We start from the raw sequence: 43,521 nt of genomic DNA, 5'->3' as shown, positions 1-43,521 counted from the left end.
TTACCTTTTTTAGGCACACCTGATAGCCGTGGTCGTTATCGTTTAGTTTTTTAGTTGGCTAATCACCCTACATACGCTTTAACAAAGAACATTGTTAGACGAAGGTGACCGACATCACCGTAGGGACGAATTTATTCGCCTAATAAGAACAGGCGACTGAAGTCGCCCCTACATACGCCTTAACAAAGAACATTATTAGGCGAAGGTGCTCGACATCACCGTAGAGGCGAATTTATTCGCCTTAATAAAAAGAACAGGCGACTGAAGTCGCCCCTATATTCACCCTACATACGCCCTAACAAAAAACATTGTTAGGCGAAGGTGATCGACATCACCGTAGGGGCGAATTTATTCGCCTAATAAGAACAGGCGACATTCGTCGTCATTCCTTACCTTTTTAGGTACGCCTGATAGCCGTGGTCGCTACCGTTTAGTTTTTTAGTTTGATTAGTGGCTCACTTTATAATTAAGTGAGCCACTATCTTTTATTACTGTAGATCAAATGCTTACTCGCATTCTCTTCTGGATTGGCACTCAATTAATATTGATTAACTTGTTTTCTGCTTTCCCAAAATTATTTTGTTCAAATAAAACTGATAAATACGCATGTGTATTTATCAAGCCTGTTCATTAAAGTAAATGATCAGGTTTTAAACTGATTCATTCTCCTATCACGTTAATTATATTGATAATTTTAAGTCCATATTCTAAGAATATGATCCTAAGGTTCTTAGTAACCTCTTGCGTTTATTAGTTGGCTGTATATAATGACAGTTGTGAATAAATACAGGTCTTTACCTAGAAAGGAAAAGCTAATGCTAGCAACAAATGAATTAAAGCCGTTAACTAATCGTCAACAACAAATATTTGACTTGATTAAAGATAAAATTCAAGAAACAGGAATGCCACCTACTAGAGCCGAAATAGCGAGTTTTTTTGGTTTTAAATCTGCCAATGCAGCAGAAGAACATTTAAAAGCATTAGCAAAAAAAGGTTATATTGAAATGTTGCCAGGAACATCTCGTGGCATACGGTTATCTGAGCAGTTTATTGAAGAAGAAGGTCTTCCTCTTATTGGTAGAGTAGCTGCTGGTGAGCCAATTTTAGCCGAAGAGCATGTTGAAGAGCATTATCAAATGAGTGGTAGTTTATTCCACCCCGTGGCTAATTACTTGTTACGAGTAAATGGTGAAAGCATGAAAAATATTGGTATTTTAGATGGTGATCTATTAGCAGTACATCAAACAACTGACGTGCAAAATGGTCAAGTGATTGTTGCTAGAGTAGAAAATGAAGTGACAGTAAAACGCTTCAAACGTGATGGTAATATCGTCTATTTACAAGCTGAAAATGAAGATTTTGAACCTATCAAGGTAGATCTTAGTTCTCAAGATTTCTACATTGAAGGGCTTGCTGTTGGTATTATTCGTAACGGCAATTGGATGTAAGTTTTCTTTTTTATATTTTTTAATTGTTGCTATACCTTAGTGACAATTTTTATTAGTTATATTCACTAGCTTTATTTTATTAAATAAAAACCTCTCAAATTTGGTTGTTAAATAATCAATTAATAATTATTGATTATATCAATAGCCAAAATTCCCCTAGACTATACCAGTCATGCTATAGAGACAGCTTAGAGTAGTTACTCTATTGATTATATTAGCTTTTATCTAAATTATAATTTGACCTAGGTTAAGTTTTGAGCGATTCTAGAAGGTGAATCGAACAAATTAATACCAATTTCATTAATTAAGTGAACAATTTTATACGTAGAAAAAACAGCCAAATACAAGGCATTTATTTCAATAACTAGTTGTTCTAATTATTAAATAAATAATGATGTAGTTGGTGATTTTAGCAAGTAGAAATGATCACATAGCTAGTGAGATTGCTATAACTAGCAAAAAACTGAATAAGAATAAAAAAGACGTCAATGCGCTAATTCGATAGCTAAACTTAAATATTTACGCTTATGTCATTTGAATTAGTCATATCACGTCAGTTAATTTAATAAATTTCAAATTAAGTGCTTAATTAGAAAATAATAATAACTAAATTAACAGATCATCAGTTAAATGATTTTTGATGTACATTGCTGCTTTTCTGTTTTCTATTTTTATATGTTGTTTTAAACGGTGAATTATTACACCGATTTTATTTAAAACGAAGTAAATATTGATAGGGGAGAGGTTGAGTGAATAGAAGTAATCAACGTTGGTGGATGGAAATTTGTCTTGTTTGTTTAAGCTTATTTTCCAGTTCAGCTTGGTCAGATTCACAGTTAAATTTGACTAAAGGCGTAACGGCAGTTAGTAGGGAGGTGTATGATTTACATATGCTAGCACTCTACATATGTACTGGTATTGGGGTTGTTGTTTTTGGAGCGATGTTTTGGTCTATGATCTTCCATCGTAAATCAAAAGGAGCAAAAGCAGCTGACTTTCATGAAAGCACTAAAGTAGAAATACTCTGGACGGCAATTCCTGTCGTTATTCTTATCGCAATGGCCGTTCCGGCAACTAGTACCTTAATTGACATGGAAAATAATGATAACTCCGATGTCACTATTCAAGTTACAGGCTCGCAGTGGAAGTGGCATTATAAATATTTTGATCAAAATATTGAATATTACTCGGTATTGTCTACCCCGCGCGAGCAGTATGAAAATCAGGACGGTAGCTTTAGTGGTAATGGTGCTCTAAAAGGAGAAGATTACTTACTTGAAGTGGACAAGCCTTTAGTTATTCCTGCTAATAAAAAAGTGCGCTTTTTAATTACTTCTGATGATGTTATTCATTCTTGGTGGGTTCCTGCTTTTGCTGTTAAACAAGATGCTAATCCCGGCTTTATAAATGAAGCTTGGACAAATGTTGATGAGCCTGGAGTTTATCGCGGTCAATGTGCTGAGCTTTGCGGCAAAGATCATGGTTTTATGCCGATTGTAGTCGAAGTAAAATCTAGCGAAGACTATGATAAATGGTTGGATGAACAACACGCATTGACTGCTCAAGCTGAAAATGCAGAGAAGGCATCATTAAGCTCTTCTATGAGTAAAGCAGAACTAATGCAGCTTGGCGAAACCGTATATCTTGCTCATTGTGCTGCATGTCATCAGCCTACAGGATTGGGCTTACCTCCTACATTTCCTGCACTTAAAGGGAGTGCTATTGCCACTCAAGGCTCTATTGAAGAGCATTTAACTTTAGTCATTAACGGCAAGGGTATGATGCCTCCGTTTGGGAAACAACTCAGTTTAAAAGAAATCGCCGCGGTTACTACATTCGAGCGTAATGCTTGGGGTAATGAAACCGGTGATTTAGTACAAAGCTCAGATGTTAAAGCGGTAAGCGAGGAGTAAGAGATGACGACACATACAATAGATGAATCGCTTGATGATGCACATCATGATCATAAAATGAAAGGTATTAAGCGATGGTTATATACAACAAACCATAAAGATATAGGGACTCTCTACTTATGGTTTTCTTTTATCATGTTATTAACTGGCGGTGCTTTAGCTATGGTGATCCGTGCTGAATTATTTCAGCCAGGTTTACAAATAGTAGAGCCAGACTTTTTTAATCAGTTAACTACTGTTCATGGTCTTATAATGGTTTTTGGTGCCATAATGCCAGCATTTACCGGTTTTGCTAACTGGATGTTGCCCATGATGATTGGTGCGCCGGATATGGCATTACCGCGAATGAATAACTGGAGTTTTTGGATTCTTCCTTTTGCATTTGCCATTCTGCTTAGTTCATTTTTTATGGAAAGCGGTGCGCCAAATTTTGGTTGGACATTTTATGCGCCTTTATCGACAACATATTCAAATGGGAGCACGGCATTTTTTGTTTTTGCTGTTCATATTATGGGGGTATCTTCAATTATGGGCGCAATTAATATTGTTGTGACTATTATGAATATGCGTGCACCGGGTATGACTTACATGAAAATGCCATTATTCGTTTGGACATTTTTCATAATGGCTTATTTACTCATTGCTGTTATGCCGGTGTTAGCGGGTGTTGTTACTATGGTGTTGACCGATACTTATTTCGGAACTAGCTTCTTTAATGCTGCTGGGGGCGGTGATCCTGTAATGTTCCAGCATATTTTTTGGTTTTTTGGACACCCTGAAGTTTATATTATGATTTTGCCGGCATTTGGTATTGTTTCAACTATCATTCCTGCCTTTGCTCGTAAAAAGTTATTTGGTTATAGCTCTATGGTGTATGCCACTGGCTCAATTGCACTGTTGTCATTCATTGTTTGGGCGCACCATATGTTCACCACGGGAATGCCTTTATTTGGTGAGCTGTTCTTTATGTATTGTACTATGCTGATTGCCGTGCCCACAGGTGTGAAAGTATTTAACTGGGTCGCAACAATGTGGCGTGGTTCAATGACTTTTGAGGTACCAATGTTGTTCTCAATTGCCTTTGTGATTTTGTTCACAATTGGGGGGTTTTCTGGCTTAATGTTGGCATTAACTCCCGTAGACTTTCAATACCACGATACTTACTTTGTGGTTGCGCATTTTCATTATGTACTTGTAACTGGCTCATTATTTTCTATTTATGCCGGAGCGTATTTTTGGTTACCTAAGTGGACAGGGCATATGTATAGCGACTCCCTTTCTAAATGGCATTTCTGGTGTTCATTAATTTCAGTCAATCTACTCTTCTTCCCAATGCACTTTTTAGGTTTAGCTGGCATGCCTAGACGTATTCCGGATTATGCATTGCAATTTGCTGATTTTAATAAATGGGTCAGCATTGGTGGTTTTGCTTTTGGTTTATCACAATTGATTTTCTTAGCCGTTGTTATTAAGTGTATTCGAGGTGGAGATAAGGCCCCAGCTAAACCATGGGATGGGGCTGAGGGATTAGAATGGACCGTGGCAAGTCCAGCTCCATATCATACCTTTAGTACGCCGCCTAAGGTGGATTAGTTATGAGCGATAATACCGAGCAAAAACTTGTTAAACCGAATAACAGTAAAGTTATTAAAAAGTTAGTATTCATGGTATTTGCTATGTTTGGTTTCGGGTTTGCACTTGTACCTTTGTATGATGTTTTTTGTGATATTACGGGCTTAAACGGTAAGACCAATGATGTAGCCGTAGTTTATTCTGATAATGGTATTGATACGTCACGTACAATAAAGGTGCAATTTATTACGCGAATGGCGAAAGGAATTCCTTGGCAATTCGAACCTATAATTAATGAAATTTCTGTACACCCAGGTGAAATGAAATTCGTTAATTTCTTTGCTAAAAATGAAGCGAATCATGATATTACAGGGCAAGCTGTTCCTTCTGTTTCGCCAGGCTTAGCCGCTGGATATTTTCAAAAAATAGAGTGTTTTTGTTTTGAGCGGCAACCATTAAGAAGTGGTGAAGAAGTCGAGATGGGTTTACAGTTTTATGTTGATATTGATTTGCCTGTGGATATTCACACCCTGACATTATCATACACTTTGTATGATATTACTGAAAAAAAAGACTCATAAACTATTTATCACGCTTATAAATATTATGAGTAAAAGAGGTAATAAAAATGACAACCAAAGAATATGAAAGTTATTACGTACCATCACAAAGCCATTGGCCAATTGTAGGTGCAGTTGCATTATTTATGATTGCTGTCGGGGCTGCTAATTATGTTACCGATATTAAAAATGAAGTTAGTGGTTATGGTGGTTATTTGCTACTAGCGGGAATTGCTTTAGTCATTTATATGGTAGTTGGCTGGTTTAGTAATGTTATTAATGAATCGATGGCTGGAAAGTACAGTCGTCAAATGGATAATTCATTTCGACAAGGAATGAGTTGGTTTATTTTTTCTGAGGTTATGTTCTTCGCTGCCTTTTTTGGCGCACTATTATACGCACGTACTTTTTCTATACCGTGGTTAGATGGTGCTGGAAATAATGCGGAAACAGCGGCTGTTTTATGGCCAGAGTTTACTGCTAGTTGGCCATTAATTAAAACACCTGGAGGCACCGAAACTACTGCTATGGGATGGTATGGATTACCATTAATTAATACTATCCTATTATTAACTTCTTCCATTACCGCACATTTTGCCCATGTTGCGCTAGAAAAAAATAAGCGACCACAGCTAAAAGCTTGGTTAGGATTTACTATTATTTTAGGTTTGACCTTTATTAGTCTACAAGTTTTAGAGTATTCCCATGGTTATTCTGAAGAAATGCAACTGTATTTAACAAGTGGGATCTACGGTAATACCTTTTACATGTTAACTGGGTTTCATGGTTTACATGTAACACTAGGCTGCATTATGTTAATTGTTATGTTCTTTAGAGTGTTAAAAGGACATTTTACACCTGAAAATCATTTTGCATTTCAGGCAACAAGTTGGTACTGGCATTTTGTTGACGTAGTGTGGGTACTACTTTTTCTATTCGTCTACATTTTGTGATGTTAAATACTTTGCTAAATCCGTAATAACTGCATTGAAGGTACTCATTAATTGGCGTCAACTCCGTGCCTTCGCTTTGCTCTAACGAATTTATTTATCAAAAATTATAAAAATATTAACTTTAATAAGGTCTTGGGTTTGGTGTAATTAGGCCGGTGAGTAACCCTATTAGTATTAAAATCACTATCGCTACCGAGACCATTAATCTCCGGCCAATGTATTTAGTCATAGAAGGTTGGTTTGGATCGGGCTTTTTATTCATAATAAATAAAGCACGAAAGAGGTTGTAAACCATGAATAGCATAAGTGTGATAATAATAATTTTAAATAACATACACTCAATATCCTAAGTATTAACTTGTTGTAAGGATTTTATTTTTGATGCCAAGTAGTACACCCTTAAGTATTGATCAAAAGCGATCAAATTATTTTAGTAAGCATAATTTACTTTGGCTAGTCTTTACTGTGCTCGTTTTTTCAACATTAGTAAAGCTTGGCTTTTGGCAAATTAGTAGGGCATTAGAAAAAGAGCAGCGATTAGCACAGATTGACAAACTAAGTGCTAAAAAACCAATCTCACTAAGTCAGGTTTTAACCCTCTCAAATAATGGAAGTTCTTTAAATAAAATCAACGATTTCCCTGTATATATCGAAGGAAGCTTTGATGAAGGAAAAGTATTCTTATTAGATAACCAAGTGAGTAAAGGGCGTTTAGGGTATCGGGTCTACCAAGTAGCAGAAACAAGTAAACACGCAGTATTGGTAAGTCTTGGTTGGATACAAGGATCAATAAATAGGCAAGAAATACCGGATGTATCAGCCTTGAGTGGGCAATATAAATTTAAAGGGCATATTCGTTTAATAGAAGTAGGTATTCAATTAGTAGAGCAAGTATTTTCTCAAGCAAGCTGGCCATTAAGAGTGCAGCAAATTGAATTAGATAAGTTTTCAGCTTTACTCAAGCGAGAGTTATTGCCTTTTGTTATTTATTTAGACGAAAGTGAAAAAATAGGCTTTGAAAAAAATTGGCAACCTATAGTGATGCCACCAGAAAAACATCGTGCTTATGCTTTTCAGTGGTTTAGTTTGGCGATAGCTTGGTTACTTTTAATGTTATGGGCTAAGTTTAGTATAAGTAAGGGTGATAATAAAAATAATAGTAAGGCGAAATAATATGAATTCAGTACACAATGAAGTATCAGGTGTTCAAGAGGCAACCATTAAAAAGAGTAATCGTCGAAGCTTTTTATTGATGATTGTTGTTTTTTTGTTACCCGTTATATTGGCTAAACTTGCTTTAGATGGCGAGTGGTTGGCAAAAAGTGTAACGAATAAGGGGACTTTGTTAACTGAGGAGCTAACGCTTGATAAATTAGGAATCGACAATTCAGCGTTTGAACATCAGTGGCTAATTCTTTATAGCCTCCCATTGAACTGTGAGGAAAACTGTCAACATACTTTAGAGTCTGTTCATAATACTTATGTAGCTTTGGGTAAATATATGCCTAGAGTTACCCCTGTTGCTCTGTATCAGTCTGTGCTGTCTAACGATCAACTGCAACACCTTTCACAAAGTCAGTGGCAGCTAGTAGCAACCCCAAGTAAAGCTAAAACAATTATAACAGAGCAAAAAATATGGTTGGTTGACCCCCTTGGTAATGTTTTTATGAGCCATGAAATACCTAATGACACTAAGCAATTACCACATTTCGGTAAACAGATTTTAGCTGATATGAAAAAAATTCTTAAATATTCAAAGGTTGGTTAATATGAGCAATGTAGCACTGAATAGCGATCACACTAATATACTTAGAAAGTTAGTCATTCTGAGTATTGTGTTAGCGTTTATTGTTATTGCTTTAGGTGCATATACAAGACTGACGCATGCAGGACTAGGCTGCCCAGACTGGCCTACTTGTTACGGACAACTTGATGTACCTAAAACAGCAGAGCAAATTGCGAAAGCTGAATTAGCATTTCCTGAACGGCCCGTTGAGCCTCATAAAGCTTGGAATGAAATGATCCATCGATATTTCGCTGGTGCATTAGGTTTGTTTATTCTCGCTATTGCTTTTTTGTCATTTAAAAATCGTCATCAAAACACACCTTTACGCCTACCTTTACTTATTTTAGCGGTTGTTATTTTTCAAGCTGTATTAGGTATGTGGACAGTAACCATGATGTTAATGCCAATAGTGGTTATGGCTCACTTACTTGGCGGCTTTACTACTTTGAGTTTGCTATTTTTGTTGCATTTACGTTTACGAAAAACTCAAATAAGCGTCAGTGAGGCTCCAGTAAAAAAATATGGCAGCTTTGCTTTGCTTGGTATTATTGTTTTGGTTGGGCAAATAGGATTAGGGGGCTGGACGTCATCTCATTATGCTGCGTTAAGTTGTGTTGAATTACCTATTTGTCAGCCGGGCTGGCAAGAGCAACTGACTTTTGAAAACTCTTTTGACTTAGTGCCACCCGCACAGGAAAGTTATGAATTTGGGCACTTGCCTCATGAGGATCGTGTCACTATTCATGTGACGCATCGTTTTGGCGCTATTATTACTACAGTCTATTTAACTTGGTTGATGATAATGGTTTACCTTAGAGCTAAAACCAACGCCCTTAAAGTAGCAACATTAGTTGTAGGGGTTGCTTTAACAAGCCAGGTTTTACTTGGAATTTCTAATATTGTCTTGTCATTGCCGCTTGGCATTGCTGTTGCGCATAACGTGGTAGCGGCCTGCTTAATGTTAACGCTTATTAATTTAACTTATCGCTTGTACCATAGAGTATAAGGTAAGGAGATATAATGTCTGATGAAGTGCTAAATAATACAAAAATACCTACTATATCGATTTCTAGGTGGCGAGCTTATTATGATATTACTAAGCCAAAAGTAGTTGCTTTGTTAGTATTGACCGCGTTAGTTGGCATGAGTTTATCTGTGCCAGGCGGTTTGCCTTGGCAACTATTGCTACCTGCTATGTTAGGTATTGCGTTATTGTCATCTGCAGCGGCGGCAATTAATCACATTGTCGATGAAAAGATTGATGCGGTTATGGGCAGAACACATAATAGACCTTTACCTGAAGGTCGAATCACCACTAATAATGCCATCGTGTTTGCTTTTAGTATTGCCTTATTGGGTTTCATTCTACTCTATGGGTTAGTTAATCCATTAACGGCTTACTTAACGTTATCAGGGTTAGTGGGCTATAGTTTTGTTTATACCTTATATTTGAAGCGTGCAACTCCACAAAACATTACTATTGGCGGTCTCGCTGGTGCTATCCCGCCGTTACTAGGTTGGACAGCTATGACAAATGAAATTCATCCACATGCCTTGTTATTGGTTCTATTAGTTTTTACTTGGACACCGCCGCATTTTTGGGCCTTAGCCATTCATCGTAAAGATGAATATGCGAAAGTGAATATCCCCATGTTACCTGTGACGCATGGTATTAGCTTTACGAAAACCCAGATTTTACTTTATACCGTATTGTTATTTATTGTGGGTTTATTGCCTTATTTAGTTGGCATGAGTAATTGGCTATACTTAATTGGTGCTGTAGTACTTAATGCTATCTTTTTTGCTTATGCGTGGAAGCTTAAATTTAATGCTGATGAAAATACGGCTATGGATACATTCAAGTTTTCTATTATCCACTTGATGTTACTATTTATTATTTTGTTACTTGATCATTATTTATTGCCAATAGGCTAGAGAAACTAAGGTATGAAAAATTATGTAATTTACATCGGCGGTTTTATTGCCGCTGTTATTGGAGTCTTGGCATTTCAACAAGTCAATAATGTTGAGCAACCAGAGCATGCTTTGTATTATCAACAGCCCAGAATAATTAAGCCCTTTGAATTAACGGATCATACCGGTCAGTTATTTACTAAAGCTCAATTAAAAGATAAGTGGTCACTGGTATTTTTAGGTTATACCTCTTGTCCTGATATTTGCCCTACTACATTACAAAATTTAGGTTTCATTTATGATGATTTAAAAGCGATAGCGAGCAACAGCCAAGTATTGTTAGTAACTGTTGATCCACATAGAGATACTCAAGAAAAATTAAACCAATATATACCTTATTTTAACGATGAATTCATTGCATTAAGGGGAGAGCATAGTGCGCTATTTCCTTTCGCACGTAATTTAGGTTTAATGTACGCTATTAGCGATGAAAGTGAAGGATATTTGGTTGATCACAGTGCGTCAATAGTGCTCATTAATCCTGATGGAAATATATCGTCTATATTTAAGCCTGAGCAAGAAGTTGGCAAAGTACCGGCCATTGATAGTGAGAAATTACTCAGTGATTATAAAAAAATAGTCGCGCTCTATTAAAGGCTGTACCAAGCTCCACCTTGTTGTAAAATAAACCATGGCTTCGAGTACCAATAGTATTGCCCTGGGTTATTTATACTCGCAGCGGTACAATTACAACGTACTCGGCCTACAGGTAAGTCACCGTTAAATTTGATAGTAAAACTATTATCTCCTTGCCATTGTACTTTTTGTTTACCTAAGCCGGAAATATAACAATTTAGACCTGATTTATAAAAGTCGTCAGTTTCTATAGTAAAAGTAACTTGTGAAATTTGTTTGTGCTCAAAGATAGTTTCAGCTTCTTTGCCTTCTAATTTGATAGTAAAAGGTAAAGAATTAAGTTTATCTCTTAATGCTGATATTTCATCGTAAGGCATTGAGGCAGGGAAGCGCGGTATACTGGTTAAATCTGTATTTAGTCCAACAGCACCAGACTGTTGTGAAAAGGCAATAAAATCATTCTCTTTGGCCCAGTTTTGTATGGTAGGGCTGTATTCACCATAAGGATATGCATAATATCGCCAACTTTGACCTGTTTTCTCTTCAATTATTTGCTCTGCTTTTAATAAGAGTGCACTCTGTTTAGCTAACCATTGAGTTTGCGTTAGATTGTCTGGAATTCTGGTCATAGAGTCGTGAGTAAAGCCATGGTTGGCAATAATGACTCCTTCATCAGCTAGGGCTTTAAGTTGTTCCCATGAAAGGTAAGAAGATGAACTTTGAGTAATAACACTTGGGTTCACAAAAATAGTGTAAGGGTAATTAAATTTATCAAGTAATGGCTTAGCATTTGTTTCTATGTCAAGGTATGCATCATCAAATGTAATGACTACTGTTTTATTTTTTAATGGTTGTTGCTTTTTAATTTTATCTATCAATTGAGATAGGGGAATAACATTAAAATTGTGCTCTTGCAGGTATTTTAGGTGCACTTCAAACTGAGTAGGGGTAATACTGGTACTTTTAGGGGTAGTGTCACTAACATGATGGTATTGCAAAATAACAGCACCAAAACTGGTTGAGTGAAAAAATAATAACAATAAGGTGATAAAATTAAGTTTCATGAGCATCTCTTTTCGCACTGTTAGCTTAAAATACCGTTTTTTTAATCAAATGACTAGTAATAGACTACTTAAGCATTATTTTTCGTACAAAAAAGTATTATTTTTGCTAACAACCAACCAAACATAAGCCCTACAGTATTAGCTAATAAATCTAACCATTCTCCATAGCGGTTAACATAAGGTTGAACTAATTCAATTACACCGCTAAATGTAATAAAGCTAAGAACAAAATACAAAGAATATTTTGGGTGTCGTAATGCCGCTGGTAAAGCTAATGCAGCATAAGCAATGAAATGGTGTGTTTTATCAGTGCCTGGCACACTCGGTAAATGAATTGCAGGCCATAGTGATAATGTAGTAATAGCGACAATGAGTATAACTGTAAGATGAGACCAGTACTTCTGAATTAGATGAAGCATTAAGAAAGTTCTTTATCTTTGTGTTTATTTAGAATATTAAACCAGCGATTAGCAAAAATACCTAAATAACCCCAAGCGGAAATTATACAACCTAGAGCAATTAAAATCAGACCAGCTACTTGCCACAAGTGGTGGTAATAGTAACCGAAAGCAATAAATAATAAACCTAGGCTAAATAGGCCAAGCCCACGCAAAAAAATGGATAGACTTCGTGCGGGATCTTGACCTAATTTGGCTAATAAATTATTCATAAATTAATTTAATAGTAAGAGTGATCACCACGTTCATGTTCTGTGGCATCTTTTACGCCTTTAATTTCATCACCCATCATTTCGATGAGCTGAGCTTCAATACCATCTTTTACGGTAACATCTATTTGACTACAACCGTTACAGCCACCGCCAAATTGTAATACAGCATAGCCGTCATCGGTAATTTCAACTAAAGTACATTCACCACCATGTCCTGCTAATTGGGGGTTAACTTCCGCTTGTAAAAAATAATGAACACGTTCAAATAATGGAGCGTCATCAGCAACTTTACGCAATTTAGCATTTGGCGCTTTAAGGGTTAATTGAGAGCCCATTTGATCAGTAACAAAATCTATTTCGGCTTCTTCTAAAAAGCTTTTACTGTCAGCGTCAACCATGGCAGAAAATCCATCAAATGGTAATTCTATGTCATCAGGCTCTACAGCATCGGCAGGGCAATATGATACACCGCATTCTGCCTTAGCGGTTCCCGGGTTTACAACAAAGACACGAATATGGGTCCCTTCTGCTTGTTGGGATAATAGCTTAATAAAATGCTCTTGGGCGGTAGGGGATATAGTGATCATAATACAGTAACTCGCTTGTGCTCTTCAGTTTGAAACAGGAAATATAATCAAGCCATCGCAAAATAGATATTTATGAGGACTTAATAGCTTGAGTATACTTGAGCGTTTTACTCAAGTATAGGTATTTTACTTTGCAATATTGCTATGCGCTAATGATTTTTATGCTTTTATTTGCTATTTTAGCTGAGTTCATCAAATTGGAAGTTATTATGTCATTATATCGTTTGTTTACCTTGTTTATTTTAGTCATTCCTACGTGGATTTCTTTCGCTCAACCAGTACAAGAATATTTACCGAAACAAGCTACATTTAATTCAAGTACCCCTTTACCAAGTACAACGTTAGGTTTCGGAATAGGTGAACGTCACATAAGACATGATCAATTAAAGCAATACTTTAATACGCTAGCGCAAGATTCTACACGTATAAAAATGACTTCTATCGGTAGAACGCCACAGCAACGCGAGCAATTTTTAGTGACTATTTCAAGTCCTGAAAACTTAGTTAACTTAGATAATCTTCTAGCAAAAAGGCATGTACCCTACCAAACCCAAGCATCAAATAATGCCAATGAACCCTTGGTCATATGGTTAGGATATAGTGTTCATGGCGATGAAATTACTGGGGCTAATGCAGCTATGGTAGTGGCTTATTATTTAGCGGCTAGTGAAGAAGAACGTATTGAAACTATGCTAGCGAATACGATCATTGTCTTAGAGCCGAGCATTAATCCAGATGGAATGGATAGATTTGCGAATTGGGCGGCTACCTATAGAAGCTCTGCGGGTAATAGTGATCCTGAAACTATTGAACATCACCAAGGTTGGGTTAGTGGCCGAACTAATCATTTTTGGTTTGATCTTAACCGAGATTGGTTGTTGTTAACGCAACAAGAAAGTCAACACAGACTGAAGTATTTTCATCAATATCAACCTCATGTGTTAGGTGACTACCATGAGATGGGCGCTAACAGTAGTTATTTTTTTCAACCAGGTATTGCAAGCAGAACACACCCACTAACACCTAGAAAAAATGTGACGCTAACTAAAGCACTAGCGAAGTTTCATGCAAAAGCATTAGATTCAGCTCAACGTTTATATTATAGCGAAGAAAATTTTGATGACTTTTATTATGGGAAAGGTTCAACTTATCCTGATATTAATGCTGGTATTGGTATTTTATTTGAGCAAGCTAGCTCTCGAGGTATGCAACAAGATACGATTAATGGTTTGTTAACATTTGAATATGGTATTCAAAACCATGTTTTAACATCGCTTTCAACTATTGAAGGTGCATGGGAAAACCGTCAAGTACTTAAAGACTATAGACAAGATTTTTATCAACAAGCGCTTAAAAAAGCTAAAAAAGAAAAGTTTACTGGTTATTTACTTAGCGAATCGCAAGATGCTTATCGCTTAAATACTTTACTAGATAAATTAGCACAGCATCAAATTAACGTGTATCAACTTGCAGAAGACTTTAATTATAAAGAAAAAAATTATGCTAAAGAAACAAGTTATTATGTACCTATAGTGCAAAGCCAATACCGAGTTATTCAAGCTTTATTTACCCAAGGAACTGATTTTCCAGATAATACTTTTTATGATGTTTCCGGCTGGACTATGCCGCTAGCAATGAATATTGATTTTCAAGCTCTCGATAAAACTAGAGGTTTAACACTGAAAAAAGAGCCTTGGTCTTCAAAAGATATTGCTCATGTAAGCAAGTTATCTACTAAGGATACAGATTATGCGTATGCATTTGAATGGCATCATTTTTTAGCACCTAAGCTACTAAATAAATTACAAAATAAAAAGATCAAAACTAAAGTAGCAACAAGTGAATTTGTTAGTCAAGTTGATGGTAAGCAGAGAGTATTTGCAGCTGGTACTATTATTATTCCTGCCGGTATTCAGCAAACGTCGAATTGGCGTGAAAGCTTAGCTGAGCTAGCACATGAAACTAATATAGCGTTAGTAACAATTAATAGTGGTTTAACTAGTCAAGGCATAGATTTGGGTAGTAATTCATTTAAAACTTTAGAACAGCCAAAAGTACTATTGTTAGGTGGTAATGGGATCTCTCAATACGAAGCAGGCGAAATTCGCTATTATCTTGATGAAATATTACAAATTCCCGTTAGTATTATTGAGCATTCTCGTTTATCAACGGTTGATTTATCAAATTACAGTCATGTAATTTTAGTTAATGGTGACTATAGAGTTCTTTCAGATAGTCATGTTAGTCAATTGAAGCTATGGCTTAAGCAAGGCGGTGTAGTTTTTGCTCAAAAAAGTGGTGCACAGTGGCTAGCTAAACAAAATATATTATCTGCTAGCTTTGTAGGGAAACAAGAGATTGATCAGTTGTTTAATAGTCAAGGATTAACTTACCAAGACAAAGAACAGCTTAGCGCGAAAAAACGTATAGCCGGCGCTATTTTTGCTACAGAGCTTGATACCTCACACCCCCTTGCTTTTGGTTATACCGATAAACAGTTACCTTTATTTAGAAATAGCACCCTCATTATGAATTCAAGGCAGCAACCTTTCCTAACGGTTGCAAAATATCATGAAGAGCCATTGTTAAGTGGTTATACAGACGAAAAACTAGTTAACCTTATCGCGGATAACTCAGCGCTTGTTGCGCATAATTATGGGCAAGGTCGTGTTATTGCTACGGCTGATGTATTAGCCTTTCGTGGCTATTGGTTAGGAAGTGCAAAATTATTGGCAAATAGTTTGTTTTTTGCTAAAGCTTTTAATGCACCAACAAGGTAAATATTATTAATGATTTGTGTGCGGTAAGGTTAAGCAAACCGTGACAATAGTTACTTTACTAGCGCCCGCATGTTTTAATATTTTACTGATTTCATTGGCTGTGCTGCCGGTAGTTAATACATCATCAACAACAATAATATGTTTAATATCATTGGGTAATTCTTTAGCTAATGTAAAAGCGTTAGCTAAAGTTTGCCGCCTTTCTTTACCGGTTTTTCCAACTTGACTGGTATTATTTTGAGTACGAACTAACGTAACTTCATCGTAAGGTAACTGTAAAGATTGAGCCAATGGCTGTGCAAGTAAATGTGCTTGGTTGTAACCGCGAATTTGCCACTTATTAATATGTAAAGGCACACTTAAAATAAGATCAGCCGGCGAAGTTAACGTTGTTAAGTGTTGTTCTTTCCATTGTTGTGCAAGTAAGGTTGCTAATAGGGAGGCAATTTCAAATCGCCCTTGATATTTTAGTTGTGGTAACCAATGAGTGAAAGGGGGCAGATAAGGCGCTAAGCAAATTAAATGGTCGAAGTTAATATTGGGTAATGCTTTATTTATTGCCGGCCAATTAAGTAAATCACCTTGTACAATTGCTTGATTAAACATGGGTAAATCATTTAAACAAGATGGACAGAGTAATTTTTGTTGGCTGGAACTTATATCGTGTAGGCAATTACCGCATATATCACACTGGCCTAGTGTGGATAAAAAACGTTGATAGAGCATTTGTACTCTTTTTTTCCATGCCATTGGTCGTTCCATTTTGTAAAATAAAGCGCATTAATTAATTCTACTAAGGATAAGCATGGCAGAAACTCTCAATATTTCCATTTTTCCCAGAATAGAAACTCCAACTTCTCATAAAAAAACCTCTTTAGTTCTACTTCATGGCTGGGGACTAAATTCAGCAGTATGGCAGCCTTTTATTGATAGCCTACCGGATAGTTTTTTTAATGATTTTAATATAATTACCATTGATTTACCTGGCTTTGGTAATAATGTTAACAAAAAAATAAATCCTTACTCAATAACGAATATTTGCCAATCTATTGTTGGTAGCATCACAGAACAGGCTGTTTATATAGGGTGGTCTTTAGGTGGGTTAATTGCCACTGAAATGGCACTTAGTTACCCAGAAAAAGTACTGGCTTTAGTGACTATTGCAAGCTCCCCTTATTTTCTGGAAGAAAAAAGCCAAAAAATAGAAGAAAGCCAATTGATATGGCCAGGCATTAAGGCAAAAGTTCTTGAGGGGTTTCATCACCAACTCCAAGTAGATATTCAAAAAACGATTGGTAATTTTTTAAAAATACAAGCAATGGGGAGCTCAGCTATTCGCCAAGATATTAATAAAATTAGTGAGTTAGTTTTTCAATATACTATGGCAAATAAAACGACACTTGAGCAGTCATTAAAGTTGTTAGAAAGCAGTGATTATAGAAAGCAACTAAATAGCATAAAGCAACCATTTCTTCGTTTATATGGTGACGCAGATAGTCTTGTTCCTAAAGCCGTCATTGAGCAAGTGGAACACTTGGCGCCTACTAGCGATTGTTATCGTTTTAAGCAGGCTTCTCATGCACCATTTATTTCACATCTTGATGATTTTACAGTAGTACTGACTCGATGGCTTGTAAGTATGAGAAGAAGTCATTTTGTTAAACTAAATTAACTTTACTTTTTAAGTGTTTTGGTTAATAATTGGTCAGTGTAACTAAGGTTAATATAAAACCTAGAGAGGTAGATTTAATGGAAATTCAATCAGCATTTAATTCTGGTGTGCAAGGTTTTCAAAATGCCACTGAAATGGCCAATAAAGCAGCGGTAGATATAGTTGCTGAAACAACTGTCGTTCGTGATTCTGCAGTTAGTGAAATAGATGGTCAAGACACTACTACATTTAGTAGTGAGTCATTTAGTAATGCGAATAAAGTACCTGAATTAAATCAATCAATAGTTGAGTTAAAAGTTGCCGAGTATCAAGCTAAATCTGCAACTGAAGTAATAAAAACAGCAGACGAAAGCTTAGGTACTCTGCTTGACGTAACAGCGTAAATTACAAGTATTCTCTGAATGTTGATTTTATCAATATAATTAACTGTCTCGAATAATTTAATTATGAACATTACCCCGCAAGTACCAAATTTATCTATACCAACTGTGCTTAATCCGCACACCGAAAGCTTGCGCCGTGAAAATAATCAACGAGAAGTTATTACCCAACCAGCACCGACCAGCCAGTCATCTGCAGAGAAAGGAGTAGCATCTGATAAAGAGCGTGGCAGAACACCTGCTCAAAACAATGCTGATATCGATTTTGCCAGTATTACGGAACAGGCAGAGTTAGCAAATTCCAGTATTACAGAGCAAAATGAACAAGACAATGCCCAACAGGGCCAAGGAAATGAGCAAAAACCTGGATCACAAGATTTGTCTAAATCTGAAGGTGGTGATTCAGTTGATGGTAATGAAGAACATACCCCAGAACAAGAAAAAGTTATTAGTGAGCTTAAAGCTAGAGATCAAGAAGTTCGGGCTCATGAAGCTGCACATGCGGCTGTAGGGGGGGCTATTGCAGGTTCACCTAGCTATTCTTATGAACAAGGGCCTGATGGTAAAAAGTATGCGGTAGCCGGGGAAGTCTCGGTAGATGTTGCGCCGGTAAATGGTGATCCTCGAGCAACGATTACCAAAATGCAAAAAGTGTATTCGGCAGCCTTAGCCCCTGCGAATCCTTCCGCGCAAGATAGAAGTGTAGCAAGCGCTGCCACACAGCAAATACTTGCAGCACAATCGGAATTATTAGTTGAGTTAGCGCAAGAAGAAGGTGCTGCTAAAACAGCAACTGATAGTGAGGAAAATGATAATATTTCGGTAATAGAAACTTCATCGTCAAATAGACAAGCCGACGCTATTACTCAACGTTCATTAAGAATAGAAAGCTTTTATTCCGATATAACCAAAGCTTATGAAAAGGCTCCAACATATAATTTTGAACTTACCGCTTAATTACCTTGCTAACTTCACTACCTCGTTGTTATTAGTAGTGTAAATAAACCTAATTAAAATATAAAAAGCCTACAAGTGTGTAGGCTTTTTGTTTTACTGAATAACTAAAAAATTAAATGCCGTAAGCTTGACGATATTGAGTAATACTCGCTAAGCTAGCTGCTAACTCGGACTGAGTGTTTTGGTCATGTTCTGAGTTAGTTGCTAATTTTTCTTCAAGAAAGGTGACTACATCACCTAAAGTTACAATTGAAATCACCTGTGTACCAAAGTCACGTTCAACTTCTTGAATAGCAGATAATTCACCTTGTCCTTTTTCTTGACGATCAAGCGCAATTAATACACCTGAAAGCTCAGCGTTATGGCTTTTAATTATTTCCATCGATTCACGGATGGCAGTACCAGCGGTGATAACATCATCAACTAACATTATTTTTCCCTTTAGCTCTGCACCAACTAATGAGCCACCTTCACCATGTGTTTTTGCTTCTTTACGGTTAAAGCAATATGGAACATCTACGTTATGGTGATCAAACAACGCGACAGTTGTTGTTGTAGCAATAGGAATCCCTTTATAAGCAGGGCCAAATACTAGATCAAAATTAATATTAGCATCAACTAATGCTGCTGCATAAAAGCGTCCTAATCGGGCTAAATCTCCACCGGTTTTAAATAAACCTGCGTTAAAAAAATATGGGCTGGTACGGCCAGATTTTAATGTGAATTCGCCAAAACGTAATACTTGTTTTTCTAAAGCAAACTCAATAAAGTCACGTTGATAATCTTTCATTTTATTCTTTCCTATTGATATCAGGCTAAATTAACGCTGCTTTTTGTATTTCAAATAATTCATTAATACTGTTTTTAGCAAGGCTTAACATCGCTTGCATTTCTTCAAAGCTAAAAGGCTCTTCTTCAGCAGTACCTTGAACTTCAATTAACTTGCCTGTATCTGTCATAACAACATTCATATCTGTTTCGGCATTTGAATCTTCAGCATAATCTAAGTCAGATACCGGCTCACCTTTATAAACACCAACAGATACGGCGGCAATCATATGTTTAAGCGGGTTAGTTTTTATAATATCCTTGGCACGCATATAGTTAAGTGCATCAACAAGTGCCACACAAGCACCGGTAATAGAGGCAGTACGTGTTCCTCCATCTGCTTGAATAACATCACAATCAACAGAAATTGTATTTTCACCTAAGGCTTTTAAATCGACCGCAGCACGTAAGGCACGAGCAATTAAACGAGAAATTTCTAACGTGCGACCACTTTGCTTGCCTGAAGATGCTTCGCGGCGCATACGTGTGTGAGTAGAGCGAGGCAGCATACCATATTCAGCTGTAACCCAACCTTTACCTTGGCCCTTTAAAAAACGCGGCACACCTTCTTCAACCGAGGCAGTACAAATAACCTTGGTATCGCCAAATTCAATTAATACTGAACCTTCTGCATGACTAGTGAATTGACGAGTTATAGTTACTGGACGTATTTGTCCTAATGTTCTACCGCTTGGGCGCATGTTGTATTCCTAAAATGAAAAATCTATTAATTAAGCTTACTATTATAATCCAGCAAGGATTAATTTGAAATATAGTTAACAAAAACTAGATCTCGTTGTTTTACCTATACGTTAGGTAATATATTAATTTAAATTTTAATAGTAATGGACGCTTAATTTATACGGACGGATAAAGTCTAACAGTAGTGGATAAAAATATTGTAACGAGATAAGATCTTTCGATTTGATTGGCAAAGATCGCATCTTTTTATTTAAAAGGCGAAATTCTAAAAGGCGAAATTCTAAAAGGCGAAATTCGCCATTTTATAAAAACGTTTTATACTGAAGGTAACGTAAATTTTTTAATTAAGTTCTATTTGGGTCTTTGTTTTATATGGATTTATACAATTGACTATATTAAATAATTTTGTGATTTTTTATTTTTTAAGTAGATAGTAGGCAATTATTTATGACTAATACAAGTAAACTTTTTATAGCATTGTTCTCAATTCTTTTTTTAGAATCAATCGCGATAGCGTTTGTTTATAATACTTTTTTAGAAGCGATTGTTATAGGTTTACCAACCACGTTAATTGTTTTATGGCTAATTAAAACAGCGCCAGAAGCAACGTTAACAAAACATACCGCAGCAATTGCTGCAATGGTTTATGCCGCCTTGCATATTCATCAACTGAACGGCTTAATTGAAGTTCACTTCGAAATATTCATTTTAATGGCGTTATTGGTGATTTTTAGAGATTGGCGCGTGTTTATTTCAGCCATTGTTGTCATTGCAGCTCATCATTTTTCATTTTATTTCATGCAAAGCAGTGACATGCCTGTATATATTTTTGACCAAGACAGGTTAAAATTTTCTACTGTAATCATCCATGCTGTTTATGCGATAGTCGAAGCCGCTATTGCCGCGTTTATTGCTAAAACCTTATATGATGATAGTTTTGTTGGAACAGAGTTATCGACAGTCACTGAAAAACTAACCGCACATGAAGACTCAATTGATTTATCTGTGAGATCGAATGATAAGAGAAATAAAGTGTTAGGTAGTTTTAATAAGCTTTTATCGCGACTTGAAAATGTTATTTCTGAAGTTAAAAATCAAACTAGTGAATTAGTTGAACACTCAAATAATTTATTGAAAACTCAAGCAGCATTAACACTATCAGCTGATTCACGTAAGCAAGAAACGGACATGATAGCTACTTCTATTGAAGAAATTGTCGTTACTATTAATTCAATTGCTAATGAAACGGCAGAATTGAGTGATCAAATGAATCAAGTTAATGAGTTAACTCAAGAAACAAGTAGTAATATTAATAATATAAATCAACATAATCATGAGCTTGCTTCATCACTTAACCGAACGAATACCGAAATAGAGGGATTAGTAGAATCAAGTTCAATGATCACTACTGTATTGAATGAAATTACGGGGATTGCTGATCAAACAAATTTACTGGCATTAAATGCCGCAATTGAAGCCGCTAGGGCTGGAGAACAAGGGAGAGGTTTTGCTGTAGTTGCTGATGAAGTGAGAGCCTTAGCTAATCGAACTAAAGAAAGTACAGATAAAATAAGTGACACTTTAATAAAACTTAACAGTTCTTCTCAATCTTCAACTGAATCTATGAATCAGTGTATTGAAGCGGTAAATTCTATTATTGCAGTCTCTGAAATGACGAGTGAAAAAATATTGAGTGCTGTTGGCTTAGTTACCAATTCAACTGATATTGCCGTATTAGTTGCTACCTCAGTGGAAGAGCAGTCTTCAGTGATTAATGGTATTTCTCAAAATACAGAGAATATGAAAAACCTTGCGTTAGATGACGTAAAAGGCATAGAGCAACTTAAAGAAGAATCAGACCATATTAATCACTCAGCTGTTGTACTGAATGATAGTGTGAAACGTTTTTCTTAACTGTATAAATTACTAATTTAATGAGCCAAGTAGATAATAATGTGGGACGATATCAATATATCGTCTTCATTATTTGGTTAATTTTTATTGTGATTGCTGCTAAATATTTCCTCTATGACAGCTTAAGTTTATTTGATCCAGAAAATAGATTAAGCGGGGATTCGGCGGTTATTGTTGATGAAATAAAATCAAATTTAGTATTAGAGAATAATTTATCTAAGAAAACTATCATACATTTCACCAGTCAAGATTGCGCTTGTGCTGTTTATAGTGAAGATCATAAAAAAGCGACTAATCAGTATTCTATAGAGAATGATTTTGAAATAAAAAATATAGAACTTTCAGATAAACAACGTCATATTATTCCATCAACGCCAGCAGTATTAGTTTTAGATGAGCATGGGGAGTTAATTTATTTAGGCCCTTATGCTAAAGGTCTTGAATGCTCAGCAGGGCGCTCTATTGTTGATATAGTGCTAAAAAATTATGTTAAAGGCTTTAATGCTAATTTAATTATAAATAATGCCAAGGGCTGTTATTGTAATCTTTAATTTAATTAAGCTAAGCTTAATTATTATCTATAATATTTGAAAGCAGGGCATAGTGAACACTATGCCCTTTTTGATAAAATATAGGTTACCAATAAGCAATTATTTTAATTTAACCTGTATTACGCATTCCTGTAGCAATACCCGCCATACTCACCATTAATACTTTTTCGTTTTCTGTATTTTCAGGTTGTGCTCTTAAGCGCTTAAGGGCTTCAATTTGTAAAAGGTGCAAAGGTGCTAAGTAAGGACGACGAAGCTCAAAAGAGTTCTGGTTCCAAGGGTCATTTTCTAAGGCTTCCTTTTGTCCTAATATAGCTAAGACGGTTCGCTTGTCTTGTACAAGTTGCTCACGTAATTCATCACCCATAGATTTAAGTGAATTATCGACTAAAGAAGTGTCATACAAGGCAGACATTTTACTGTCTGATTTAAAGTAGACCATTTCAGTTAATGAAATACGAGAGTTGAAGTAAGGCCATTGTTGTAACATTTCTTTAATTAGAACTTCGTTGTCTTGATAAGCCTCTTTAATCGCCGTTCCTAAACCAAGCCAGCTAGGAATAACTAAGCGGTTTTGACTCCAAGCAAAAATCCAAGGGATAGCACGTAACGATTCAATCCCGCCATCTGACTTACGTTTACTCGGACGTGACCCTAACGGTAAAGACGACAGTTCTTGCTCTGGTGTCGCTTGACGGAAGTACTTAACAAAGTCGTCATTACCTTGTACATATTTACGATAAGCTTGGCAGCTTGTCTCAGACATGGTATCCATAATATCTCGCCATGCTTGTGTTGGCACTGGCGGTGGATTAATTAAACATTCTAAAATGGCTGACGCATATAAATGTAAACTACGGTTAGCTAAGTTTGGCGTACCAAATTTATGTCGGATGGTTTCGCCTTGCTCGGTTACACGTAATCCACCATCTAAAGTACCTGGCGGTTGTGATGCGATTGCTGCATGAGCTGGACCACCACCACGACCAATTGTACCACCGCGACCATGGAATAATTTTAGTTCGATGTTTTTTTCAAAAAACACCTCAACGAGTTTTTCTTGGCATTTATATTGACCCCAAGTTGCAGCAAGTACACCTGCATCTTTAGATGAGTCACTATAACCAATCATGACGTTATGTTGCCCATCACAAGTATTATGATAGCTCTCAATACTTAATAGCTCTGCCATAACTTGTGGTGCGTTATCTAAATCTTCAAGTGTTTCAAATAATGGTGCTATTGGCATATTCCATTGTACACCTAAGGATTTAAGTAATAATTTAACCGCTAAAACATCACTCACTTGACTCGCCATTGAAATAATATAAATACCAAAAAGTTCTGCAGGTTGTTCGGCAATTAATGCATAAGTATCAAATACCTCTTGTGTGTCTGCCGTCCAATTATGTTTTGGTAATAAAGGACGTGGATTTTGAAGCTCGGCAAGTAAAAACTCACGTCGTTTATTTTCATCCCAATCGGTATAACTGCCAAGGTTTAATAATTCTGTTACCTCAGCTAGTGCACTGTCGTGTCGCTCACTATGTTGTCTGATATCGAGTTTAACTAACGAAATACCAAAGCTATTTACCTTACGAATTAAATCAAGTATTAACGAATTGGCGACATTGGTTAGCCCTACTGCTAGTAAGCTATTACGACATGCTTGTAATGGCTGGCGTAATTGATCAGAGTTTGATAATACACTTTCTGTATAGCCCTCTTTTAACTGTTCAATGGAGGTTTTTAATAGTTGAATGACAGGTACTATTTGTTGTCGGTAAGGGCCACGAGAATCTTTATCTGCTTGTGTTAGTTCTGCAGTGGCTTTTGACATAGAAAGTTCTAAATAGAGCGCTTCAAAATCGCGTAAATACAAGGTACATGCCATTAATCTAGCATTAATTAAGGCTTCTTTACTTAAATTTGCGGTAACAAAAGGGTTACCGTCGCGATCACCTGCCATCCAACTAGCCATAGTGATTGGTGTATATTCTTCAGGTAAACGCTGTCCAGTGACTTTATAAGAAAAATCATCTAACTCTCTCATAAACTGAGGAATAGCATACCAAAAATTGTCTGAAATACTATTGAGCCCCCAACGGGATTCATCGAGTGGACTTGGACGTTGTTGTCGAATTTCATCAGTATGCCAGGCTTGTTCAATTAACTCTTCAATACGAGGAGATAATGCATTGTCGGGCGTATTTAACGCTTGGCCGATTTGATTGTATTTGTGAATAAAGGTTCTACGGTTAATTTCTGTAGGATGTGCTGTGAGTACGAGTTCAATTTTTAACTTTTTCAGTGCCGCTGTTATTACATCAGGGCTAACGTTAGTAATATGACTTTCAAGATCTTCAAGAGGATGGGCAAGGTCTAATTCACTCAAACCTTCTTCACTGGTAGTGTATTGTTGCTCGGCTACATTTAATAAATTTAAAAATTGACTGAAAGCTCTAGCGTAAGTAAGTAGTTCTTTTTCGCCACAATGAGCAAATTTCTCTTGTAATGCGGCGATAGCAGCAACATCACCAGCAGCTATTTCTCTGCCTTCTAAGCGCACAGTTTCTATTCTTTGTAGCCATTGCTGACCTTGATCTACAGCAATGGTTTTACCTAATAGAGTACCTAAATCGCGTACATTTTGTTGGATAGGTTCTAACATAGAGTCCCCTTAATGATTAGTTTACAGCTAAAGAAGTAACCTCTATTCGGGTTGGAGCATTATACAAGAAAGTCGAGGTTAAATAATAAACACTAATTGATATTATCATTATCATCAAAATAAAAGTTATAACAAAGATAACCTATATATAATTTTTATAATAAAGATAGATATAAGGCTACATTATACAGAATACAACGTTGCACATTCTGAAAAGCAGCGATATTACAATTGCTTGCTATAGTCTTAAAAAAAACTGGTGTTAGTTTATATTAGTTAACTTAAGCTTATTATTGTGACTTCAATAATAAGCTTAACTAAGTGAAGCGCTAGCTAGATTAAACAAGCTCAGGCATAATTTACCTTTATTTGTAACAATATAAACAAGGGTTAACTATGATTTACAGCATGACTGCTTTTTCTCGTGTAGAAGTTAAAGGTGATTGGGGAAACGCCGTTTGGGAAATTCGCTCAGTTAATCAACGTTTTTTAGAAACTTATTTTCGCCTACCTGAACAATTTCGCGGTATAGAGCCTGTGTTACGCGAACGTTTTCGTAAACAGCTTAATCGCGGTAAAGTAGAGTGTAATTTACGTTTCAATGCCAATATTGCTAATAAAAGTGAGCTAGCATTAAATGAAAATCTTGCACTACAACTTTTACAACATGCTAATTGGATTAATGAGCAAACACTGAACAGCCAAATAAATCCATTTGAAGTAATGCGTTGGCCTGGTGTTATGGAGGCTCCTGAATCAGATATGTCTGCTATTCAGGCTGAATTACTTGCCGCGTTTGATCAAGCGCTTAAAGATTTTATTGCCGCTCGTGCTAGTGAAGGTGAAAATCTCAAAGGTATGATTGAACAGCGTTTAGATGCGATAACTGCTGAAGCTCATAAAGTACAAACCTTTATGCCTGAAGTCATTGCTTGGCAGCGTAATCGTATTATTGAAAAGTTTACTGATGCCCAGATTGATCTTGATTCAGGACGCGTTGAACAAGAATTAGTTTTATTGGCTCAAAAAATGGATGTTGCCGAAGAACTTGACCGTTTAAATAGTCATGTTGGCGAAACTAAAAAAATATTAGAGAAGGGTGGCGCTCAAGGCCGTCGTTTAGACTTTATGATGCAAGAATTTAATCGTGAAGCGAATACCCTTGGCTCAAAATCGATTAATACCGACATTACTGCTAGTGCAGTTGAATTAAAAGTATTAATTGAACAAATGCGAGAGCAGATAGCGAATATAGAATAGCTATTTGTTAAGTTTCCTTTAGTAATATACCCAAAAAGCCTCGATAATTATTTCTTTTGTTTTCTTGAAAGATGATCTCTCTAGCAGTTAAATTTATTTATCCACCGGCAAAGGTACAATAAAACGTGGTTACTTCTATAAAAAGTAACCACGTTTGTTATTAAAATTTAATTTAACAGAGGTACAAATAGCTCTTTTGGTAATTCTTGTGCATTAGGTGCCGACAAAGTCACCATTTTACTTTCTGGTATTAAGCCAGCTGTTGCTAACGCACTTTCTGACTGTTCATCTGGCACTGTTTCAGGTTGAGCTGATGCTTTAGGACTTGAGCTATCATCACAGGCCATCAATGAAAATGCAGCTATAATAAGCAAAATATATTTCATTATTGCTCCTTAATATTTCACCCAAAAACTAGCATTATCGTGAATTTCACTTAATGTTAATTTACCTTCTGCTTCAATCAACGCTTGAGTGACAGAATTACTACTGTATGCTTCGTCATTCCACCAAACAATTTCTGCATCATCAAATATGCTCATATCATGTAAATGCTGATCTGCACCTGTCGTATATTGATTCCAACCTGGAGCACGGGCAGGCATGACCATTAAAGATGGCGCAGGATTAGCAGTTCCACTACTACCATGATCATGATTACCGGTTTCAGTATCCCAGCTAACAGAGATTTCTTGATCGTTATCATTGAGGCAGTATTGTGTTACTGGAATGAATACCGTGCTGAATATTGCATCGGGTAATTTACCTCTAAAACTTACCGTGTAATATTGAGTGTCGCTATCTCGCTCAGTACCCGCTGTTTTAACCCAAGTGATTTCGTTATAACCCTGGTCAGCTTCAACAGCTGTTGCTTGACCAAAGACCGCATCAATGGCATGAACTGATGTAATGCTTGAAGGGACTTTAGCGACAATACGTATAGTATCTTCAGCGCCAGAAACTTCATCGGTACATCCATGTGGAATACTTAGTTCAACAATACTTGTTGTATTAGAAAAGTGAGGGCCTGCAACTATGCCAACATGCGCCTGAGCAGCTGCTGTAATTAAACAAGAGCTTGTTAATAATGTTGTTTTTAATATGCTTCTCAATTTATCTTCCTTTTTTTAATGTAAGCTGAGGGAGATTATAAAGAGAATAAATAAAAATAAAATGTGGTAAATTGTCGCAGTTATGCTGAAAAATAATAGTTCAAAACTTGATAATGAGTTTACCTCTATTTAATCTAACGTCAGCCTATTTAACTTTAATATATATCTGATTTAACGAGGTATTCTGTCGAGTTTAAGCGTTGAGCAATTATTGGATAAAGCAATGGATAACCGCTTTTTGGGGATTAAGGTTTGGAGTAAAACACTGAGTTGAGTTCAAAAATCAGTTAATTATTTCTCAGTGTCAAACTATATGGGTAAACCAGAATTTTATACGTTTAGCCAATAACAAAGTCGATAAAAACGAGAGCAGTACAAACAATCAGTAAAGCAAGTGAAGGCCATTTTATCCAGTGAGTTTTAAGCCATAAAATGCGCAAAGCACTCGTTTCTTCTACGTTTTGCAATTTTCCGGTTTGTCTTAATCGTAAGAAGTACATGTAAATGCCACTAAAGCTAAGAAAGCTTAAGGCAAGACCAAAGACAAACCAAACATACCGGTATATCCAATTTGAAAATGTACCAAAATGTAGTGGGTCTGCAGCTTCAGATATTCGCAAGTGCCAATTTAATTTATCGCCTTCTCGGCCACCAATGTATTCACCACTAAGGCTATCAAATACTTTCTTATTAGCACGATCTCTGACTAAAAAGGCATGTTCTTGTCCATCAATTTCAATCCGTTGTTGTTCAGGAATAAAGCGTATTTGGTTAATAATATAGTGAGGGTGATTTGTTGCTATATATTCAACAGCCTTTGATAATGCTGTTGTAGATGGAGATGTTATTTCCGTTGATGGGACTGTTGTTACATTATTTTCTATGGTTGGATAACTAGCATTAGCTCCCCATTTTTCAGCTAAATACCAAGTGCCTGTGAGGCTAATGATCAACACAAGCCATAAACTCCATAAACCAATAATTTTATGTAATTCAGCCCAAAATAGACGCTTTGTACTAGCTTCTTTTCGTGGTGTTGTGGAAGGTGCTAATGTTTTACTTGCATTGAAGCTTGATTTTATTCGATCAAATGCAAAGAAATACCGCCACCAATGTCGATATATATAAAATGAAGTAATGAATAGTAATAGCATTGCTAGGCCTAGTAGACCAACAATAGTAATCCCCCATTGGGTCGGTAGCATTAAATGTCGGTGTACTTGTCGAAAAAAGCGTTGCCAATTAAGCCATAGACCTTCACCTGTAATACGATGATCAAATGCATCGAGGTAAATTCTAAATCGTTCACCTTTAATATCACGTGCGATAACTTCAACATTATGCCATGGTAATTGCGGTCTATTAATACTGTCTATTTTGGTTTCAGGGAAGTGATAATTAACGCGAGTCAATAATGCTGGCCAATCTAATTTTTGGTCATAGGTTACTTGGTGTTCTGCTCGAATAGCTGAATTAGTTAACCAGTCTAAATCAGTTGAAATGGTTGCGAATGTTCCGGTTACTAACACAAAAGAAAGCAGCAGGCTTAAATGAAAGCCTGCCCAATGATGTAGTGAAAACCAATTTTTTTGTGTCATAAAATAGAAGGGTGAGTTTAAATAAATTTAAGCGTCATTTCCTTAAGGGATTAAAATTGGTAAGTTAATTGACCGATAACGCTGCGCGGACTACCAGGGAAGTGACCATTACGCTGACTGAAACCACTAACGGCATACTCTTTATCTAAAAGGTTGTCGATATTGATGCTTAATAGCAAATCGTCCCATCTTGTTGTCCAACTCATATCAAACACGGTAAAAGGTTTAACCGTTTGTCCATCTAAACTATATTGTTTACTAACATAATTTACACCAAAGGCAATTGATGAATCAATAGTGCTTATTGCATATCGAGCCCATAATCCTGCTTGATGCCTTGGTGCATTAGTAAATTTACTGCCATCACCAAAAGAGTTGGTAATTGTATCACCTGTTACACCTTTAATGACTATAGTGTCGTTATATGCGTAGTTAGCTGTAATTGTGATATTGTCACCGAGATCACCAACTAGGGTCGATTCAAATCCGTTACTTTCTACTTCACCAATATTAAGTAATTCAGGAATTCCGTTATCACCAGCATTTTCGTCAGGGTTTGACATCACAACATTTTGTTTATTAATGCGATAAATAGCAAAAGTACTCATGATTTTGCCATCTAACCATGAACTTTTTATGCCAAGTTCAGTTTGTTTACCTGTTTCTGGCGCTAGTAACCCTTCATTAGCAACGCCTTCTTGATCGCTTGAAGATACAGGATTGAAACTCTCAGAGTAGTTGATATAAACAGACAAGTTTTCTTGTGGTTGATACGTTAAGGCAGCGCGTGGTGTTACACCATGGTCAGAGTAGCTATAATCTGTGGCTTTATTATATTCTTTAAAATTGTCGTAACGAAGACCGGCGATAAATGTCCATTGCTCATTAAATTTCATAACATCTTGTACATAGATACCATAACGATCAGTTTTGACACCATCGCCACCTTGGTCTGTTAAGTTGTATGTTGAAGGGTCCGTTAAACCATAGTTTAGTGTGAAAATATTAAGATTTGCGACACCATCGGCTTCGTACCGAGCGCGTAAGTAATCATATTCTGTATCAACATGATGAATATCTGCCCCGAATAATAATTGATGAGTAATATGGTCGCCGTCAATGGTATAAACAAAGTCTGTTGTTAAACTGCTTTCTTCATTGGCACGGTATTGTTTACGGTATTCACGTTTAATGGTTTGGTCGTCAATATTGGCTTCACCATCACTGTTTACATCTACCCACTCACGAGATTCATGGTAGGCTTGATCGCGTTCGTTATCTAAATATCGAAATGTGGTATTGACATAAAAATCATCGGTAAAATAATGATTTAAACTTGCTTGTAACACCAGGGCTTCCATATTTTGGTAGTCAAATTTTTCATTAGCGTTATACGATGGATCAACAAGAAAGTTACCTTGATCATCGGTAGGTACACCACGTAAGCGATTACCGCCTAAGTCTTGCTTAATCCAGTCAACACTGGTTGTTAATGTCGTTGCATCACTAAGATTAAAGGTTAAACCACCTACTATTTCAGTATTTTTAGCGTCTGCATTATTTCTAAAACTATCTTCTTGTTCATAAAAACCACCTAGGCGGTAAGCAATATCTTCAGACAACCCACCGGTTAGATCTAATGATGCACCGTGAGTTGCATTGTCACCAAGGGTAAACTTTAATACACGTTTTTCATTAAAACTTGGCTTTTTAGTCACGTAGTTAATCATGCCGCCTGGCTCACCACCACCATATAATGCTGAAGCGGGGCCTTTTAGCACTTCAACACGACTAACGTTGAAAAGTTGTGGCACACCAAAGCCTGAATAAGGATCGCCTCTAACGCCATCGTAAAAAACGTTTGCATCATCACGAAACCCGCGAAAAGTAACGCCTGAATAGCTAAATTCACTAACACCAGCAATAGAGCGATAAAGGTCGGTAATATCTCGTGCTGCTTGGTCAATAATAAGTTGTTCTGTTAGTACTTGTGCTGATTGTGGCAATTCTAATAATGATAAATCGGTTTTAGTACCAATTTTACTTTCAGTTTCTAAGTAATATTGCTGGGCTCGACCAACAACTTCAATTGTTTCTATTTTTTCATTTGTTGCAGCGGATAAATTATCGGAAACAATAAAAGTAGACAGAGATAAACAAAGCAATATTTTTTTTCTTGTAAACATCATAACGCCTTAAAAAGCATAACCATCAGTAATAATTATCTAAATGGTAACCATTATCATTACTATAGGCAATAAAAATAGTGTATATACTTTAAAATAATAATTATCAATAGAGGCTTTTACGTTAACTTTAGCGTGTTGTAGAGATAAATTTTTATAAGCTAGTGCTTGTTTTAGGTGATGATACTTGGAAATAAATAATCTAACTATCTGTTTTAATTTAACTTAATTTTTATTGCTTAGCGTTAAGTTGATAACTATTAAATAATTAACAACTTAGCTTAAAATTATACTGAATAACAATACAACATGTATGATAATAGGGGACTAGATGCTTCTAAGGCTTTAGTGCTACCATGATATTTCACATGGAAAATGAACATCATATTTCAAAGACACTTTTCGATAAGTGTGGCTAAGTTGAAGAGTTAATAATAAAAATTTATGGCTAACAATACATTTACACCTGAATTACTTGAACAAAATTTTACCCTAAATGAGTGGAAAAAAGGAACAAGGATTTTTCAAAACAAAGGTGTGAAAACTTGCGCCCTTGATGGAGAAACTATTCGAGGTGTCGTTTTTAGTGAGCGTTCTCGAGAGAATAGTTATTTAACACGTTTAGTTTTTAATAATAAGTCCGGTGTTATTGCCAGTTATTGTGATTGCTATATTGGCCGAGATTGTAAACATGGCGCGGCGTTAGCACAGTGCTTTATTCTCCAAAACTTTGATGAAAGAAGTACCGCTTCTTCTGAAAAAGTGATTGAAAAATGGATTAATCGTTTTCAAGCACAGCCGAGTCGTTATCAATCTAATAGTCAACAAAAATCCTTACTCTATTTCTTAAAGCCAAATAGCTATAACGAAGACGATTATCTTACCTTAGAAATTAAATCTACGCGGCCGAAAAAAAGTGGTGGTTGGAGTAAATCGCTTATTAGTGAATATTCTACTACATCATTAATTAATAGTGCTTATGCCAATAATGATGATGTAGCAGTACTTACCGAGCTTATGCGAACGAATCAATTTGGCGAGAATATTAAATATTTTGATTTGTTTGAACGTATTATTAATACTAAACGCTGTTTTTGGCATACTGATTATGACTTAGATGAAGCAATTACGTTAGGTGAACCGTTAGAGGCAAACTGGCAGTGGTTAGCGCTTGATAACAGCCTACATACCTTGCAACTGGTTTTAAAAGAACCTTCCACGAGTATACATATAATTAAAGCACAACCGCTTTGCTATTATGATGAAGAGCAAAATTGCTTCGGAGAAATTAAAACCAATACACAGTGTGATTTTGAAGCAGATTTACTTAATTCGCCTATTTTTGAAGAAGATAAACTACCTTGGGTAATAAATAAACTCTCAATGTCATTAGGAGATGCCTCGCAACGTTTACCTAAACCTAAAACGCAATTCTCACAAGAATTAACGAGACCTGAGGTGTATTTACATTTTTCGACACCGGCAAGAGCGGAGCCTCAGTCAGGATATGTAAAAGTTAGTTTTTCCTATCAAGGTCAATTAGTTAATCCACATAATGAAGATGCCACTGTTAGTGATACTGTTAACAATACTAAGCTGTATCGAGATTTAGCCTTTGAACAATCGGTAGTCGATAAACTCGACACCTTGCATTTTTCAGTGCAGCCTAAGCGTAAAGCGTATACCCATCAGGGGTTTTTAAAGAAAGAAAAACCAGCGGAATTTTTAATGCTAATGCAAGGCCGTTATTTTTGGCATCGCTTTCTAGATCAAAAATTACCTTTGCTGAAAGAATTAGGCTGGCATATAAGTTTTACTGATGATTTTCATTATAAAGCATTAAGCACTGATAGCGTATTTGATGCCGAAGTAATTGAAACGGGCGATCATGATTTTTTCTCATTAGGGTTAAATTTGACTATTGATGGTAAAAAAATGCCAGCATTCCCTATTTTGATTAGCGCTATTGAACAATTGCCTAGATCAGCACTTTTTAACGAAGAAAGTATTGATAATGAAGAGGGAGTTAAGGATAAAGAATTACTTATTGAACCTAATTCACCTATTTATGTTGATTTAGAAAATGGCGAATTTGTTGCCTTACGCTATGAAAGTGTTCAGCCAATTTTAAAACAATTTATTGAATTGTTTATGCCTAATGCGTTAAATAAAGACGGGACTATGGAGTTGTCACGCTTTCAAAGTCATCAAACATTATCCATGCTGGATGACCAAGGCATGGTCGCAACTGGTACAACTAAATTAAGAGCACTGGCTGATAAATTAAAAAACTTTCAACAAGTTGATTCGGTTACTGTACCAGAAGGCTTAAATGCAACATTAAGAGCTTATCAGCAGCAAGGATTAAATTGGCTGCAGTTTTTGCGAGAATATCAATTAAATGGTATTTTGGCTGATGATATGGGGCTAGGTAAGACCATTCAAACTTTGGCGCATTTGCTAATTGAAAAACAGCAAGGTCGAATGACTAAACCTGTATTAATTGTGGCACCGACGAGTGTTATTTTTAACTGGGCAAATGAAATAGAAAAATTTACCCCAGAACTTTCTTATCAGATATTACATGGTACAAAACGTAAACAGCATTTTGGTTGTCTTGAAGGAGATGGTGGCATTGAACAACAGGTTGATGTAATTATCACCAGTTATGCCTTGATAACTAAAGATTTAGAACATTATTGCGAGCAACAATTTTATTACTTGATTCTTGATGAAGCACATTATATAAAAAACACTAAAACTAAATTATATCAATCGTTTATGCTGCTTAAGGCCAAGCATAAATTATGTTTAACGGGTACGCCTATGGAAAATCATTTAGGCGAATTTTGGGCACAATTTAATTTTTTACTACCTGGTTTTTTAGGCGGGCAAAAGCAATTTACTAAGTTATTTAGAACCCCAATCGAGAAGCACGGAGAGCAAGAGCGTAAACAGCTATTAAATCAACGTATTAAACCATTCATTTTACGCAGAACGAAAGACAAAATAGCGACTGAGCTACCCAAGAAAACGGAAATTATTCAAACGTTACGTATTGAGGGTAAACAAGCTGAATTGTATGAGTCTGTTCGTTTAGCAATGGATAGCCGTTTAAAAGATATTATTGCTGATAAAGGTTTAAAACGCAGTCAAATTGAAGTGCTAGACGCGTTATTAAAATTAAGACAGGTTTGTAATCATCCTAAGTTATTATCACTTAAGGGAGCTGAAAAAGTTAATCAATCTGCTAAGCTTGATTACTTAATGGAAACACTACCTGAACAAATTGCTGAAGGTCGTAAAATACTTATATTTTCTCAGTTTACCAGTATGCTTGCGTTAATAGAAGATGAGTTAGTAAAAGCGAATATAGGTTATGTTAAATTAACAGGATCAACCAAAAATAGGCAAGAAGTTGTTGATAAATTTCAAGCAGGCGAAGTTCCAGTATTTTTAATTAGTTTACGTGCAGGCGGTGTCGGCTTAAACCTAACAGCGGCTGATACAGTGATACACTTTGATCCCTGGTGGAATCCTGCAGTAGAAAATCAAGCGACGGATAGGGCTTATCGTATTGGACAAAATAAGCCGGTTTTTGTTTACAAGTATATTATTGAAAATTCGATAGAAGAGAAGATTCAGAAAATACAACAAAATAAAGCAGAGTTAGCTAAAGCACTATTATCAGAAGAAGTAAGTGATAACAAACTAAGCTTAACTGATGATATTTTAAGTTCATTACTTGCGCCACTAAGCTAGAATAGCGATAAACTTAGTCAGTAGCCTAGCTAACTTGCTTGAAGTCGTTTTAACTAGTGGTAATACTAGTTAAAACGCTACTTATTCAATAAACTTGAAATTAGAAAGTATATTGTGCTCTTAAAGTAATAGCATTTCCTGCGTCAAATTCACTACTGTTTTTTAATTGCTTGGTTTTTATATAGTCAGCCATAAATTTCAGGTTTTTGTCCATGGTATAGTTTACGCCGACCGAATAAATTTGTGCTTTCTCTGCTTCTTCAACTAATTCCAATTGACTATATCGGCTTGTTAACTCCCAACCTGGTGTAATGACCCTGCCTAATTCACCTTTTTTGTATTCTCGGTTATCACCCGACAATTGATAGCTTACTTGTAAGTAGCCACCTTCATAATCATACTCTTGTGAATTAACATCAGTTACTCGGGCTTTCTGCCATTCTGCCGTTGTCGTAAAACCATGTTGTTGCCATAAAAATTCTATTCCTTGTAAGGAAACATCTTCAGCTAATAGATCTGTACCTTCAAATAAAGAATCAGAAAAATTGACTTCAAGCGGTTCATTAATACGATATTCACTACCATCAAGATCGCGCTCACTAAATGCGACACCGAGGTGAACCAGATTATTTTCTTGTTGCCAAGGAAGCCAAGTCAATCGGCCTGTTATCGCTGAACTACTTTGAGTTTCGTCGGGTCTAAAATAACCAAGTTGCCATGTAAACGATGAGAAATCACCCGATAAATTGGCCCCGATAGAACGTCCAGGACTAAGAGCTTCGGTAACTAAGCTGCGCTCCATCATCATGGTGTTGCGTGAACTGGTTAACTTTTCTAAGCCAAAGCCTTCTTTTTGTTGTCCTAAGGTAAGATCCGCCCATTGCCAGCCACTATATTTTAGATACGCGTCTTTAATTTCTGCTGTGTCATCCGAAAATCCTAGTTGTAGTTTTGTTTTCCAATTATCATCAATTTTATTTTTAAAGCTAAGTCGAGCGCGACGAATAGCTGTTTCGCTTGTTGGCTCGCCCTCATTTTCTAAAAAGGAATCGTCAAAATCGTTATGATCAATCATAACGTAACCACTGATATCAACATTATTACTTTTTGCTTGTAATATTGGGCTAAGTACACAGCAAGATAATGTAAATGTTATTAATTTTGCAAGTAAGGGAGTCTGGTTCATAGTATTACCTCTAGCTTGTTTTAATTAGAGTTTGTGAAGCTGTATGAGTCGAATTACTGGCTTGCGGGCTATAACTCACCGTTAATTGAGCGGTATCACGTAGAAAGTCGATATGTTCAATTTCTACAGTTTCAACTTGTAAGCCCGTTCTTACCCTTAAGTCGTTAATCAATATATTTCTATTTGCAGGCGTTATGTTTTCTATTCGTTCATAACAAATACTCTGTGTTAGATAACCTTTGCTAAATAGTTTGGAGTCCATTACAAAAGCGAGCAGACAAATCACAATGTTAAGTGTCATTAAATCCATTAAGTTCATTTGACCAACCGATGTTAATAAAGCAATCGCGGTTACTAAAAACAAGTAAGTCATTTCTTTAATAGAAATAGATTCAGTGCGGTATCTGAGCATAGTGAAAACAGCAAATAGTCCGAAAGAAAACTCCATAGACATATCAACGCCATGTAGAAGGTAAGTGATCACAAAAATACCCACACCAAATAAAACAAAGGAACTTGCTACGGTTGAGTTTTTGTTAACGCGATAATAACAGGCGTAACATAATAGAAATAATGACGCTAAGTTTATGAAAAAACGGGTGATAAAAATGATGTCTAATTCAGTCATACTAATTACTCTTTAAAAATGAAGTTTGCTCAATGCGGTTAAGTTTTTCTATATGTGACAAAATGGCTTTAAATTGATTCGATTTTATTGACGTGTTGTATAGCAATGCGCAGCCAATACAGTACTTACTAAAAGAAGTAGGAAAAATATTGTTGGTGCTCATTAGTTGATAAAAAAGTGAGCGTTTAGACTTTTTATTTTGTTTAAGCTCTGCAATAAAAAAACCAGGAAGTTTTACGTTGTTATTTCCTCTGCGGTCTTGGTACCAAAGATCAAAGTCTAGCGTTAGTCGTTCTGCCTGTGCTTCGTTAGCCAATGCAATACGCTTGTAGCCACCTTGTTGGCTGATATCTAGGGTATTAACGTTGATATGCATTTTTTTATCAATAAATTGCGCACATCGAGCATACTCATTTTCTTCACCAGCAAGCTTAATTCGACTTTTGATGGTACGTTTTTTATTGTTTTTTAGTTTTACTTCTAAAAATTCAGTATTCGTATCAACATAACGACGACGACGTACTTTATAGCGGTTTAATTTACCATTATGGTGATCGTGGTACAGTGACATATTAGGTGTGTCAAAATACTGATTGTGGTAACTAGAAACTCGATTACTGTTTATTTCAAGTACGGTATATAAGCTTTTTAACTGTATAAGTAAATCAGGTAAAAATGCTAATGGCAGAATAAATTTACTATCCACCCTATTCATTAAATTAGCCGCATCAAGGTCATTAAGGCCATGACTGTTAAATAAACTTAATGCTTCTTCTAATGATGGATGGGGCGAAATTTTTGTATCTGCTAATACGCTCGCTTCATCAATATTTATTTTGTTTTTTATATGTAAATCAGGGCTTTGAAAAAAATCATTGTTGTTACCATGATCAAAATTAGGTTGAATAATTTCCATTGGTTTCTCGCTCAAAATTAATAGTGATAGACGGGGAATACAGAGACAGAATTGAGCGTTATATGAGGGGGCTCGCTTCTGTCACTATAATTATTATTGAGTCTTAACGCGGTGGACCACCAACTGAGCTACTACAAAAACCACTACCATTATTGGTTGAAGGAAGATCACCTAGCAATTGCTTAGTCATATTCTCTACACGGTAGTCGACAAACTCGGTTAAGCCAAAAAAGTTACTCACTGTCGAATTAAGGTTTTGCTCGAATGCAGCTTCACCATAAAAAGCACTTGGATCGTTCGCTACATGTTCACGAATTAAATCTGCAATTTCTGTGACACGTGCACTGAAAGTACCACTTGATAAAGGCCCGTCGATTAATTGCCATAAATATTCATGGTAAATAGCTAAGCTGTCATCATCGGCGAATACATTAGCAATCATAGGTCTATCAGCCAGAGCACCACTGGTTGGCTCGTCGATATAAAGCTCTCTCATATCGGCATTACAGTTCATAGAAAATGTGCCAAAAGACTCATTAAAATCCCAAGGTAGGAAACTAAAGACGCCATCTTGTTCATAAATGTAGTAGTTATGCGCTAAAGTACCGTGATAACTGTCGAGGTTTGATAAGGCAACACTAACTGACATATATCTAAGTAAGCTATCAGTATCAATTACGTCAGTAGAGCCATTATCCATTTGTTCAACAAAATTGATAAAGGCACCGTTATCAGTGATTTCTTCGTTGGTTTGTAAATTAATGTCACTGTAGCTATCAATGTCACCATTTATCCAGAGCAGATCGCTACCTGTACCGTCTGGCTTGTATAGGTCACCATTCGAGTTAGTGAAGTGATTCTCTAAAAATTCACCATCAATCGCTTCAACCATAAGGTATAAGCCAAATAGTTCACCGTTGACGTAGAAGTTAACATAAGAATTTTTTGGTGTTGCTACGCCCATTTCATCTAGCAATTCGTAGGCGATCACTTCACGCATATAAGAAGGATCGTTAAAAGAGTTTTGAAGGGTAAACTTCTTCAGACCAAAGAATTTTTGTCCGTCAACATATTCATTAATATCAAGTTTAAAGCTATATCGGTCACTGGTTGATTGTGCAACGCTGCTTAAACTGGAGCCACCTTTAGTTCGAATAGCAACACTGTCTAACGTTACACCATTAAAGGTGATGCTGGTTTCATGGTATTCTTCGTCAAGCGGGTTCTCTAAAATATCTTGCCAGTTTTCGGTACTGATATTAATGTATAAATCATTAACAACACTTAAGTTAAAAGCGGTCGCTAGTTCATTTTCTCTACCAGGTGTTGGTGTTAAAAAGTCTTTATCCCAGCTGGTTTCGCTGCTATTGGAACTATCGCTTAATCCATAACTAAAGCCAGCAATAACATCACTGTCGTCCCAATCGATATAATCAACGGTTTCATCATTTAATATAAGACTTAATTCGTCTGTTTTACCTAGTTTAAAAGGAACGTAATAATCATTCGGATCTTCATCTGTTGCGTAGATAACGATATATTCATTAGGCGCTAAAACAACGTCAGGTAGTGTTACGGGATCAATGTCATCACTTTCATCAATAACTTGATAATTTGCAAGAGAAATATTGGTAGTGCCATTGTTATATAATTCAAACCAATCATTGCCGCCATCAATATCACTTGCCACTATTTCATTAATTAATAATGGGCCATGAAGTGCTGTGCTGTTATAAGCTTTAGGTGAGGGTCTCAGTGTTTGGGTTCCGTCACTGCCATCAGGAAAGCGACCATAACTATAATTAATTAATGCTTGTCCTTTACTCCATTTTAGTTGGTCAACCAGGTCATCGCCTTGATATAAGCTTAATTGGTCACTTGAGCCTAGCTTTAAGTTAATGGTCTCGCTATTTTCTATCTCATCACTTGTCGCATATATTTGGTAAAACTCCCCTGGATTCAGTGTTATACTAGGTAGAGAAAATAATTCATTATTTTCATCTGCTATGGTGTAGTCACCTAAATAAACCGCAGTATCTCCAGTAGCATAAAGCTCAAACCAGTCATAACCTCCGTCACTATCATTAGCGACAATTTCATTAATACGTAGTGGTGCATCTTCGTTAAGTATTACATCGCGAATAACTACTTCAGTGGCAGTGTATTCTATATTAGCCTCTCCAGGGGTTGGTGATAACGTTTGCTCACTACCTGAGCCATCAATGAATAGCCCATAACTAGTGCCTTCGATTGCATCGCCTTCTTCCCAATCTAGTTGATCTACTTGCACATCATCTTTAAATAAGGTGACAGCATCATCACTACCTAGTTTAAATGTTACATAATAACCATCGGTAGGTGGGGTGTCGTTTTCATCAATGGCTTGAATAACAATAAAGTCGCCTTGAGCTAATGTAATATCAGGTAATGCTTGAGCAGCGTGTTCTGTACTATCATCCACTATGCTATAACTTGATAAATTTACTGGGCCTTCAAGCGCATATAGCTCAATCCAATCGTTACCATCATCTGCAGCGCTGGCGACAATTTCATTGATAATCAAGCTTGAAAACGTTGAGGGTTGTGTGATTTCAGTTGAATCATTGACGGTTGGGTCACTTTCAGTAGAACTATCTTCACTACTCGAATCACCACAGCCGAATAACAAGCTGCTACTGAGTAATAAAGTATAAGATAAGAGAGGTGAATATTTCATTTGTTAGCTTCTTAAAAAGTCATACGAGAAGGACACTTTATTAAGAGACGGTGCAAACAATGTGCAACAAATGAGGAATGTTACAATAATATGACAAAATTAAAAAAAGCGTTGCCCTTATAAGAGCAACGCTTTTTTAAAGCACAACACTGAATATATACCCGTTACCAATCAATATGCGTATTTCAGAGTGCTTGAGCGATATCAATTCAAGGCAGTGTTTTGTAATAATGGTCGCTCCCTTATAAAAAGCACTAACGAAGAAGTGATTTTGCTCAAGCGCTTCTTCGATGGGTCTAAAAACAATTTATGCCGCGTTATTAACTTTAGTAAGGGAATAACCATGACGTAAACTTAATGCCTTGCCTAAATTGTTTTTAGTTCCCACTGAAACCTGCATCTTGAATGGTAACGGGTATAAACAAGCTAAATATTAAAATCAGTGTAAGTTTTATGCAGTGGTATTAATAATGGATTCACCATCTTCAATATCAAATTTTTGGTAAACTTGCGTTAAGATAGATTCCTTATCTTCATCGCTTAGTTCGTTATTGCTACTTGCTGCTAACTTTTCTTCCATCAGTTCTGCTAAGTAATCAACCATTGAAGTAATTTCTTCCGTACTTTGTTTCGGCGGTGGCGGTGGTCTGTTACCGTCTTCAGATACGTTGGCTATGTCACCAATACTTTTTGCGTCAAAACCTAAATCAGACATTGCTTTTTCCATTGCTCCACTAGGCTGAATTCCAGCTTGTGACAGGGTTTCGACAATGTTAAGGGCATCTGATTCGCTCAAATTTTCTGCATCATATTGCGATAATGTTTCGCTCAGAATGCTTTGTTGATCTTCAGTTAAACTTTGTTCTGTTCTTTGTTGTGGCATTTGCATGCTAGAGCTGATGTTATTAATCATTATGAGTTACCCTTACGATTTTGTGGTCTTGGCGGCTTATGGTTAGTAAATTCTTCATTACTTATCACGCCATTGTTGTCAGTATCTATTTCATCGAATACGGTTTGATGGTCACCATGCGGCAGTTCCTGAGATGAAAACTCATCAAAATCGATATCACCATCACTATTACTGTCTATGGATTCAAAAGTAGGGCGAGATGGTCTATCTCCGTCATTTTGAGTGTTTTTTGCTAATACTTGGTTTGAGGCTAAGACTAATAATGTAACGACTATTGCCTGCTTGATATATATATTCATAAAATCTCCTGTTGCTGCATGGTTAATACTGTGAATAACCATGTTCAAAATTACTATGCAAAGCTATTTTTCAAAGTAATATTAACAACAGAAATTGCAAATAATGTGCAAGAAAAGAGGAAGTTTTAGAATTGCTATCATTAATAAATAAAACAAAATAAAAAGGGTATTTATTACGCAGAAGTTCCGTTAATTAAGGCACGGTATTAATACTGTAAAGCTTTATAATTTCAAGTAAGCTACAACATTAAGCGATAACCTGTACCGTAAACAGATTGAATCCAGTCTTTTCCTTCACTTATATCAGCGAGCTTTTTGCGCAATTTTTTGATGTGACTATCAATAGTGCGATTATTTACAATACGTTGATCTGAATACATGTTTTGCATTAATTGTTCACGGGTAAAAATTCTTTCAGGCTTGTTTGCTAAAGGCTTTAACAATTGAAACTCTACCGAGGTTAAGGCAACTTCTTGATTGTGGAACTCAACGGTAAAACGGTGTTCATCAAGTTTGAGTATTTCGGTATTATAGTGAATTGTTTGGGTTCTTCTTAAAACGGCTTTAACTCGAGCAACAACTTCGCGCGGGCTAAAGGGTTTGCATATATAGTCATCTGCACCTAATTCTAGCCCTAATAATCGATCTATTTCCTCAACTTTTGCGGTGACGAGTAAAATAGGAATATTAGAAAATTGACGAATTTCTTTGCATATATCTATGCCGTTTTTACCTGGTAGCATAATGTCGAGTAAAATCACGCTAGGTTGATGCTCTTTTACCCAAGTAATAACCTCATCACCATGATGAATCAAATGAGGCTCATATTCGGTCAATTTGAAATAATCAGCTAACAACTCTGCAAGTTTAATTTCATCTTCTACAATCAATATTGAATTTGACATTTTAGTACTCTCAAACAGGAATAAGTGTGAGTGAATTATGTATTATTAAACTATAGGTAACTTAATAATAATGGCTAAACCACCAAGAGGTGAGTTTTCAGCGGTAATTTCTCCTTGATGTGCCATGACAATATGCCGACATATCGACAGACCCAAACCAGAGCCGCCAGTTTTTCTATTTCGAGAATCTTCAACACGGTATAAATGCTCGAATAAATGGCTCAAATGAATATCGTCTACGCCGACACCATTATCTTCAAATTTTATCAATACGTTTGAGCTATGATTAGTATTTTCAATGCTTAAAGAGATGTTAAAGCATGTAGCGGTTGAGTATTTTATTGCATTATTAATGATATTCTCAAATGATTGACAAAGGCGAGTTTTATCGATGAAGACATTAATTTTTTCATCGATAATGTCAGTAGTAAGTTTGATACCAGCGTCATTCAAATAACTATGATATGTATCTATTACACTAT

General features: G+C 36.2%; 39 protein-coding genes (1 of these 39 cut by a window edge). 18 read left to right on the top strand and 21 right to left on the bottom strand.

The features are described 5' to 3' along the window. The first annotated feature begins 815 nt into the window (after positions 1–815). The 5 genes from lexA (at position 816) to Q4496_RS10655 (ending at position 6,446) form a co-directional block, all read left to right on the top strand. Positions 816–1,448, top strand: a complete 633-nt coding sequence (lexA, locus tag Q4496_RS10675) for a transcriptional repressor LexA (RefSeq protein ID WP_215974017.1) — start codon at positions 816–818, stop codon at positions 1,446–1,448. A gap of 749 nt (positions 1,449–2,197) precedes the next feature. Further along, complete coding sequence (coxB, locus tag Q4496_RS10670; RefSeq protein WP_303495334.1) at positions 2,198–3,361, top strand: cytochrome c oxidase subunit II; 1,164 nt, start codon at positions 2,198–2,200, stop codon at positions 3,359–3,361. A gap of 3 nt (positions 3,362–3,364) precedes the next feature. After that, positions 3,365–4,954: a cytochrome c oxidase subunit I gene (gene ctaD, locus Q4496_RS10665; protein ID WP_303602427.1), complete on the top strand. Its 1,590-nt coding sequence runs from the start codon at positions 3,365–3,367 to the stop codon at positions 4,952–4,954. Positions 4,955–4,956: 2 nt separating this feature from the next. Then, positions 4,957–5,514, top strand: coding sequence for a cytochrome c oxidase assembly protein (locus tag Q4496_RS10660; protein ID WP_215974015.1), 558 nt, complete (start codon positions 4,957–4,959; stop codon positions 5,512–5,514). 47 nt (positions 5,515–5,561) lie between these two features. Beyond that, positions 5,562–6,446, top strand: a complete 885-nt coding sequence (locus Q4496_RS10655) for a cytochrome c oxidase subunit 3 (RefSeq protein ID WP_303610432.1) — start codon at positions 5,562–5,564, stop codon at positions 6,444–6,446. 121 nt (positions 6,447–6,567) lie between these two features. Here Q4496_RS10655 and Q4496_RS10650 read toward each other — a convergent pair whose 3' ends face one another. After that, positions 6,568–6,780, bottom strand: a complete 213-nt coding sequence (locus Q4496_RS10650) for a DUF2909 domain-containing protein (RefSeq protein WP_215974013.1) — start codon at positions 6,778–6,780, stop codon at positions 6,568–6,570. Positions 6,781–6,827: 47 nt separating this feature from the next. Here Q4496_RS10650 and Q4496_RS10645 point away from each other — a divergent pair, with 47 nt between their 5' ends. The 5 genes from Q4496_RS10645 to Q4496_RS10625 are packed head-to-tail and all read left to right on the top strand — an operon-like array spanning position 6,828 to position 10,800. Beyond that, the gene (locus tag Q4496_RS10645) at positions 6,828–7,619 is read left to right on the top strand and encodes an SURF1 family protein (RefSeq protein WP_215974012.1); all 792 of its coding nucleotides are present in this window, start codon (positions 6,828–6,830) and stop codon (positions 7,617–7,619) included. A gap of 1 nt (position 7,620) precedes the next feature. Further along, on the top strand, positions 7,621–8,214 hold the full coding sequence (locus tag Q4496_RS10640) for a hypothetical protein (RefSeq protein WP_215974011.1): 594 nt from the start codon (positions 7,621–7,623) through the stop codon (positions 8,212–8,214). Position 8,215: 1 nt separating this feature from the next. Further along, positions 8,216–9,238: a heme A synthase gene (locus Q4496_RS10635; RefSeq protein ID WP_215974010.1), complete on the top strand. Its 1,023-nt coding sequence runs from the start codon at positions 8,216–8,218 to the stop codon at positions 9,236–9,238. Between the two features lie 14 nt (positions 9,239–9,252). Further along, on the top strand, positions 9,253–10,167 hold the full coding sequence (gene cyoE, locus Q4496_RS10630; RefSeq protein ID WP_215974009.1) for a heme o synthase: 915 nt from the start codon (positions 9,253–9,255) through the stop codon (positions 10,165–10,167). A 12-nt stretch (positions 10,168–10,179) separates the two neighbouring features. Next, positions 10,180–10,800, top strand: coding sequence for an SCO family protein (locus Q4496_RS10625; RefSeq protein ID WP_303602429.1), 621 nt, complete (start codon positions 10,180–10,182; stop codon positions 10,798–10,800). Here Q4496_RS10625 and Q4496_RS10620 read toward each other — a convergent pair. The 4 genes from Q4496_RS10620 to nfuA all read right to left on the bottom strand — a co-directional run bounded on the left by Q4496_RS10620 (position 10,797) and on the right by nfuA (position 13,103). Beyond that, a complete protein-coding gene (locus Q4496_RS10620; protein ID WP_303610431.1) occupies positions 10,797–11,846 on the bottom strand; it encodes a polysaccharide deacetylase family protein in 1,050 nt (349 codons plus the stop codon). The two genes, Q4496_RS10625 and Q4496_RS10620, sit on opposite strands and share 4 nt — an antisense overlap. A gap of 68 nt (positions 11,847–11,914) precedes the next feature. Continuing rightward, positions 11,915–12,265: a VanZ family protein gene (locus Q4496_RS10615; RefSeq protein WP_215974006.1), complete on the bottom strand. Its 351-nt coding sequence runs from the start codon at positions 12,263–12,265 to the stop codon at positions 11,915–11,917. Continuing rightward, positions 12,265–12,516 carry a hypothetical protein gene (locus Q4496_RS10610; protein ID WP_215974005.1) on the bottom strand — a complete coding sequence of 84 codons (252 nt, stop codon included), beginning with the start codon at positions 12,514–12,516 and terminating at the stop codon, positions 12,265–12,267. The genes Q4496_RS10615 and Q4496_RS10610 overlap by 1 nt, the downstream gene beginning before the upstream one ends. An 8-nt stretch (positions 12,517–12,524) precedes the next feature. Beyond that, positions 12,525–13,103 (bottom strand): Fe-S biogenesis protein NfuA, encoded by a 579-nt coding sequence (gene nfuA, locus Q4496_RS10605; RefSeq protein ID WP_215974004.1) that lies wholly within the window; start codon positions 13,101–13,103, stop codon positions 12,525–12,527. A 209-nt stretch (positions 13,104–13,312) separates the two neighbouring features. Between nfuA and Q4496_RS10600 the strand changes: the two genes are divergently transcribed. Next, positions 13,313–15,883, top strand: a complete 2,571-nt coding sequence (locus Q4496_RS10600) for a M14 family zinc carboxypeptidase (RefSeq protein WP_303610430.1) — start codon at positions 13,313–13,315, stop codon at positions 15,881–15,883. Between the two features lie 6 nt (positions 15,884–15,889). On the opposite strand, the gene Q4496_RS10595 is transcribed toward Q4496_RS10600, so the two are convergent. Next, positions 15,890–16,633, bottom strand: a complete 744-nt coding sequence (locus tag Q4496_RS10595) for a ComF family protein (RefSeq protein WP_215974002.1) — start codon at positions 16,631–16,633, stop codon at positions 15,890–15,892. A gap of 55 nt (positions 16,634–16,688) precedes the next feature. On the opposite strand from Q4496_RS10595, the gene bioH reads away from it, so the two are divergent. The 3 genes from bioH (at position 16,689) to Q4496_RS10580 (ending at position 18,892) form a co-directional block, all read left to right on the top strand. Beyond that, entirely contained in the window at positions 16,689–17,555 is an 867-nt protein-coding gene (bioH, locus tag Q4496_RS10590; protein ID WP_303602433.1) for a pimeloyl-ACP methyl ester esterase BioH, read from the top strand. A gap of 77 nt (positions 17,556–17,632) precedes the next feature. Continuing rightward, a complete protein-coding gene (locus Q4496_RS10585) occupies positions 17,633–17,938 on the top strand; it encodes a hypothetical protein (RefSeq protein WP_303610429.1) in 306 nt (101 codons plus the stop codon). A 63-nt stretch (positions 17,939–18,001) separates the two neighbouring features. Next, on the top strand, positions 18,002–18,892 hold the full coding sequence (locus Q4496_RS10580; RefSeq protein WP_215973999.1) for a putative metalloprotease CJM1_0395 family protein: 891 nt from the start codon (positions 18,002–18,004) through the stop codon (positions 18,890–18,892). 112 nt (positions 18,893–19,004) lie between these two features. Here Q4496_RS10580 and pyrE read toward each other — a convergent pair whose 3' ends face one another. Both pyrE and rph read right to left on the bottom strand, forming a co-directional pair. Further along, positions 19,005–19,682: an orotate phosphoribosyltransferase gene (gene pyrE / locus Q4496_RS10575; RefSeq protein WP_215973998.1), complete on the bottom strand. Its 678-nt coding sequence runs from the start codon at positions 19,680–19,682 to the stop codon at positions 19,005–19,007. Between the two features lie 25 nt (positions 19,683–19,707). Further along, positions 19,708–20,421 carry a ribonuclease PH gene (gene rph / locus Q4496_RS10570; protein ID WP_215973997.1) on the bottom strand — a complete coding sequence of 238 codons (714 nt, stop codon included), beginning with the start codon at positions 20,419–20,421 and terminating at the stop codon, positions 19,708–19,710. Between the two features lie 448 nt (positions 20,422–20,869). Here rph and Q4496_RS10565 point away from each other — a divergent pair, with 448 nt between their 5' ends. Beyond that, positions 20,870–22,336, top strand: a complete 1,467-nt coding sequence (locus Q4496_RS10565; RefSeq protein ID WP_215973996.1) for a methyl-accepting chemotaxis protein — start codon at positions 20,870–20,872, stop codon at positions 22,334–22,336. Between the two features lie 89 nt (positions 22,337–22,425). Continuing rightward, a complete protein-coding gene (locus Q4496_RS10560) occupies positions 22,426–22,887 on the top strand; it encodes a DUF6436 domain-containing protein (RefSeq protein WP_303602437.1) in 462 nt (153 codons plus the stop codon). Between the two features lie 109 nt (positions 22,888–22,996). Here the strand turns inward: Q4496_RS10560 and ppc are convergent, their stop codons facing one another. Continuing rightward, positions 22,997–25,558, bottom strand: a complete 2,562-nt coding sequence (gene ppc, locus Q4496_RS10555; protein ID WP_303610428.1) for a phosphoenolpyruvate carboxylase — start codon at positions 25,556–25,558, stop codon at positions 22,997–22,999. 396 nt (positions 25,559–25,954) lie between these two features. On the opposite strand from ppc, the gene Q4496_RS10550 reads away from it, so the two are divergent. Continuing rightward, positions 25,955–26,818, top strand: coding sequence for a YicC/YloC family endoribonuclease (locus Q4496_RS10550; protein WP_215973993.1), 864 nt, complete (start codon positions 25,955–25,957; stop codon positions 26,816–26,818). 167 nt (positions 26,819–26,985) lie between these two features. Here the strand turns inward: Q4496_RS10550 and Q4496_RS10545 are convergent, their stop codons facing one another. The 4 genes from Q4496_RS10545 to Q4496_RS10530 all read right to left on the bottom strand — a co-directional run bounded on the left by Q4496_RS10545 (position 26,986) and on the right by Q4496_RS10530 (position 31,714). Further along, positions 26,986–27,204: a hypothetical protein gene (locus tag Q4496_RS10545; RefSeq protein WP_303610427.1), complete on the bottom strand. Its 219-nt coding sequence runs from the start codon at positions 27,202–27,204 to the stop codon at positions 26,986–26,988. A gap of 9 nt (positions 27,205–27,213) precedes the next feature. Next, entirely contained in the window at positions 27,214–27,930 is a 717-nt protein-coding gene (locus Q4496_RS10540) for a DUF1775 domain-containing protein (RefSeq protein WP_303610426.1), read from the bottom strand. A gap of 338 nt (positions 27,931–28,268) precedes the next feature. Further along, the gene (locus tag Q4496_RS10535) at positions 28,269–29,528 is read right to left on the bottom strand and encodes a PepSY domain-containing protein (protein ID WP_303610425.1); all 1,260 of its coding nucleotides are present in this window, start codon (positions 29,526–29,528) and stop codon (positions 28,269–28,271) included. Between the two features lie 50 nt (positions 29,529–29,578). Continuing rightward, positions 29,579–31,714, bottom strand: a complete 2,136-nt coding sequence (locus tag Q4496_RS10530; RefSeq protein WP_303610424.1) for a TonB-dependent siderophore receptor — start codon at positions 31,712–31,714, stop codon at positions 29,579–29,581. Positions 31,715–32,158: 444 nt separating this feature from the next. On the opposite strand from Q4496_RS10530, the gene Q4496_RS10525 reads away from it, so the two are divergent. Next, complete coding sequence (locus Q4496_RS10525) at positions 32,159–35,476, top strand: DEAD/DEAH box helicase (RefSeq protein ID WP_303610423.1); 3,318 nt, start codon at positions 32,159–32,161, stop codon at positions 35,474–35,476. A 100-nt stretch (positions 35,477–35,576) separates the two neighbouring features. Here Q4496_RS10525 and Q4496_RS10520 read toward each other — a convergent pair whose 3' ends face one another. The 8 genes from Q4496_RS10520 to Q4496_RS10485 all read right to left on the bottom strand — a co-directional run. Continuing rightward, positions 35,577–36,662, bottom strand: a complete 1,086-nt coding sequence (locus Q4496_RS10520) for an OprO/OprP family phosphate-selective porin (protein ID WP_303610422.1) — start codon at positions 36,660–36,662, stop codon at positions 35,577–35,579. 10 nt (positions 36,663–36,672) lie between these two features. Beyond that, on the bottom strand, positions 36,673–37,290 hold the full coding sequence (locus Q4496_RS10515; RefSeq protein ID WP_215973986.1) for a DUF4956 domain-containing protein: 618 nt from the start codon (positions 37,288–37,290) through the stop codon (positions 36,673–36,675). 1 nt (position 37,291) lies between these two features. Next, positions 37,292–38,206 (bottom strand): polyphosphate polymerase domain-containing protein, encoded by a 915-nt coding sequence (locus Q4496_RS10510; RefSeq protein WP_303610421.1) that lies wholly within the window; start codon positions 38,204–38,206, stop codon positions 37,292–37,294. Positions 38,207–38,309: 103 nt separating this feature from the next. Further along, on the bottom strand, positions 38,310–40,922 hold the full coding sequence (locus Q4496_RS10505; RefSeq protein ID WP_303610420.1) for a CotH kinase family protein: 2,613 nt from the start codon (positions 40,920–40,922) through the stop codon (positions 38,310–38,312). 451 nt (positions 40,923–41,373) lie between these two features. Then, the gene (locus tag Q4496_RS10500; protein ID WP_303610419.1) at positions 41,374–41,835 is read right to left on the bottom strand and encodes a hypothetical protein; all 462 of its coding nucleotides are present in this window, start codon (positions 41,833–41,835) and stop codon (positions 41,374–41,376) included. Further along, positions 41,835–42,134, bottom strand: coding sequence for an EF-hand domain-containing protein (locus Q4496_RS10495; RefSeq protein WP_215973982.1), 300 nt, complete (start codon positions 42,132–42,134; stop codon positions 41,835–41,837). Before Q4496_RS10495 ends, Q4496_RS10500 begins: the two co-directional genes overlap by 1 nt. 239 nt (positions 42,135–42,373) lie before the next feature. Further along, positions 42,374–43,039: a response regulator gene (locus Q4496_RS10490; RefSeq protein WP_215973981.1), complete on the bottom strand. Its 666-nt coding sequence runs from the start codon at positions 43,037–43,039 to the stop codon at positions 42,374–42,376. Between the two features lie 45 nt (positions 43,040–43,084). Beyond that, positions 43,085–43,521 carry the 3' portion of an ATP-binding protein gene (locus tag Q4496_RS10485; protein WP_303610418.1) on the bottom strand. It continues 1,039 nt past the right edge of the window, so the window shows 437 of its 1,476 coding nt (coding positions 1,040–1,476); its start codon lies off the right edge, out of view; it ends in the stop codon at positions 43,085–43,087.

Source organism: Colwellia sp. 5_MG-2023, assembly GCF_030547795.1.
GTDB lineage: Bacteria > Pseudomonadota > Gammaproteobacteria > Enterobacterales > Alteromonadaceae > Colwellia.
This window is presented reverse-complemented; position numbering and strand designations above follow the sequence as displayed.

Excerpts from the sequence above, each read along its gene's own strand:
- lexA (WP_215974017.1), top strand. The coding sequence starts at position 816 with ATGCTAGCAACAAATGAATTAAAGCCGTTAACTAATCGTCAACAACAA.
- ctaD (WP_303602427.1), top strand. The coding sequence starts at position 3,365 with ATGACGACACATACAATAGATGAATCGCTTGATGATGCACATCATGAT.
- Q4496_RS10660 (WP_215974015.1), top strand. The coding sequence starts at position 4,957 with ATGAGCGATAATACCGAGCAAAAACTTGTTAAACCGAATAACAGTAAA.
- Q4496_RS10655 (WP_303610432.1), top strand. The coding sequence starts at position 5,562 with ATGACAACCAAAGAATATGAAAGTTATTACGTACCATCACAAAGCCAT.
- Q4496_RS10650 (WP_215974013.1), bottom strand. The coding sequence starts at position 6,780 with ATGTTATTTAAAATTATTATTATCACACTTATGCTATTCATGGTTTAC.
- Q4496_RS10645 (WP_215974012.1), top strand. The coding sequence starts at position 6,828 with ATGCCAAGTAGTACACCCTTAAGTATTGATCAAAAGCGATCAAATTAT.
- Q4496_RS10640 (WP_215974011.1), top strand. The coding sequence starts at position 7,621 with ATGAATTCAGTACACAATGAAGTATCAGGTGTTCAAGAGGCAACCATT.
- Q4496_RS10635 (WP_215974010.1), top strand. The coding sequence starts at position 8,216 with ATGAGCAATGTAGCACTGAATAGCGATCACACTAATATACTTAGAAAG.
- cyoE (WP_215974009.1), top strand. The coding sequence starts at position 9,253 with ATGTCTGATGAAGTGCTAAATAATACAAAAATACCTACTATATCGATT.
- Q4496_RS10625 (WP_303602429.1), top strand. The coding sequence starts at position 10,180 with ATGAAAAATTATGTAATTTACATCGGCGGTTTTATTGCCGCTGTTATT.
- Q4496_RS10620 (WP_303610431.1), bottom strand. The coding sequence starts at position 11,846 with ATGAAACTTAATTTTATCACCTTATTGTTATTATTTTTTCACTCAACC.
- Q4496_RS10615 (WP_215974006.1), bottom strand. The coding sequence starts at position 12,265 with ATGCTTCATCTAATTCAGAAGTACTGGTCTCATCTTACAGTTATACTC.
- Q4496_RS10610 (WP_215974005.1), bottom strand. The coding sequence starts at position 12,516 with ATGAATAATTTATTAGCCAAATTAGGTCAAGATCCCGCACGAAGTCTA.
- nfuA (WP_215974004.1), bottom strand. The coding sequence starts at position 13,103 with ATGATCACTATATCCCCTACCGCCCAAGAGCATTTTATTAAGCTATTA.
- Q4496_RS10600 (WP_303610430.1), top strand. The coding sequence starts at position 13,313 with ATGTCATTATATCGTTTGTTTACCTTGTTTATTTTAGTCATTCCTACG.
- Q4496_RS10595 (WP_215974002.1), bottom strand. The coding sequence starts at position 16,633 with ATGGCATGGAAAAAAAGAGTACAAATGCTCTATCAACGTTTTTTATCC.
- bioH (WP_303602433.1), top strand. The coding sequence starts at position 16,689 with ATGGCAGAAACTCTCAATATTTCCATTTTTCCCAGAATAGAAACTCCA.
- Q4496_RS10585 (WP_303610429.1), top strand. The coding sequence starts at position 17,633 with ATGGAAATTCAATCAGCATTTAATTCTGGTGTGCAAGGTTTTCAAAAT.
- Q4496_RS10580 (WP_215973999.1), top strand. The coding sequence starts at position 18,002 with ATGAACATTACCCCGCAAGTACCAAATTTATCTATACCAACTGTGCTT.
- pyrE (WP_215973998.1), bottom strand. The coding sequence starts at position 19,682 with ATGAAAGATTATCAACGTGACTTTATTGAGTTTGCTTTAGAAAAACAA.
- rph (WP_215973997.1), bottom strand. The coding sequence starts at position 20,421 with ATGCGCCCAAGCGGTAGAACATTAGGACAAATACGTCCAGTAACTATA.
- Q4496_RS10565 (WP_215973996.1), top strand. The coding sequence starts at position 20,870 with ATGACTAATACAAGTAAACTTTTTATAGCATTGTTCTCAATTCTTTTT.
- ppc (WP_303610428.1), bottom strand. The coding sequence starts at position 25,558 with ATGTTAGAACCTATCCAACAAAATGTACGCGATTTAGGTACTCTATTA.
- Q4496_RS10550 (WP_215973993.1), top strand. The coding sequence starts at position 25,955 with ATGATTTACAGCATGACTGCTTTTTCTCGTGTAGAAGTTAAAGGTGAT.
- Q4496_RS10545 (WP_303610427.1), bottom strand. The coding sequence starts at position 27,204 with ATGAAATATATTTTGCTTATTATAGCTGCATTTTCATTGATGGCCTGT.
- Q4496_RS10535 (WP_303610425.1), bottom strand. The coding sequence starts at position 29,528 with ATGACACAAAAAAATTGGTTTTCACTACATCATTGGGCAGGCTTTCAT.
- Q4496_RS10530 (WP_303610424.1), bottom strand. The coding sequence starts at position 31,714 with ATGTTTACAAGAAAAAAAATATTGCTTTGTTTATCTCTGTCTACTTTT.
- Q4496_RS10525 (WP_303610423.1), top strand. The coding sequence starts at position 32,159 with ATGGCTAACAATACATTTACACCTGAATTACTTGAACAAAATTTTACC.
- Q4496_RS10520 (WP_303610422.1), bottom strand. The coding sequence starts at position 36,662 with ATGAACCAGACTCCCTTACTTGCAAAATTAATAACATTTACATTATCT.
- Q4496_RS10515 (WP_215973986.1), bottom strand. The coding sequence starts at position 37,290 with ATGACTGAATTAGACATCATTTTTATCACCCGTTTTTTCATAAACTTA.
- Q4496_RS10510 (WP_303610421.1), bottom strand. The coding sequence starts at position 38,206 with ATGGAAATTATTCAACCTAATTTTGATCATGGTAACAACAATGATTTT.
- Q4496_RS10505 (WP_303610420.1), bottom strand. The coding sequence starts at position 40,922 with ATGAAATATTCACCTCTCTTATCTTATACTTTATTACTCAGTAGCAGC.
- Q4496_RS10500 (WP_303610419.1), bottom strand. The coding sequence starts at position 41,835 with ATGATTAATAACATCAGCTCTAGCATGCAAATGCCACAACAAAGAACA.
- Q4496_RS10495 (WP_215973982.1), bottom strand. The coding sequence starts at position 42,134 with ATGAATATATATATCAAGCAGGCAATAGTCGTTACATTATTAGTCTTA.
- Q4496_RS10490 (WP_215973981.1), bottom strand. The coding sequence starts at position 43,039 with ATGTCAAATTCAATATTGATTGTAGAAGATGAAATTAAACTTGCAGAG.